This window comes from Citrobacter sp. UYEF32, from assembly GCF_040546205.1.
Lineage (GTDB): Bacteria > Pseudomonadota > Gammaproteobacteria > Enterobacterales > Enterobacteriaceae > Phytobacter > Phytobacter diazotrophicus.
This window is the reverse complement of sequence record NZ_JBEPNI010000002.1, coordinates 742,161-798,830: the sequence shown is the minus strand read 5'-3', so window position 1 is coordinate 798,830 and position 56,670 is coordinate 742,161. Positions and strand designations below refer to the sequence as shown.

The window sequence follows — 56,670 nt, the reverse complement described above, 5'->3', positions numbered from 1 at the left end:
CAGGTCAGCGCCGTCACGCGTGAGCAGCGGGTAGCGCAGCAGTTCGGCGGGTTCAGCAGGCGTACCAAAACGCTGCAAAAGTGACGGGCTGGCGACCGGAAAAATCTGCTCGCGAAACAAAAACTCAGTAAAGAGCCCAGGATAGTTACCGTGACCAAAGCGAATAGCCACATCGGACTCGCTCCCCGCAAAATTGATGGCTTTATCCGAACTGTCCAGCGACACCAGAATCTCCGGATGTAACCGCGCCAGGGCGGGCAGGCGCGGCAACAGCCATTTCAGTGCAAACGAATAGGTGGTGTTGACACGCAATCTTACCCGACCATTTTGTTCACGCAGATCGGCAAGGGTCGTATCCAGTTTGCTGAAAAATTCGCGCACCAGCGGCGCGAGCGCTGCACCGGCAGGTGTCAGGCTCAGGGTTTTACCGCGCTGAAAAAGTTGCAACCCCCAGAGTTCCTCAAGGTTTTTTAGCTGATGGCTGACGGCGCTTTGGGTAATGAAAAGTTCTTCGGCGGCAGAGGTAAAGGTGGCATGGCGCGTGGCGACCTCAAACGCGCGCAAGGTGGCAGTGGGTGGAAGATTACGCATGCTTTTCGCTCTGTTGATGAGTAATGACTCATATGACCATAGCGGCGCATCTCTGTGCCAGAGAAATAACAGAGCCCCGCAGCCGGTAAGCGGGGTGCCCGGCAACGAACTGGCATCGAAGACGCGTGCCGGGCAAAATGATGACGTGGTGATGATTTACGCGGACGATGCAACAGAAGCCTGGCTATAGTCGCTCTGTAACAGCGCATAGAGATACTCATCACCCCACGCGCCTTTAAAGAAGATATTCTGCCGGTAATGTGCTTCGCGGCGGAAATCGAGTTTTTCCAGCAGATTCACAGCCGCTGTATTGCGGGTATCAACAACCGCGGTGAGCCGGTGCTTTGCAAAATCATTAAACAGCATCGCGATGAGGGTCCCCATTGCCTCCCTGGCAAAACCTTGCTTCTGATACGCCACATCAAAGGTCATACCCAGTTCAGCCTGTCTTCCCTCATCAAAGAAATGAATGCCGATATCGCCGATAAGCGCCCCCACGTCCAGCCGCTCAACGGCCAGTTGATACCAGGTCCCCTCGCTGTTGAACGCCAGCGAACACTGCTGCGCATATAATGTCTGCGCATCATGCTCAGTGTAATGATCCCAGCTTTGAAACCGGGCGACCTCGGGCAGGCTGCGGTAGCGCGCAATCTGCGGCAAATCAGCGGGTGTCAGTTTGCGCAATAATAACCGCGGGGTGAGTAGCGGCAACGCCTGTGTCATGGATCCTCTCTTATCGTTAATCATCCGGGCGATGGGCCGCATCGATATGTTGCAAGCCCCGCAAACGAAAATCTGCGAGGCGGTACGCTCTGTGTTTATCGTTCCTGCGCTTGGGCGCCACGGTCTACAGAGGCGATCGCTTCAAGCCCAACACGTTGGCCGAATGACAGTTCTAAGGTATTGCCGTCCGGGTCGGCAAAAAACACATAGTAACCGACGGGGTCACCCAGGTTTTCCGGTGCTTTTCTTAATACACCTTCCGCGACTGCCATCTCGGTTTTGCGGTCAATCTCTTCGCGGGTTGCACAGGCAACGCCAAGGTGACCAAAATGGCCCAGCGGCGTATCCGTTACGGTGTCCGCCTGAACCAGCACCAGCGCAAACGGGCGGGTATGATCGCTTAACCACGCGACTTTGCGCGCATCCGGAATGCCGGGTTCGCGCTGATGTACGACCTCCATGCCTGCATAGCGGCGATAGAACGCAATACTTTTCTCCAGGTCCCTGACCATAAAAGCAACATGGGTGAATCCAACATCAATATCTTTCATATCCAGAATAACTCCCTCTTGGTCCGTGGCAGTCATCATAAAAGCTCAAGTTAACTTTAGGTCAACAGCAGGCTACCCGCACCCGATCCCTAATATTTGTAGTGTCACAATCTTAAGAGAGCGGGCCTGTACGCTTCCTGACAGAGACTTTTGCTGTTAAAGCTTTTTCGCCAATGCTTCTGGATGGGGCGCTATTTCGGCAAGTAACCAGCGCTCGAAATCCTCTAATGCGGCGCTATTCGCTCCCGTTTCGCTCGGTTTGACTAAACAGAAGCGTTTGCTGAGGGTTGCGGATTCGGGCCAGGGTGAAACCAGCAGGCCACGCTTCAACTCATTTTCGACATACATCCTCGGCACCAGCGCCACGCCCTGCCTTGCCATCACGGCGGCTATTGCCATTTCGTGCAGATCGTAGCGAACCCCCTGCCCTGGGTTATCCAGGTGTATCCCCTTTTCCCGGGCATACAGATGCCACGCCTCGGGATTTTGCCGTCGGTGAATGCGCGGCAGTGCGTTTAACTGTTCAAAAATATCCTGTTGCGATAACAGCGAAGGGTGACACACCGGAACCAGTGTTTCCTGAAACAGAAACTGCGTACGCATACCGGCCCACGCGGGATGTTCAAAATGGACCACGGCGTCAAAGCCGCTTCCGGTCAGAATAAACGGGTCGGTGCTGGCGGCAATATTTAAGGTTATGTCCGGGTACAACGACGTGAAGCTATGCAGACGGGGGATCAGCCATCGGCTGGAAAAGGTCGGCAGGACGGCAATATCCAGACTCTTGCCCCCCTCGGGTAACCCCATGATGTACTGGGTATCTCTTTCGAGCCGCTCCAGCGTTTCGTGAACATGCCGGGCATAGCGTGCTCCGGCAGGGTTAAGCTTTACGCGGCTTCCTGTCCGGTCAAACAGTTTGCAGTTGAGCAGCGATTCAAGGCGCGCTATCTGGCGGCTGATGGCCCCTTCCGTCAGCGAGAGCTCCTCGGCGGCCCTGGCAAAGTTGCCGTGTCGTGCGGCGGCATCAAAGGCCTGCAGGGAAGTGCTACTGGGTATTTTTCTGCGCATACAAGGGCTCTCTTTCGCAACTGACCATGCCGTTTAGTGAGTAAATATCACTGACAGGTGAAATATTATCGATTTCCAGACCACAAAACACCCTATAGCATGAGTAAAAATCATTAAGCAGAGTGAGTGGTTGTCTGCGGTTACTCATGCGGAGGCAGGACAATGTTGTATTTCGTGGAGTGCTCATATACCGATCCAAAGAGCAGGCAAGAGTGGAATGAATTTTATCCTCAGGAGAGATACCGATGAACGCGCCCTTCTTCCCAACATGCCAGATTGGCGATTTTCAGGTAACGGCGCTGAGTGATGGCGATATGTCTGTCAGCCTGGATTTATTGTCAGGCATTGCAGCAGCGGATGCCGCAGCCATTCAGCGCCAGGCCGGAATGACTGAGCCCGGCAATATCCATATCAACGGCTATCTTATTCGCGGCCGGGGGCGAACCATGCTGGTTGATGCCGGTACAGGCGGGTTGAACAACGCGGGGGGCCAGCTCAAAGCCAGGCTTGCGGCTAGCGGCGTCAATCATAACGATGTGGACAGCGTATTACTGACACACTGCCATCCGGACCACATTGGCGGCCTGCTTGATGCCGAAGGACGGCCTGTATTTGAACATGCGAAACTCTTTTTGCATCCTCTCGAAGCGAGTCACTGGCGCGATGATGGCAAATTAAAAAAGGGGAGTGCACACGGCCAGCGTAATTTCCGTCTGGCCAGACAAACGCTGGATGCCTATGCAGAGAATGTGCGTTTTTTTAGCGCAGACAACATCATAAAGGGCATTACCCCGGTCTGGTTACCGGGTCATACGCCGGGGCATTGCGGGTTTCGCATTGACGCGCATGAAAGAAGCCTGCTGATATGGGGCGACATTGTCCATTATCCGCATATTCAGACGGCACAGCCCGCCGTGACGATTTTGTTTGATGCCGACCCCGCACAGGCCGAAGACACGCGCAAAAGAATCCTCGCACAAGCCGTGCGTGAAAATCTGCTTATTGCGGGCATGCATCTGGGACCGAGGGGGTTTGCGAACATTGTCAGAAATGATACTGGCTACGCTATTGCGTGGCCCGACGAGCTGAGATGAATTCCGGCTGTGTGTTCAGACGCACCGGTTAAGTGCCCGGCGTTTTCCGGGCCTCTCGTGGTGTGTTAAGCCGTGCCCTCTTCGCTCAAGAGGGCACCGTTTTTTTTGGCTGGTAATCAGAACGATTCCCAGTCAGAACCGTTCGCTGTTGACGCTGCGGGTCGCAGGCTAACCTTAGCGCGCGCTGCCGCTGGGGCGTATTTCGGCTTAGCCGTTTCTGAATTCAGTTTGAACACGGAAACCAGTTGCGCCAGTTGTTCGGCCTGTTGTTCCAGTGATAATGACGCCGCAGACGACTCCTGAACTAGCGCCGCATTCTGCTGGGTTGTGGAATCGAGCTCCGTTACCGCTTTACCAATCTGATCGATACCCCTGCTCTGCTCTTCCGAGGCGCTGGAGATTTCGTTCATGATCCCACTCACATTGGTGACCGAGGAGACAATCTGCTCCATGGTGGTACCGGCTTTGTTCGCCATTTCTGAGCCGGTCGTCACGCGTTGTACCGACTCTTTTATCAATCCTTCGATCTCTTTGGCAGCCTGGGCGCTACGTTGGGCAAGGCTTCTTACTTCACCCGCCACCACCGCGAAACCGCGCCCTTGCTCACCGGCGCGCGCCGCCTCAACGGCTGCGTTAAGCGCAAGAATGTTGGTCTGGAACGAAATACCATTTATTACACTGATAATGTCGGTAATTTTGTTGGAGCTTTCGGTAATGGTTTCCATGGTGCTGACCACGTCCCAGACAATTTTGCCACCGGAACGCGCATGCTCTGCCGCCACGCCTGCAAGCTGGCTGGCCTCACGCGCATTGTCTGCGTTGCGCTTAACCGTTGAGGTCAACTCTTCCATACTCGCCGCCGTTTCGACCACCGCGGCTGACTGCTCTTCGGTGCGGGAGGCAAGGTCAGTGTTGCCTGCGGAGATGTCCGACGAGGCGTTCGCCACGTGAATGACCGACTCTTTAATTTGGGTGATCATGTCACGAAGCTTGTCGTTCATGACGCCCATAGCCATTGTCAGACGGCCCAGTTCATCGGTTGACTGCGGCTCAATGGTCGCGGTCAGGTCGCCTTCGGCAATGCGTTCCGCCAGCGTCAGGTTGTGTTTAATCTGGCGGGTCATCTGGCGGGTAAGCAGCCAGGCAACCAGTAAGCCTGTCAGCACTGCGCAAAGGGCAACGACGCCCATAATGATCATCACACGTTGAATAATATCGATATTTTTCTGAGTCTGACCAGTAACTAAATCATTGGTAATAGTATTAATTTTTTCTGCAACGCCGGTGAGCGCTGTCGCGGCACTCTGCGACTCTTTCTGGGCATTAGCATAAGCGGCAACATTATCCTGCATTCCGCTCAGGAATGTCTGAGCCATCTCTTTATCTTCGGCTGTAAAAGTGACATTTTCGGAATGGAGAATCTTCATCGCCTCATCGTATTGAGCCTTAAAGATATCCATCCCCAATTTTCCGGCAGATGACTGAATTTCATAAGCGGCCGCCCAGGTGTTATTGAGGTGATTGAGCAACGCGACTTCATCTTTTGAAATGGTTTCCTGCTGCTCAAGGCGGGTACTGAATTTATCGAGCAGGGTTTTGAGAGCAGGAGAGGTTAAATTCTGCGATTTTTCGACGGTCACCTGTTCGAGTTTAACGAACGTATCACGGTGGGTGGCATAGTCAGGAATAGTACTGCGCAATTCATCAAACAAAACACGGGCATCGCTGTCCCAGGTAAAGTCGAGACCCGTAATCGCTTTTTGATCCATCTTATCAATGGCGACTCTATTCGCCTGCAGTGATTTTTCATCATGGTTTAATTGATAAGTTAAACGGTTACGTCGCGCCGTATTGAGCTCGGTACTTATCTCATTGATTAATTTACCTTTTAAGGCATGCTCACGGATACTCGCGGACTGTTGAATGCTAATAAGTGAGGACAGAACAATAATAACGATTAAAACTGCAAACCCGCCAAAAAGTTTGGCAGCCACAGGCAGATTTTTTATTGACGGTAACAGCTTTGACATAGACGTATCCTCAGTGTTCTTTTTTAATATTTAAAAAATAGTTTCATTTTTACTTCTTATTCGATTGCGGTTTTTCATTTCTTTTTGAGGAGTCACAAAAAGTGGGCTATCACGTTACTTATCGTCAATTACGCAATTTAATTTAATAAAAAAATCAAAAAAAAGATCTGCGGAAAATATATCCTAAGAAAATTAAGATTGTTGCATAAATAATGTGAACGGCCCAACACATTACGGTGTTCTTACCGTGATAATCATAAGCCTGCAAAGTTATTTATGACCAACCGCTACGCTGTGGAATTAAAAGATATAATATATTTCGCTAACGATGTATATTGCGAGGATTACTGTTCGGCATGTTATTAATTATCATTACTCAGGCTTTTTGCTGATCACTATCGAAAATGTTTATCGTGCCAGTCATGCAAGAGAAGCGTCTGAGATTGTAGCCATATTTAAAACCACATACTGTCTCAGCTATTTCCAGCGCTGGTTTTAATCCTCAGCCATTTTCTTTATTCACATTGCACTGACTGCTCTCCATCCGGCTGACGAACCACCCCGGCTTTGCGGTGCGGTTCAGCCAACCGTGGAAAAATCACATAAATCGCTCTGCCCCGCCTGACGCTTCAATTGTCTGGCCGGTAACAAACTGATTTCTGTCTGAAAGCAGGAAAGCCGTAATTGCCGCAATATCCTCAGGAAGCCCAAAGCGCCCCACCGGGGTTTTCTCTTTACCCAGCAGTGCCATCACCTCGTCGTCCGTTTTTTCAGCCAGTTCAGGGCGACGATGGCGGACATTCGGCAGCATATTCTGCGCCCAGTTATCGGTCGAGACAGCGCCCACACCAATAGCATTGACCAGGATACCATCCGGCGCCACGCTCAACGCTAAGCTCCGGGTCAGATTGTTAATTGCCGCACTCAGGGCGTGTGAGACGGTAAGTTGTGGGTTTGGATAGATACCGCCGATAGAAGAAATATTAACAATGCGCCCCCAGTTTCGCTTCTGCATGCCGGGAATAACCGCCTTACAAAAACGCCGCATGGCAGAGAATTTGGTCTCCGTCATTAATTGCCAGTCCTCTTCTGACGTGGTGAGTAGAGTACCCGCATGCGCTCTTCCGGCATTATTGACCAGTAAATCAATTCCCTGAAAAACCGTTTCTGCGTGTTCAACCACCCGTGCCGGGAGGTGGGGATCGGTCACATCCCCGGCAACAGGCAGCGCCGAAACGCCATATTTATCGGCAATCTTCTTCGCGGCCAGGATCAGATCAGACTCTTGTCTGGATACCATGACTAAATGCGCCCCGTTTGCCGCCAGTTCTTCGCAAATGCTAAAACCAATGCCGGTTCGGGCTCCGGTGACCAGCGCCACTTTTCCTGTCAGTTTTAAATCCATGTGTTGTTCCTCATAGTAAACACAATGACCAGATGAAGAAAATATGAGTAACAAATAACGCATTCAGGGGCTTGCGCAGCAGAATTCAGACGTCTGAAAAAAACGCGCAAAGCGTTAAGCATCACCTCTTCTTATACTGCGGTAACATTTTATTCCGGGTGAGGAGTGGTCAATGCAGACCCACAACCACGCGCTTTCTTCTGCCAGGATCCTGATGCTGGCTATTATTTGCTGTATCGTGGTGGCGAATATTTATTTTAATCAATCCGTTCTGAATTTGATTGCGGGTGCCTTTCCCAATGAACGGAATGCGGTTTCTTTGATCCCCATGGCGACCCAGTTAGGTTATGCGGCGGGGTTATTCTTTCTCATCCCATTAGGCGATTATATTGAACGTCAGCGGCTGATCCTGCGCCAGGCCCAGGTGCTTTTCCTGGCGCTGCTCGGCATGATGTTATCCCCAACGGCGACCGTGCTGGTGTTTTTCTCTTTTATTACGGGCATGTCCGCAACCGTGGCCCAACAAATCGTGCCGCTGGCCGCCTCTCTCGCCGGGCCGTCATCCCGGGGTAAAACCGTGGGTACCGTGATGAGCGGCGTTCTCGCCGGTATCCTTGCCGGGCGGGCGATTGGCGGTCTCATCGGTCAGTATTTCGACTGGCGGGGTGTCTTTTTGTTCGGCGCGCTCATGACGCTACTGGCCGTCGTTTTTATCGTGCGCATTTTGCCTTCGCAGTCGTTGCCTGCGCCAACATTTAACTATCTGGCGGTATTGCGTTCACTCGGGCAACTGTGGAAAAGCGAACCGCAGGTGCGCAAGGCAACGCTGACACAAGCCATACTGTTTGCCTCCTTCAGCGTGCTGTGGACCGTACTCCCATTCTGGTTAGCCCATCGCTACGATTACGGCGCGGGGGTAACCGGAACACTGGCGGCGCTGGGGTTAATCGGCATTCTGTGTGCCCCTCTGGCGGGGAGTTTCAGCGATCGTCAGGGCCCCTTCCGGATGGTGATGTTGGGCGTCATTCTCATGCTGCTGGCCTGGATTGTTTTTTGGGGCTGGAACAGTATGGCGGGGATGGTGGTGGGCATTCTGTTGCTGGATGCGGGCGAACAATGTGTACTGATAGCGAACCAGCACACCATTTACGCGTTGCGCCCGGATGCCAGAAACCGTCTGAACACCCTCTTTATGTGCGTTATGTTTATTGGTGGCGCCAGTGGTTCCCTGACAGCCACCGGGTTATGGCAGGCAACGCAAAGCTGGACGCTGATTTCTGCGGCGGGGGCCGCTCTCGTACTCTGTGGGATGCTCATTGCCGTGAGACGTAAAGATTAGCGCCCTATTCGGGCACACAGGGCCAGCGCATTTCTTACCTCTGTCGCCCTGTGTGAACCATCGACATCGTTTAAAGCGTTCCGAATTAACTGCTTTGCTGCCCCGTTTTCCCCGGCTTCGGCCTGAACGGTTGCCAGTGAACAGGCAATACGCAGAGCCCAGCCGTGGGCCCGCTGCTGACGCGCTTTATCCAACGCTTGTGTCAGCAATAAACGTCGCTCCTGGGCTGGTGATTGCGTGGTGCAAAGACGCATCAGTTCTGGCGCGCACCAGTTGTCTGGCCCCTCGCTGGCGGCTTTCTGCGCCAGCGCGCCATCAATTTCTGACAATAAAGGGGAGTATTGCCAGTCTAATCCCGTCGCCCGCAGCGAACTGAACAGTGTGGTTTGACTGACATCGCTATGACGGAACTGTTGGGACCAGACAAGAAACAGCTCGCCGTAGGTCTTCCAGAAATACAAATCATGCTTTTCTGCCAGTTGAACAAGCCAGTTCGCGCCCCTGACCACCCAACGCGGACGGCGTTCCAGCGCCGCTGTCATACAGGCGCCCTCGGCGAGCGCACAGCAGAGAGAACAGGCATGCTGCAAACGGGCGGCTTTTTTAACGCCGCGCAACGCCATCTGTTTTGCGGCCTTATACTCACCCTGAACCCAAAGTAAGCGAGACAGAAAAGCCATGCCGGCGGTCTCCTGATCGAGACCAAAACGAAAGGAATGGCTCATACTTTCCTGCGCGTACCAGGCCAAAGATTGCAGCAGATAATGGCGGCCTTCGCTATGCTGACCTAAAAAATGCAGGGAGACACCGAGAATACGCAGCCCGGCGGCATGGGCTTCTGCATCATTGATGGATCGCGCCAGTTCGCACATTGACTGCGCATGTTCACGCGCTTTACCAGGAGCGCCCGTGCGCAGGCAATACAGCCATAACCCATAGTGCGCCTGTAAACGTATCTCTTTATCGTCGAGCTTTTCCGCCAGCGTCAGTGCGGTTTGCCAGGCCGAATAGGTTTCAGATGTCGGGCCTTTTGCCCAGGTCGATGCCTTACCTGCTGCGGCGCACAGATGCATTCTCTGATGTAACGTTAATACGACCCGCGCGTTATTTTCATAGAGCAGAGGGTAAATATGACGCTGACACTCATCATAGAGTGAGTATTCAATCCAGAACGGCGTCATCGCCTGTAAGATCGCAAGCCCTGTTGAGGGATCGCGCCCCTCAGTTAATGTTTGCTGTAAAACGCGGCGCAAATCATTAAGGATGGGACGATAGCGCTCCCGCCACTGCTCCGTTGGTAAGCTAAGCCAGTCCCTCTGCGCCTGTTTCACCAGCACGCTATTGTAATGGGCAAAATCGGCTGCATGCGCAACATATTCATCCTCATCACGGAGCTTCGCGCAGGCGAACTGGCGCATGGTTTCCAGCAGACGAAAACGGGTAACAGGCGCCTGGCTACTGACCTGAATCAGCGACAGAGACAACAAGCGCTGCAAATCGTCAATAACCTGCCAGCTATGGTTGTCTTTTGTCCGCAGAAAATCACTGACGGATTGCACGCTAAACGTGTCGGTAAAGATGCCCAGCATTCTGAATAATCGCTGCTCACGCGCGTTGAGTAACTGATAAGTCCACTCCAGCGTCGTCACTATTTTCTGATGTCTGGGCTCCAGCGAACGGTGGGTATTGCTCAATAATGGGAAGCGGTCCTCAAGCCGATGATAAATCTCACTCACACTCATAAAGGGCAGACGGGAGGCCGCAAGTTCAATAGCCAGGGGTAAGCCATCAAGATGACGGCATAATTCACCAATCAACACCAGTTCACGTGCTGAGGGTTGGAAATCATGCGCACTGGCCCGGACACGCTCAATAAAGAGACGGACGCTGGCAAAAGAGATTAACGAGGCGTTATCGTCGCCCTCTTCGTGCGGGACTTGCAACGGCGGGAGTAAATATTGTTGTTCACCAGCAACCTGGAGCGCCACCTGGCTGGTCAATAACAGTTTGATCCGGGGAGCCAGTCTCAGAAGCCGCGTCATCAGCGGTTCCAGTTCGCTCGTCACGTGCTCACAGTTATCAATAAGCAGCAAACACTGACGTCGCGCGAGCTGTTGGCGTAAATCGGCATCCTGTTCAAGACCGGCTAAGGGAAGATGTAACGCCTGAGAAATAACGGAGAGCACGCTGGATGCGTCGGTAATATGGGCCAGTTCCGCCACACAGACGCCATCGGGAAATTGCGGGTGCAACTGGTTAACCACTTCCCACGCCAGACGCGTCTTACCCACGCCGCCAGGACCGGTTATCGTCACCAGAGGGTGCTGATTTAGCAGGGCACAGAGTTCCTGCACCGCCTGGTCGCGCCCTAAAATCGAGCTCAGAAAGGGGGTAACAGGCGGAACCGGTATTTCCGGGTCGGGAGATGCCTGCAACGGTACGTTCTTGATGTTAAAGCGGTAGCCACTGCCAAATTCAGTAACAAGGAGATGCCGGTCTCGCCCCAACAGGCGGCGAAGCGCTGAAATTTGCGCCTGAAGATTGTTCTCTTCGACGATTTCATTTCCCCATACATGGGTCAGGAGAGACGCTTTACTGACCGCTTTACCGTCGGCACTTATCAGGACCACCAGAACATCAAATGCTCTGGCAGAAATTTTTACCGGCTTACCCCGGTGCAACAGAATCCTTAGCTGGGGCCAGAGTTGCCATTCAGCAAAGTGAATCTCATCAGTTGTTATCATAGTCTTGAGATCTTCTGTTTTTCACCATCACACACTGTTGCCGCAAGGAGGCCAGGCGATACAGAGACCCGGCATAGCCTGACCTGAACCGTTGATAAGTATAGAGTCATGCCCCTGTGGCGCATAGCGCTGCGATGTATTCATTAACTCGTAAGAGGAGTCATTATCAGAGGTTTGTCAGCACAATTTTACCCTGAATCCCGCCCATCGCAGCACGCTGATGGGCAGCGCAAGCCTGGGCTAACGGATAGGTACTGTCAATAACCACCCGGACAAGGCCATTTTCCAGAAGACGTCCTGCTTCATTTAATTGCGCGCCGCTGGAGCGTACCTGGGTGGAAGAGACCGTAATCTCTTTTTGCGCGGCCTCGTCCCTTGCGGAAAAACCCAAAGGGTTAACCAGAAAAAGAGCCCCGCCTGGCTTTATACAACGCAGAAAGCGTTCCATATGCGCCCCGCCCACCGCATCGAGAACCAGATCAACATTGTTGACCACCTCCTCGGCTGCCGTTGTGGTGTAGTCGATAAATTCGTCGGCCCCCAGCTCGCGCAACAGCGCCTCATGGCGCGAAGAGGCCACAGCGATAACCTTCGCCCCTTTCCAGCGGGCGATTTGCACGGCAAGGTGCCCCACGCCGCCGCCAGCGCCATTGACCAGCACCGTCCGGCCTTTTAATGGCACGGCTTTATGAGGAAAAGGCTGGAAGGGATTAACCGCATCATGCCCTGTGTCGACAAGAAACTGCCAGGCGGTAAGCAGCGACATTGGCGCGGCGGCGGCCTCCACATGCCCTATCCCCTGGGGTTTGAGTGCCAGTTCGGATGCAGGCACACTGACATATTCTGCATAGGCGCCGCTGCCCGTCATCACCTTCTCAGGAAAACGCACCATCGAATAGACGTCATCTCCGGGGCGAAACGCAGTCACATTTTTACCGACGGCGGCAACGATGCCTGATACGTCAGTACCCAAAATAAGGGGAAAAACGGGATCGGGGCGCCATTCCGGTGGCAGTGTGCGAAAGCCATCGCGCAGATACCAGTCCGGCGGGTTAAGGCTGGCCGCCTGCATATGCACCAGGACATCGTCGTTGCCCACATGTGGTCTGGGTGCATCTTCATAAAGCAGGTTTTCTGGCCCGCCAAACGCATGGAGTTGTACTGCTTTCATCATCTCAGTCATCATCATCTCGCTCTAAAAGACCTCAGGTGACAGAGCATAGGATCAATAACCCAGGTTGATAATATGGCTGAATTTCGCTTTACTTATGCCATGAAGGAACAAATCGGTTTTGAGAGACTCACAGGTCTTATTGCATTCGCTCGCGCAGGCGCTCTGGGTAGCTATAGTGCCGCTGCCCGTTCGCTTTCTGTTTCCCCCTCAGCCATCAGTAAAAGTATTCAGCGTCTTGAGAAGCAGCTCGGCATTACCTTATTCACCCGAACGACACGCTCACTGGTGTTAACTGCCGAAGGGCGCGAACTGCATGAGCGGGCTTTGCGGTTGCTACGGGATGCGGAGGAGATTGAACAGATAGCGAAACACGCTCGCGCGGAGCCCGCAGGGATATTACGCATTGCGGCGTCACTGCCGGTGGGTATCCATATGATTGCCCCTCTCCTTCCCGCCTTTTGCGCACTTCATCCAAAAGTGACCATTGATCTACGCCTGAGCGACCAGCGAGTAAGCCTCGTTGATGAGAATATTGATATTGCCATTCGACTTGGCGAGCTCGCGGATTCCAACCTCCTGTTGCGTCGCCTTCCCCCCTATCAGATAGGTTGTTATGCCTCGCCTGACTATTTAGCCCGCTGCGCCCCTCCGCTGCATCCCAATGATTTATCCGGGCATACGACGATTAATCTGCGTTATCAAAATACAGGGCAGCTTTTTCGCTGGCCGTTTCGCGTCGGGGAGCGCGAGATAGACATTGTGCCGTCATCAACGATCATTGCGGATACCAGCGAAGCCGTCATTGCCGCCATTGTTGCCGGTGCCGGAATCGGTATGGCCGCGAATTTTATGGCGGCGTCCCGGGTAAGCGACAAAAAGCTTGTTCCGCTGCTCTGTGATTTCGCGGTGGAGCGGCATGACATGTCGGCCGTGTGGCATGAAAGTCGACGTTCCAATCCTGCGGTACGCGCTTTTCTGGATCATATGCTTAGCCATTTTTAAGCTACCGGTTTTCCGCGATAACACTCACTGCACCGTCAAATGGGCCTCGTCAGGCGCAATACGTAGCGTCGCGCCTGTCACAATAAATTTCTTACCTGTACACCGTGGCATCGCCATTTCCTGAAATCATCTATCCGCTCAGTTGACTTAATATAAAACAATAAAAATTTATTGTAAAACGATAAACTCCAGGCTAGCCTGCACACACTTCAACCTACCGTTTGCCAGGAGAGGCATCGAATGAAAAGAAGTCTGCAATATGGCGTTTCGCTTGCGGGAATCATGCTTTGTGTTCCTTTACACAGCGCGGATCTGTCCGGGTACGCGGGTCTCGGCGTTGCAGTCAGCCCCGTCTATTCGGGGTCACAGCACGCTGCGCCAGGTCCGTTACTCAAAGGTGGCGTAAGCCTTAAGAGTGATGGCTGGGGATATTGGGATCTGTCTACAGACGGTCTGGCATGGACGCTGCCAGCGGATCCCCCGTTTGCCGTGAGCCTACTGTTAACACCGGATGAGGGGCGAAAAGAGGTATTCAACTACCCATTTTCCGGCAGAAAAAACCGTGACTTGCAAGGGATGGGAGACCTTTCCGACATCCTCATGGCGGGTGCGGAATTGCGGTATCAACGTGAGGGCTGGATGGTATGGTTGCGCGCATTAAGTGCAACACAAAAGCACCGATACGGGGGTGAAACGCAGGATCCGGGCATGACGTTAAACAGTGGCGTGAAGGCAACGCTATGGCACTGGCGGGATGTCGATTTTTCAGTCGCTGGCGATATCACCTGGGCGAACGGCGGTTATCAACAGCGCCATTACGGTGTCACCACAAGCCAGGCGCAACGCACTGATTTTTCTGTCTATCGCCCGTCATCGGGTTTCCAGCTTGGTGGAGTGTCTACCGGGCTGGTCTGGCACATTAGCGAAAACGTAGCCGCAGGAGTGAGCGGTCGCGCGGCATACCTGTTTGATGAGGCGGGTAAGAGTCCGTTAGTGAAAAGCCGAATGCAGTACACCCTGTCATCACTGATTCAGTATGAATTCTGAGGCGGACAACAATGAAGAAGCACTCTGTGCGCAGTCGTACGCGGTTGTTAGCCGCCGGTACAGCTTTTGTGTCGCTGATAGCGGCGGGGATCTACCTGCAACCCGGATTTAGTTCACCGTCTTTGCATCAGACGGGAGATGCAACGGTAGCCTCGTTTTTAACCCCTTTGCTGAAAGGATCAAGAGGCAGCGTTGCCGCCGCCTTCATCACCCCGCGAGGCGTACAATATGCGCTGTGGAACAGTGATTATGCAAAACAGTATGAAATTGCCAGCCTGACCAAAACCATGACCAGCAGCCTGCTGATTGAAGCGCAGAGACGCGGCGAAGCAACGGCACAAACCCGCGTAGGAGAACTCGTCCCGGAAATCACTGGCCCGGCGAGCGAGATAACACTTGAGCAACTGGCATCACATCGCTCTGGCCTGCCGCCGCTGGCGACATCATTACGACAGAAAATTCAGGTAATTAAGGCCATCATCCTGCGTGACAATTTCTGGAATTACGATGACGAGACATTAATAGAGATGGTGAACACCACCCGCGTTGAAAAACCCGCTGTATTTGATTACTCCAATACCGGCTATGCCCTGCTGGGATTGGCGCTGGCGCGCGCATCACATCAATCTTTTGCCACGTTGTTGCACACACGGGTTTTTGCGCAAGCGCAAATGAAAAGCTCCGTCATCGCAGACGATTCGACACCCGTCACCCCCGCATTCAGCCACGGCTGGTCAGTTTCCGGATTCAGCGAAGCGCCGTGGGTATTGCACGCATTTACCCCCGCCGCGGGAGTACGATCGACCATTGTCGATATGGCAAATTATGCGCAGGCGTTACTGGCAGGAAAACTCGCAGGAAGCGAAGCGATGCCGCCGCGATTTGCCACTGACGATCCCGATTCACGGATTGGTTATGCCTGGTTTACAACCCGCATACATGGGCGCGATATCACCTGGCATGACGGCGAGTCCTCTGGGTTTGCCAGCGCTATCGCCCTGGATCCGCAGCGTAAAAGCGCCGTGGTTATCCTCTCCGACACCGGATGGCCGGTGATTGGTCCGGCTGTTCGGCTGTTACTCACCCAGCCGTCTTCTGAAACAGAGGCACACCGTGAACTGGATTGATATTCTCTGGGCAATACTCGCCTTTGCTTCGACCATGTTGTTTGTGTGCGGAAACTGGGCTTCGCATTACAAACTTCGCTTAGTCAATTATATCCTGACCGTTGGCATTATTATTTACTGCGTGGAGATGATGCAGACAATAACGCACCTCAGTAAGCCGGGTTACTTATTCAGAATGCTGACCTGGGCGATTCAGGCATCTTATATCGCTTTTGGTGTCTACCGCGTATGGCCAAATCCCTGGCTAAAACGCGGCGCTAAAGGTCTGAACGCCAGCAAGATTGCTATCGCGCTGATGCTTATGTCATGCTTTAGCATACTGGTCTTAAAATAGTGCGTATTATTCAGGAAGGTTCAATGTGAAAGGTGCGAGAAATAAAATCAGCCTGGCGCTCATCACCGGCGTGCTACCGCTATTTCTTATCCTGGTGGTAATTACACCGCTGTGGATGTATTTCACGGGTTCGTCGTTTTTTATTTCCAGTATGCTCAGGTTCGCCGAGATTCAGGGCGATAATTTGCCAACCACGACGGTATCGTCACTTAACCAGCTACTTTTGCTGGTGATTCTCTATTTCCCGACGGGGCTGTTTGCTTTTGCTATCTGGCAAGGTATGAAAGTCACGCAACTGGTACGCCAAAAACAGATCCTCACTCAGGCGCTGGCGCACAGTGTACGTAAAATCGCGATAGCGATGCTAAGCCTTGGGATCGTCCTGCCAGTGTGCCGCTTTTTGATCCCTCTGGTCGTCTGGTGGCCGGAACATTTCTACCAGGTCACCCTGCTGATCGGCGATATTGTTCTGTTATTAGCGGGCGGCTTGCTGCTTGTGACGTTTCACTCCCTGGTTGAGGGGATCAGAGCGGAAGAAGAAAATAAGGAGTTTATCTGATTATGGCTGTCGTGGTTCATCTGGACAAAGTGTTGGTAGAGAAGAAAATGACGTCCAGAGCGCTGGCAGCCTTTGTGGGCATCACCGAGCAGAATCTCTCGCTGCTCAAGTCCGGGAAGGTTAAAGGTATTCGTTTTGATACGCTGGCAAAAATCTGTGAGGCGCTGCAGTGTCAGCCCGGCGATATTATTTCCTGGGAGCCGGATAGCCCACCAGCCGCACCGGATGACGCACTCTGACTGGCTCACTGAAAGTGAAGCGTCATTTGAGACATTCCAGCCCCCCTCAGAGATATGAATAAACCAGCCAGTAGCTGAATGGGGTCACACATGACGAAACCACAATGGCGGATTGCGGCAGACCAGCCTGCTTATGCCGTGTCGTTATGGTTTCCTTGCATTTTGCACTTCCCGGGCGAATAACCGAATTTACGCATAAATGCGCGCGAGAATGCCTCAGCGCTGCCAAAGCCCACCATCGCGGCGACGGATTTAACGCTCCGTCCGGATCGTAATTTGGCCGCGCCCAGCGCTAACCGCCAGTTCGTCAAGTACGCCCCCGGCGAGGCGCCGACCGTTTTCCTGAACACCTCGATAAATTGCGCGCGGGACATTTCGGCAATCGCAGCCAGGTCGGGGATCTGCCATTTCCGCGCCGGATCATCGTGTATAGCGACAAGGCTCCTGTGCAGTTTAGGGTGGGCAAGTCCCGCTAACAGCCCTGCATCCACGGTTCCCTGCGCGATGGCCCGACGAATGGCTAATACCACCACGACTTCGCACAACCGGGTCTGGACGGCACCGCCACCGCAACGATTCACATCGTACTCCGCCACGATCAGTTCAGCCAGGCCAAGTAATTGCGGCATCTCCGCCATGGAAAAGCACAGCTCGTCCGGTAATGCGCTAACCAGTGGGTTCGCACTGCCGCCAAAATCAACCCTTGCGGCGGCACACAGCGTCGCCCCGGCAGGCAGGCCACCCGATGTTCTGGCGCGGTAGAGCAAATGGGTCGGCCCGCCTGAGCAATTCACATCGATAATCAGCAGGTTTGCCGACGTTGGCGAATCGCACTGTTCCACATGGAGCGGAAAAGCGTGCAGGAAGGCCGTCAGACGATCATATCTTCGTGGAATATTCAGACTTTCAATCATGTCTTTGTCGAACTTTATTACCCAGAATCTTTTATTCTACGTCAACGAGAGAGAATGACCTAATACCTGGATGACTGTCTGGAGATGCCATGACCCAAGATTCTGCTGCTAAATTCGACGCCACTCGCGCAGGGGAATACGCCCAACAAAGCCGGATTGCGCTGGCCGGATATGATGCCTGCCACGAACTTTCTGCATGTATGCTCGCTGCCGCGCTGGGTGAAGCGAAGCCTGCGCGTGTGCTGGTGGTGGGGGCCGGAGGAACAGCCGGGGAGATCATCGCCGCTGCGACACTGGAGCCACGCTGGTCTTTTGTCGCCGTCGATCCCTCTCAACCAATGCTCGATCTTGCCTGTGCCAATATCGCCAGTGCCGGAATAGCCGACCGCGTTGAAGCTGTTCCCGGTGCGGTTTCTGATTTGGATGCCTCCCCCGCCTTCGATGCCGCCATTATGATTGGCGTGTTGCATCATCTGCCAGGCGATGAGGCAAAACACGATATTCTGACCCAGATTGCGATGCGCCTGAAACCGAATGCCCCGCTGGTCGTTGCAGGAAACTATCGCGCTTACGCATCGCAACCCGTGCTGATGGCCGCATGGGCAAATCGCTGGCGAATGAATGGCGCTGAACCCGAAGAGGTCCAGTCTAAAATGAACAAAATTCTGCAGGGCGCAGAGCCACCACGGTCAGAAGATGATGTCTTTGCCTTACTCTTTGGCGCCGGATTTGAGGCCCCGATTCGCTTCTTTTCCAGTTTGTTCTGGGGGGCCTGGCTGGCCCTGCGTATGTCAGCGGAGAAATGAGCGAGAAACGGATATTCTGCGGGTATTTTTCTTCTTCCTGAAATACCAGCACAGGCAAAATCTGTTTTCATTAGCCGGACACATCTTGCGATCCTGATATTGCTGGCGGGGTTAATCCGCTGAGTTTAAATAAGTCAAAACAGCATGACGACCCGCCACGCCATCTGAGAACAAGCCTGAATCTCTACAAGCGTGTTGAGCTAACACGTTTTATCCCCGCCGATCCAGCGCTTGATATCACCTATTTTTGGCGACCGGATCCCCACGCTCAGGATGTTCTTGGTGGTATATAAGCTGACCTTCGCGTTGTCGCTACCCAGGCTTTCCACCTGAATAAGCGTGTTGTTAATCAACAGTCCATCCGCAAGGAACTTTTGGTTGATCTCACCTTCTTTGTGCTCCGCGTCAAACTCACTTAATACGATAACCGGATTTCCTGAATAGGCCTCATATTCCAGGCACTGCCTTGCCATGTGCCGTAAGGTTCTATAGGTATCGGAGGGCCCCGTCTGGCTGGTAAAACTGCCATCAAAAGATGACTGGCTGCTTTTTAAATCACTGACAGTGATGGCGCACCCGCTCATGAAGATTGAAAAGAACAGTGTTGCCAGAGACAGGTATTTCACTTTCGACTCCATTGTTCTGGTAGAGGCCCTCCGCCAGGCAGGGATCAGATGTTGTGTTTCAGGCGTCCCTGGGGGTTGGGGAAGTCAATCGTCACCATCAGTCCACCTTCTGCAGATGTACTGAGGCTTACGCTGCTGTTGTGTTGCTGGGCAACCGCCTTGACGATGGCCAGGCCCAGGCCGCTTCCGCTTTGCATCTGCCTGGGATCGCGAAAAAATCGATCAAATACGCGCTCCCTCAATTCGACGGGAATGCCGGGGCCGGCGTCTGAGACACGTAGCTGCGTGGATTCATCGCGTGTTCGGACCTCTACCTCAACCCGTCCGCCCTGTGGGCTGTACTTCACGGCATTTTCAATGACATTGTCGATAAGCGACATCAGGCGCTCCCTGACGCCGGTCACCCAGGTTTCGTCATGGGAGTAAAATTCAAGCTCAATCCCGCGTTCAGCCGCCAGCGGTGACAACGCCGCCATACGCTCTTGTATGAGCGTCGTCAGCGGCACAGGCGCCATTACCGTGTCAATGCGCGCTTCACTGTGCATCAGCAATAGCAACTGATTAACGAGACGCGCCGCACGGCTATTGCTGCGAATAATCCCTGCCAGCAACTCCTGTTGCCTGTCGCTGCTGACATAGGACTGCAACGCTTCAACATTGATACGCATCGCCGCGAGCGGCGTACGTAACTCGTGAGCGGCATCGGCAATAAATACCCGTTCCCGTTCCGTGCTTTCCCGCACCCTGGCAAGAAAGATATTGATCGCATCAACCATCTGGCGAAGCTCCTTGTGCTTTGGCACTTCTTTTAAGGGCGAGAGATCGTCTGATGGTCGTAAGGAAACTTCATTAACCACTTTGTTCCACGGGCGCATCGCAATACGGATGGATAACCACGCTGGAAACAAAAGAAAAGGAATGCACACCAGCAGCGGCAATATGTAGTAGCCACGCGAGTTCAGATAAAAAAAGAAATTCCAGCCTGCGGCAGGGGTAACAAGCGTTACCTCCACGTCAGCGTTGTCTGACTTGAGCGTACGACCAGTCCAGGCGCGCCCTTCGCTCTGAATACGCTGAATCTCCCCAAACCGGGTATTTATCACCCCTGTCGGCGCGCCAGGGGATGAATAAATGAGTGCTTTATTCTTGCGAACAATCAGGCTGATTGAGAGTTCAGGATCTTCACCGCCGCCATAACCTTCCCGCAACGCCTTGCTGAACGCGTCAAGCACGGCGGTTCGCTCCTGGGGTCGCTCGTCCATACTCTGAACCAGGGTAAAAACGGCGTCGTAGGTCTTACTGCCCGTGAGTATCGAGGGGCTGCGCAAGTCCTCCCACAAGACGAAGGTCAGAAATAGAGACCAAAGCAGTGTAAGCAGGAGCATCTGAGCGACCATAATTCGCCGCACGAGCGTTGGGGTTCTCAGTTGTCGCCAGAAATTTCGCATCAACCTTCCCCTTTCTGGATAGGCACGGTATCAATGACATACCCTACGCCCCTCACCGTTCGCACATAGCCTTCGCCAATTTTGCGACGCAAATTGCCCATATGCACATCGAGCGCGTTGCTCATATTTTCTTTTGCGCCGAATACCCTCTCTTCCAGAAACCTGCGTGTCAGCACGCGATCGGTGCGCAACATTAAAATTTCAAGCAGCGCGTATTCACTGGCCGTCAATTCAATATGACGTTCGCTCACTGTCACGCGTCGGGTCGGCACATGAAGCGTTAACCCCCGAATCTCTATCACCTCATTTTGAAAACCGTAACTGCGGCGCGCAAGCGCCCTCACCCTGGCCAACAATTCGGCCAGAACAAAAGGTTTGACGAGATAGTCGTCTGCACCGGCATCCAACCCGCTCAGGCGATCCTGCAGGGTGCCTCGCGCAGTCAGGATGATGACGGGGATCCCTTTGAGCTGCTGACGCATGTACGTCATCAGGCTCATGCCATCACCGTCGGGCAGCCCAAGGTCAAGCAACACGAGTTCCGGCACGCAGGCATCGATCTGATGCAGCGCCTCCTCTTTGCGGCGAACCCATATGACATCAAACCCTTGATCTGCAAGGGCGATACGCACACCGTTGCCCAGATCCAGGTCGTCTTCGATTAGGAGAATTTTCACAATGGTTACTGTATCAACAGTGAATGAAGATCGTCTGAAGAAAAGACGGTAGCAGGAAATCCATCAGGTTTGCAGCACTGGCACTTGCTTCAGCATTTCTTCATTTTTGGCTCATGAGAACTTTAGGGTAAGCATTCACACTGAGCATTCTGGCGATTAACAACCGTTTGTCTTGTAATCAGTTGAATCAACAAGGACTTCTTTAATGAAAAACAGAAACCTGCATCCTGAGTCCCCCTGTTCATTTCCGTGCCGCAGCCTGAAAAAAATGGTGCCGGGCGTTGTCCTGGCATTACTGACCACCCCGGTACTGGCGGCGGAACAGAAACAGAGCAACGAATTGACCCTGGGTGGAGGTGTGGATGTTGCGCCCTACTATTCGGGTTCGGATAAAAGTCGTGTCACCACTGCCCTGGTAGTTGATTACGCTATTGCAAATGGCTTCTTCGTCAGCGCTCAGCGCGGTCTCGGTTACGGCAACAACATCGGCAAATTTAACTACAGCGCAGCGCTGAGCTACCGCGCAGGCCGTAAGGATCGTGACGTGGACAGCGGCTCGATAAACGGCGGCAGCGACTATTTGCGCGGTATGGGCGATATCAAAGGTTCAGCTATCGGTGTGCCGACCCTGGGGTATGAGGTGACCGACTGGCTTAATGTGCAATTGCAGGCTGAGGTGCCCCTTTCTGAGCGAGACAATGGTACGGCTTTGCATTTCGGCATTGTCAGCCCGCTCTATAAGTCATCGAGCAATGCCGTGACGCTGGCGCTAACCGGCAGTTGGGGGACGAGCAAGTATATGCAGACATACTACGGGGTAAGCGCATCGCAGTCGGCCGCATCGGGCTTTACACGATATGATGCCGGTTCCGGCATTTATGCCTGGTCCACGAATATTGACTGGACGTACAAGATTAATCAGGACTGGAGCGTGATTACCGAAGCTGGCTTTACGCAATTAACGGGGGATGCACGTAATAGCCCCATTGTTCAGCGAAAAACATCGCCCACCGGAAGCCTGAAGGTGACATACCGTTTCTGATTGCTGTTCGCGGTGCGTTTCCGGCAAACTTATGGCTATGCAATCTCAATGAACTCCTTTCGCGCCGTCCCGGCTCAGATGGCGGGGGGCGCGACGTCGGATGTGCCGTTAGCAAAGGCCACGCTGGAATAACGTGGCCGGTGAGCCAGAGCGTTGTCGATAAAGGTTTATCGTAGCGCGATTTCAGCCTGTGGGGCGTTAAGTGCGGCCTGAAAGTGTTGTCTTCCGGGTCCCGTAAGCCATTGATCCAATTTCATCATTTCACCGAACATCTTTTCCAGTGCCGGAATATCAGCAACGCCCGCGACAATGCCATTGTCTACCAGTTCGGTAAGCCGACGAAGGAAGCTGTTTTGTGTTAATAGTGCGTCGGGAAAGCGCTGATAGTGGATGGGGAAACCTGCGGCGTTTGAGAAAGCACGCTCCAGATCCTCCCCTGTCAGCGTCTGGCTGGAGATTTCCAGCACTTTTCCGGCGAACGGTTGCGGGTTACACAGAATACGGGCATTGATACGCCCGAGATCGTCCAGCGTAATCATTTGCATCGGCTGGTTACGCTGCATGAAGAAGGAAAAATTCCCGGTGTTCAGCCCCATACCGGGCAGCATCAGCATTTCAATAAAGCTGGCCGGACGCGTGATCGTCCAGCAAAGTGGCAAAGAGCGGACATAATTTTCTATTTCCGACTTGCTGTCGAAATGCCCCATACCTGTAGGGCCTTTCCCCGCCGCGCCGGACGAAGAATAAACAAGATGGCTGACTCCGGCCGCCAGGGCACTGTCTGCAATGGCTTTTCCCTGAATGATCTCCTGCTCATCACTTATCTCTCCCTGCGGAGAGCTGGTCTGAACACTGAAAACCCCCTTGATGCCCACCATTGCCCGCTCAATGGAAGCCCTGTCAAAAAGATTACCGACGGCAAGCGTGATACCTGCCGCCATCAATGCCTGCGCCTTTTCGCTATGCGGATCACGCACAAAGGCCCTGACTTCACGGCCCGCCGCCCGTAGCGCATTCGCCACCGCCCCGCCCTGTTGTCCGGTGGCGCCAAAAACAAGAAATTCTGCTGTTTTGTTCATGAAAGTTCTCGATAGTAACTATTGAAGGTCACAGTATGGAACTATTATGATTTCCTCCACAAGACGGCACATTTTTGGTCCCTGGTTACACAGAAGTAACTATCAGGAGCCTTCAGCGGAGAAAAAGTTATGGCGCGTGAGATTAATGGCAGGCCGATCATTGAAACACCCGACGGACCGAAACTGACGCCGTGTGCCCCAGGGAGTGTGCTGGAAAGGCTGGGTGATAAATGGACCATTCTTGTTATTTCGCTGCTGTCGCTTTCGCCTGATATCCCCCTGCGATTTAGCGCCATCCGACGCGGCATTCCCGATATCTCACAACGTATGCTGACGTTGACGCTACGCAACCTGGAACGAGATGGTCTCGTTAACCGTTATTATTACCCGGAGCTTCCACCCAGGGTGGAATATCAGCTCACTGACCGTGGTCGTTCGATGCTAAAACCCCTCGCCGGATTCACCGACTGGATCAGGGATACATGGCAGGATATTGAGGCGTCCCGAAAAGCCTTCGATGAGGCAGCCGGGAAAAAAACGACACCATCGCGTTAGTTCAGAGTGAAACCTGATTTTTATGCATGACGCAAACAGACTGGTGTCAGCCTCGCTGGTCCAGGACCGCGGTTCTATCCGCTTATTTCAGTGTCTTTTCTCTGCGGCGTAATTATTGTTGATAGCGTACAGAGTGCATTGAGGTGCCCCTTTGCGTTGTTCCTTTGTACAGATATTAAGCGCCGTTGCGGCAGCTTCCTGACTGTTTCTGGCCCAGTATGCAGCGCCCCAGTCTCCGTCCGGATCGGTGGCAAAGGCTTTTTCATATCGCTGCGTTGTTTCATACTCGGAAAAGGCTTTTTTTCCGGCAGCATTGAGGGCTGGCGGTTCAATGAGATTTACGATGGGAAGCCTGATTATCTCCTGAAACGGCTGATGGTACTCCTCAAGAAAAGTAGCGACGGTATTCCACCAGAAACTCTCCGGCGCAGAATCCATAAAGACATGACCATCCTTCCCATAAGGAGGCATGACGACGAACCGGGCCGGGCTTTTACCCTGCTGATAGGCATTAAACATCTCTCGGCCTGTATCCGGGGGAAACGACTTATCGTTTTCTGCGTACAGCCACAGCGAAGGGATCTTCGCTGCTTTTCCGTATTGCGCATACGATTTCATCAGCCCCGTCTTATCACAGAGAGATTTCCCGTCGATGGCCCCTCTGCCGCCATCAAAATTGATCACTGCCTTTACGCCAGGCGGATTTGTGGCGCCCGTTGCGATAACAGCAAATCCACCGGCGGACATACCAACCAGCATCGCATTATCAACGGATGCCCATGAATTCCGGCGCACAGCGTTAAGCGCCGCAACCATATTTTGGATGTCCTGCTCTCCGGCCTGCAGATGAAAGGGCTGAATGCACGAGTGTCCTGCATATTCCGCAGCGCCACTGGACTGACCATATCCCTGCCGCAGGACGACCACTGCAGCATATCCATGGCGTGCAAACGCGATTGCTGTTGAGGAATACCGGTTTGGGTTAAGCGTCCAGCGGTCAAACTCAGCCTTACCGGTAGTTCCATTGGTGATTAACACAACCGGCAAAGGCTTCTTGCTAACCGGACGTGTGACAAAAGCATCAAGTATTGCAGGCTGGCCGTTATTTAACGTGACGGACAGCGTGAGAGGTTCCCTGATAAGCCCGCTTATCTGTTGATATTCGGCCCTGTCCGTTAAAGATTCTGCGTGCCCCGATAAACTTATGATGAAGCCTGTCAATGGCAAAAAGAAAGATACTGCGTGGGTTATAAAACGGCTGCGCATCAGAAGATATCCTTAATTGGCCTGGAGATATAGCGCTTTGCAGTTGCGTACTGACAGGTAAAAACGCTAACGCTGACAGTCCCTGTATTAATGACTTAAGATCCTTAATCCACCAAGTGAGATGAAGAACATTAACGTAAGTAAATATGTGTGAGGTGTGGATTTTCCTTAAAACAGCTATCGAGTTAGATGCTGACTTTAGAACCGCCAAATGGTTATAATAGCAGTGGTGCGCTTAAGGCTATTTATTTTAATAGCACGAATTTTGGTTACATTATCGTTAATGCGGAAAAACTGTTGATTATACTCATTCAGAACAAAGGAAATTACCGATGAATAATGCATCGCTGGAGGAAAGAATCTATGCTATAAACTGGAATTCATCCTGTACAGCATATGGACCCGCAAACGATGTTCCTGAGCTATTATTACAATTAGCATCTGACGATCACGAGTCAGCAATGAGCGCCAGTCATAAGCTTTGGTGCGGACTCTGTCATCAGCATGTTTCTATGGCGCCAGCGGGATATATTGCCCTTCCATTTATATTAGAGATTCTTGATAGCGCCAATGAGTTACTTACGGTTGAAATACTCGACATCTTATGGGGATTCGCCCAATGCTGTATAGAGACAGGGCCGCATGCTCCCGACTATTTCGAGCCAACCAGAGAGCGTCTTATCGCCGAACTCCCTCGTTTTTCGTTACTATCCGAACACAGCAATGAATTAATCTCTCAGTTCGCTTCTGAAATAATCAAATCGTTAAGCCAAACATGAAATAGTTATGGTTTGGCTCTGGGACATTAAAAGGCGCTTAAACACCTTTATATTAATTCCCTACCGCTCGCCCCGTAATTGCCCGACTCCCTGGGTTATTGTTGCAGTGGCTGTTTCAGCCACGGTGTAGTTCTGAACAATAATTAGCTAAACGAATTTACGTTTCAACGCTGCACTGAAATTCCTTTTTTCATCAGGGCACCTGTATTATTCCGACATGAGCTTATCACATCTGTTCAGGGTGGCCAAATTCAATGCACTACTACAGAGCGAGCAATGATTCAACTATACCAGGCGGGTGCAAGCCTGATTTTTTTCCATTCCTCAGGGTCATGACCGGGTATTAATATCGCGTTATATCGCTCGGTAAGCTTACGCAGCTTGCGGACAGAGTGAGCGACATCAGTGGCGGATGTCATCAGGCCAGGGAGCGCCCTTTCATGGTAATGATCTAAGGTGTAAGCCGCATCAATCGCCAGCGTAAAATATGTACCGCCGGGTAATCTGATGAGAAAAGATTGATGTCCCGGTGAATGCCCTGGCGTGAAAATACACTGCAACGTGCCATCACCGTAAAGGTCATAGTTGTCATCTGATAAGCCGTCGAGAAAAAGCCAGTCAAGTTCAGGATGATCGTAATCGTGTCGGCAGTAGGCTCCAGATGTAAACCAGTCAGGAGCAAAGGCATATTCATACTCTCGCCGCTGAACCACATGAGTGGCATGTGGGAAACGGCCAATCGCCCCCGTATGATCGGAGTGTAAATGGGACAGTACCACATAGCGGATATCCTCCGGGGCGATGCCAATCCTTTTAAGCTGTTCCAGGCAGCCCTGCTCTTCTGACATCACCGGTTTAAACTGCTCTGTCGCACTTCCCCAATAGGCAAAAGGATCTTTCAATCCTTCTACAGCCAGACCACCGTCAATCAGAGTAAAACCATCCGGATGTGTCAGCAGGAACCAGGGGACGGGAATTTCATAATTCTCTCCCACGCCCTGATTCATCCTTATATGCTGATATTTGCATTGCTGCGTTCCTGACTGGAACATGAAAAGCCTGATATCTGACATAATTACCTTCCACCAATAACTTAATGAAATAGATTACTATTTTGCTTAACGCTTACCTGAGCATTGAGTTTTCATCATTTCGCAGAAGAACAGTAGATACCTGTGTCGAATTACATTTATCGGTAAAACCGATATAATTGCTAAATGGATCTCTTCTCAGCAATGCGCATATTCATCAGGGTCGTTGAGCGGGGCAGCATGTCGGCTGCAGCCCGCGATCTTGGCATTGGCCAACCCGCCGTCAGTGAAAGAATAGATAAACTGGAAGCACATCTTGGTACGCGTTTGCTAAGGCGCAACACGCGGAACATGTCTCTGACGCATAGCGGTAATCTGTTTTATGAGCGAAGCAAAGCGGCCATTCAGGCGGCAGAGCACGCGCTTTCCGTGAGTGAAGAAAATCAGGGGCTGCAAGGCAAAATCCGTATTGCGGCGCCCTATTCTGCCGGGGAAAGCCTGCTGATGCCTGCACTGTTGCAGCTTCAGAACGAACATCCAGGGCTACAGGTCGATGTCATTTTTAATGACCGCGTTATCGATCCTGTCACGGAGGGGGTGGATTTATCACTGAGGCTGGGAGAGGTCTCAGAAGGTTTTTTTGTCGCCCGTCCACTTGGTAGCGTGCGCAGAGTCTTGCTCGCCTCCCCTGCTTTGCTGGCCAGAATGGGTTATCCAGACTCTCCGGATGCGCTGGCTGGTTATCCATTTGCTGCTGTTTCTGGCGTATTTGCCAGCCATCGCATTCCATTGATCAATGCTGATGCCCAACCCATTAACGTTCCCGTTGACGTTAAATTTCAGTCCACCCACTGGCGCAGTGTCCTCACCTGGTTATTAGCTGGTCATGCCATCGGTGTTTTGCAATTTCCGGTTTGCAAAAACGAAATGGAAAAGGGGGCGCTAATCCCCCTTTTAAGCCACTACACGGTCCCGCCTTTTACTGCCTGGCTGCTTCATCCACCGGCGGGCATGATGTCATATGAAACACGCATTTGTGCATCTCTGCTGGAGGGGTATCTCAAAGATTCACTGCTTGCGTTGATGTGCCAGAAATAGCATCTGCGTCTGGCACACACATGCCCGTCGACAGCGCAACCTTGTCTGCTATGAAGAGGAGCGAAAGGATATTCGCCTCCCCAGAATGATTAATAACCCTTACTCAGAACGTTGAAGCGTAAGTTCATAAACGACGCAGGGCACATCATAATGTTGTTCTATTGCCTTATACGTCATCCCTAAGCGCTGCATAACGCGATGCGAGGGGATATTGTCAGGATCGGCAACAGCAACCAGATACGTTGTGCCTGTTCGCTCTACCGCGAAAGCAATAATCGCTTTAGCAGCTTCTGTCGCATAACCTTTGCCATGATGTTCCGGGACGAGTCGCCAGCCTATCTCTAACGGCGCGCCATCCACATTTGCCAGGTGCTGGAGGCAGGCTGCACCAACGATCTCCCCGGACGCTTTTTCTTTGATTACCCACCACGAGTACCCGTATTGCTCCCAACGGGCCTGGACACGTCTGATACCTTCCCAGGTCTCTTCGGGTGTTTTAGCAATACCCTGGTTGATATAACGCATCACACGGGTATCGCTATCCATCCTTCTTAAGCCTTCGTAGTGTGAGTCATTATAAGGTTCAAGCGTTAGACGTGCGGTTTCTAAATCCATCTGACATTCCTTTTTACGTAAAGGTGTTGGCTTCGGTGACCTACTCATCCTGAATCAACTTATCATGATGTAAGCAACATCATCTACTCGCACTCTGTGGGCGTCAGATCTGCGGTGAGCAAGACGCGGGCGCTGTGTTTATTGCATCTGATATCTATTACCCCTACCTACCTGGACTGGTAGCCGCCCTCTTCATACGCCCCCGAAAGCTTGAGGAATGTCCAGGGTCTGGGTATTCTTTTTCAGGGCTCATGCTGCCTGCCGCTCGCTTCCCGATGGGAAAAGGTGAAAGCATGTTTGTTCTCAACTTCATTGATTCAACCACTCTTGATGGTCGGGATGTGGTAATGCGAGCACCCTCATTTCCTGACGACAGGAGCAATTATGTTTTCTATCGAGCAAGCCAAACACATGGCTGCAAAGTTAAAAGCCTCTCTTGCGTTACATGAGCAGACGATCTCTTACTCCACCGCACTCGAAATGGTTTCGCATCAGTTAGGCTTTAGAGACTGGAACACGGCGGCGGCATCGTTACGTCCGCAGGTTCCCGAGTCTCAAATTCAGTTCAGTAAATCGATACCCATCCTGCGAATTTTTGATATCCGAAAAGCACAGGAGTTTTACCTTGAATTTCTGTCATTCAGCGTTGAGTTTGAACACCGTTTTGCACCCGACTTACCCCTGTATATGGGCATCGTCCGCGATGGTTTGCAGTTGCATCTTTCTGAACATCACGGTGACGCCACCCCAGGCGCAACGATATTTATCCCGATGAACAATATTGCGTTGTTCAGAAAGGAACTACACGACAAACATTATGGTTACGGTCGCCCGGAAATCATCAAGCAGGATTGGGGAGAGGTTATGGAAGTCCATGATCCCTTTGGCAACCGGCTCCGTTTCTGTCAAAGCTAATTATTAAAGTAAGGGGCGCAAGTCTGTTGCGTCCCTTATGCCATCGCCGCGTTTTTATCAGCAGTCGCATTTTCCCTGGTGCATTTTCACGGGATTTTTCAACACCAGTACAAGCATCATACTGCCCACAATAATACCTGCTGCCAGTAACGCCAGCCCCTGAAAGCCTGTCACGGCTAACACCTGGCCACCCGCAAGCGCGCCGGTTCCAATCGCTGCGTTAAAAATTGCGACATAAATGGCTGACGCCGGTTGTGCGGCTTCGCCGGCGCTATGAAGCAACCACGTCTGTAACCCGACGAATACAATCGAAATACCCGCCCCCCACAAGGCAAGCAGTATCCCCATTAACCAGAAAGGAAGAGGTGCGACGCTACTCATACCAAGCATACCGAGTGCGAGGGCACTCAAAAGAAGTGACGTGAAAATAAGCGTTTTAAGATGCCGGTCAATCAGCTTACCGGCAATGACATTCCCTGCCAGGCCAGAAAGCCCGAACACCAGCAGCAAACCCGAGACGGAAGCAGCCGGTACGCCATGGACCTTCATCAACAGGGGTTCCAGATAGGTGAAGGCCGCGAAATGGGCCGAAATAATGCAGGCTGTTGCACAATACAGGGACATGAGCACGGGGTTTTTGAATAGCCCACAGTAAAGACGCAGCCTTAGTGGCTGCGGCGCTGCCAGTGCGGGAAGCGTCCAGAATAATGCACAGGCGGCAGCCAGCGCCAGCAGCGAAATGAGCATAAAGGCATTACGCCATCCGGCCATGCTTGCAATAAAACTCGAAAGAGGTACACCCAGAATGCTGGCTGCCGAGACGCCGCCAAAAATGATTGAGGTGGCAAGCCCAAGCTTTTGCGCCGGAACAAGCTGCGCGCCCACTATGCCAATCATTGCCCAGAACGCACCGTGCGCAAGTGCCCCGGCCATGCGCGCACTCATAAATGTGCTCATGGAAGAAGAAAAAGTTGCAGCCATACAGGACAAAGCAAGAATAAGCATCAGGCCAACAAGCAGAGCCTTGCGGGAAATGCGTGCGGGTATCGCGCCGGAGAGCAGCGCTGCGAGCGCACCAACCCAGCCATAGGCGGTTACGACAAGACCCGCCCCGGATTCAGTCTGATTCAAATCCTTTGCTAAGGTACTGAGCATACCAACCGGCGCAAGTTCGCTTGTCACGATTGAAAATGCACTGATCCCAAGTACGGTAACTGCCAGCCAGGCGCGCACCGGCACGAAATTTACGTGTACAGCCGTTTCATTCATAAAATAAATACTCTTAAAAAAAGTGGAAATGTGACTGAGGCGTTTTTTGGTAAGTAATTTCAGGCAGCCGCGCTTTTCATTTCTTGAACAGCGCATCAAGGTCCGGCAATGGGGATGGCAGCCAGGTTGAGCGATGGCGTTAATGTTGGTTTTTTCATGTTTATCTCCTTATGGGAACGACAGTATTAACTTGTTAAAATCGATAAAACAGACCTGAAAATGGAGAGCCGTTTTCCATAAACGGAAAAACTATGAGTGCCAATTTTAACTGGGACGATACGCGCATTTTTCTGGCCATCGCCCGCGCGGGGACGTTGAGCGGCGCAGCAGAAGCTCTGGAAATGGGCATCGCTACGATTTCAAGAAGGCTGGACAGGCTTGAGCAGTCGCTGTCCGTGCCGCTTTTCAGCCGGCATCAGAGCGGATACCGGTTAACGGATGATGGTGAAGCGCTACTGGAGCAGGCGGAAGCGCTGGAATACGCGGGGCTCGCTTTTGGCGAGAAAGCTAAACTACAGGGTAATGTTGCAGGGCTTGTCCGGCTGGCAACATCGGACAACCTGGCTACGCATTTCATCCTGCCCTCGCTGGAAGGGCTGATGAACAACTATCCTGAACTGCGGGTGGAAGTGCTCAGCGGCGTGCAGTCAGTTAATCTGCATCGCAGAGATGCCGATTTAGCGATACGCATGGTCAAGCCAGAGAGCGGAAATCTGACGCTAAAACGTCTGGGAACGGTGGGATTTGGCGTATACGGCGCTGAGGCATATCTTAAAAAAGTATCTGGCGGGCCCGCGGGAGTCTCGTTACAAAATGCGCACTATATAGGCTGGCCGGAATCACACCAACATCTGCCTGCGGCGCGCTGGATAACGAGAATGCTTCGCGGCAGGCCATGCAGGCTGGAAGCAAACACGCTCGCGGCACAGGTTTCCGCCGTTTTAGCGGGTCTCGGTTTAGGCGTTTTGCCGCACTTTATGGCAAGGAAAAACGGTCTGCACTGCGTTAATCCCGATCCTGGTGTGGATCAGCCGTTATGGCTGGTGATGCATTCAGACTTAGCCGGGTCACGACGGGTCAGAGTCGTTGCCGACCACTTAATTGCATTATTTGATGAACATAAAGCTCATCTGGCGCTGCCATAAGTATTTCACGCTAACCGACTGTTGCCGCTTTTTGTGCTTTCCAGGCATAACCAGCGCTGGCAGGCAAACCAGATGGGTGACGGGCGCCCGCAGTAGAGGGTATTTCTCAGAAGAGAAATGAGAGAACGTATGGATCTGACAAATTATTTAACGAATATCGATGGGGTTTTTTACCGGGCCATTGATCCCGCATATCGGCATTTTGCGTTATCGGGTTCCAGAGCGCCGGGCAGGTATTCAGACAGTCATCAACCCACGCTGTACCTCAGTTCCTCGCCAGAAGGGGTAGAAGCGGCCATGCAGTCGCACAGCGGTAACAGAAGTCGCAACCTTGAAATCGTCAGGGTTAGTGTTACCAGCGATAAAATTATTGATCTCAGAAATGCTGAGGCGCTGTTCGCCGCAGGTATTGACCTGAATGATGCCATTGCGCCCTGGCAGGAAATCGTGCGTGAAGGCGGTGTCCCCCGGTCGTGGAATGTGCGTAACCGTCTGACGTCGCTTGGGATAAAGGGGTTAATTGACCCTTCCCGAAAAGCACCGGGACTCTGGCATCTGGTGCTTTTTAGCTGGAATCATGACACGCATTCGCGCGTGTCTCTTCTTGAATGAATTGAAGCGTGCAGCCGTTTCTTTATCACACGGTCTTGCGCTTCTGAGGCGCGTGGATTTACCCACGCTCCTCAGCTTTTCACAGTTTTACTCCACAACGCAGGCTACATGACCTGCGCCGTGTGGCCCGAAACTCACCCTTTCTTCTCTTTCAGCGCCAGGCGCAGATGGCCGTTATTGCGCTGTAGTGCTTCGCTCGCATCCCACGCATCCATGCCGCTGAGCAGCATCAGAATGGCGGTTTTGCACTGCTGATTGCAGCTTGCCAGCGCCGCTTTTGCCTCTTTGCGTGAACAATCACTGGCCGCCATCACGATCGCTATCTGGCGCTCCTGCCATTTATTTTCCGTCGCCGGAATATCCACCCGCAGGTTGCTGTATACCCGGCCGCTGCGGATGGCAAGCGTGGTCGTTAACATGGTCAGAATAGATTGCTGCGCGCGCCGTGCTTTGGGATTCCCATAGCCCGCAACCACTTCCGCGCCCGTTGGCGGCGCAATCACGATATCCCCGAGGCTTGCGGCTTCGCTATGTTGATCGGAAGTGAGTACCGCCACCATTGCGCCGGTCTCGTTGGCCTGGCGCAGCGCGCCCCATACCCACGGCGTTTTACCGCTTAGCGTGAGCGCCAGCAGCACATCATTGTGGTTAAAATTTATCGCCTGTAGGGCACCAATCCCGCCGTCGTAGTCGTCGGCATGCGTGTCATTAACCGCAATGCAACGCACCTGTGTCTGGCTGTCCGGGGCAAAATCATTAATCGTCTGCTGCGCCAGTTCGCCAGAGGCACCGGCCCCGATAATGACAACTCGCCCGCCGCGACTGAGTGCCGCCACGGCATGCTCAACCACTCTCGCTACATCAGGCAAACAGTGCGCCACCGCGTCGTGAGCAGCGACATCTTCCTGATGAATGAGTTGCAGGACATCGTCTGTTGAGAGTCTGTCTATCTCCGTTGTCCGGTCATTACGTCGCGCTTTCGCCGCTACCGTTAACAAAGTGCTCATCATTACCTCCTTTTTATTTATCCTGCCCTACTATAAAGCGATTCATATAATTGCCTTGCGAGACGTGTCACGTAACTGAGGGGATAAATTCAAAGGTGACAAGCCGTTAGCCGCTTTGAGATATGCGCCCCTTCGGCGATAATTACCCTCTTTCTGTGAATGATTTTGAGGCCGCAGTGAACGGAAGGCATCCACATCCTGCTTCGCGCAAACGCACCATGAAACTCAGTACCCTGGTTACGCTGATGCTGTGCAGCGTTATTGGCTCGGTGTTACTGGTGGTTTACGCGCTCTATTTTGTCCAGATCGCTAATGTCACCCGGGAAGGGGTGAAGGACACTGCGATGGCCGTTGCACGCACCCTTGCCGATGAACCGGAGATCAAACGCGCGCTCTCGATGCCTGTCGGGAGCCAAACGGTGCAGGACCTTGCCCAGGCGGTACAACGCAGAAACGATCTGCTGTTTGTCGTCGTGACCGATATGGACGGCATCCGTTTATCACATCGCGAGGCCAGTGAAGTTGGCAAACACTTTATTGGTGATGATCTGATCCCCGCCCTGCATGGCCGGGAGAATGTCTCGGTCAACCACGGCGTCCTCGCCGAGGCGCTGCGCGTCTTTACACCGGTATTTGATGCCCGGCACCAGCAAATCGGCGTGGTCGCCATCGGTATCTCGCTCAGTAAAGTGGATAAACAGATAAGCCACAGCCGCTGGGGATTGCTGCTCACCATGCTCTTTAGCGCCATGGTCGGCTCGCTTGGTATCTGGGCGCTGGTCCGGGTGCTCAAGCGTATTCTTTTTGGTCTGGAACCTTATGAAATCTCCACCCTGTTTGAACAGCGCCAGGCCATGCTGCAATCGCTCAAAGAGGGGGTTATTGCCGTTGATCGCGAGGGCAATATCACCCTCGCCAACCAGGCCGCGCGCCAGATGTTGCTCAGCACCAATAACCACGGCACCCGCGATATTCGCCACACGCCGCTGTTTGCCGACCTGCAAACCGTGTTGCAAAGCGGACAGCCGCTGTCCGATCAGGAGATCGGCTGCAACGGGCATTTGCTGCTGTGCAACAGTGTGCCCGTGCGCGGCCAGGATGGGGTCATTGGCGCGGTCAGCACATTCAGGGATAAAACCGAAATCAGTCAGCTACTGCAACGTCTCGACGGGATGGTCAATTATGTGGATGCTCTCCGCGCCCACTCCCATGAGTTTATGAACAAGCTGCACGTGATCCTCGGCCTGCTCAACATGAAGCGTTATGACACGCTCGAAGAGTATGTGTTACAGACGGCAGAAGGTTATCAGAACGACATCGGCACCCTGCAGCATCAGATACAGACGCCCGTCGTAGCAGGTTTTCTGCTGGGTAAAATCAATCGTGCCAGAGAGGCCGGGGTTATCCTGACCCTGGCGAATGAATCCCTGGTGCCGGATAACCCCAACCAGCAACAGGTGACGGCGCTGGTAACCATTCTGGGTAATCTTATTGAAAACGCCCTCGACGCCATGACCGATCAATCCGATGGCGAAATTGGCCTGTTGCTGCACTATCAAAACGGCTGGTTAAGCGCCGAGGTCAGCGACGATGGTCCCGGTATCTCCCCGGAACATATCGATGCCATTTTCTACAAAGGTTACTCAACCAAAGGCGAAAACCGGGGCGTCGGGCTGTTCCTCGCCCGCCAGCAGTGCGAAAATCTCGGTGGCAGCATTACGGTGGAGTCGGAACCTGGCGTATTTACTCAATTTTTTGTACAACTCCCCTGGGACAGTGAGAGGAAGAGCGTGTGATTAATGTATTAATTGTCGATGACGACGCCATGGTGGCGGAGCTAAACCGCGTCTATACCACGCGGCTATCTGGCTTTACCTGCTGCGGTGTCGCCTCCACCCTGCGTCAGGCCGAAAATATGATTAACGACCCGGCGCTGGATATCGATTTGATCCTGCTTGATGTCTATATGCAGCAGGATAATGGTCTGTCGCTGCTCCCGATCATTCGCGCCAGCGGACGGAAAATCGACGTCATCATGATCTCCTCCGCCTCCGATGCCGCGACCATTCAGACATCGATGCACTACGGCGTGGTGGATTATTTAATCAAACCGTTCCAGTTTCCGCGCTTTGAAGAAGCCCTGACCCACTGGCAGGAAAAGAAGAAACTGATGAGCGCGCAGCAGTATTACGAACAGGCGGATGTGGACAGGTTGCTCCATGGCGGGCCGCAGGAGGTTGCCGATACCCGACGCTTACCAAAAGGGCTTACTCCGCAGACGCTGCGAACCATTTGTCAGTGGATTGATGCGCACCCGGATATTGAGTTTTCGACCGATGAGCTGGCGAGCGCGGTCAATATTTCCCGCGTCTCCTGCCGTAAGTATTTGATGTGGCTCGCGCAGATCGGCATTTTATTTACCACCATCCACTATGGGGTGACGGGTCGCCCGGTCTATCGTTATCGCCTGCTGGAAGAGCAGTACGGATTGCTTAAGCAGTACTGTCAGTAAAGGTGTAGCTATCATCCATTAGCGTAAAACGGACATTACGCGTGGATGAGGCCACCACCCGCCGGTCTTTTGTGACAAAGATTGCCTCGATCTCCGGCTTGTTGCGCAGCGCCTGGCATCCTTGTTCCACCCCCATCCCATAAAGCAACGTGGTCCAGATATCGCCATCGAGTGAGTCGGTTGAAATCACCGTCACACTGTCGAGTTCGTTGTCGAGCGGGTATCCCGTCGCCGGGTTAAGGATGTGATGATAACGTTTGCCGTCTACCTCAAAGTAGCGCTCGTAGGTTCCCGACGTGACCACCGATTTATCTTGCACATCGATAACCCCCACCAGCGCATCCGCCGTCGAAAACGGCTTTTTCAGTCCGATGCCCCACCCGCCCTGTGGCGCGCCGAGCGTATGTACATTCCCGCCAAGATTAATCAACGCCTGCGTGACCCCTTCGCGACGCAGGAAATCGCGTACCCGGTCAGCAATATACCCTTTGGCAATCGCCCCCAGATCGATCTCCATCCCCGGACGCGCCAGATAAACCGTGCCTGCGGCTTCGTCCAGCAATACGTTTTGTGGGTCGGTCAGCGCCAGCAGTGCAGCCAGTTCCTCAGCGGGCGGTACGGCGTTGTCGTGGCGAAAACCAATCCGCCAGCGCTTGACCAGCGGGCCAATCGCCAGATTAAAGCAGCCGCCCTTGACCAGGCTTGCCGCCTTCGCGCAGGCAATTAATGCAAAGACCGGACGGCTAACCGCCACCGGATGCTGCCCGGCGGCCAGATTGATATCCATCACCTGCGAAGGCGTGCGGTTGACCGTAAACAGATCTTCATAGCGTTTGATCAGGCGAAAGGTGTCGGCGGCAAGCGAGGGGTTGTGGCTGAACAGTTTGAGCAGGATCGGCGATCCCATCAGGACGGCGGAGTATGACCAGACACCTTCTTGCTGTTCCATATTCACTCCTAAAAAAATGCCCCGGTCTCTGCCGGGGCTTATCATCAGGCCTGCGCTTTCGCCCAGTTTGCCGCATGGTGCCCGGCCAGTGAACCAAAAATAATGATGTCAGCCACCGCATTACCGCCGATGCGGTTGCTACCGTGGATCCCCCCGGCCACTTCGCCTGCGGCGAACGCCCCCGGAATGACCTGCTGCGCTTTATTCAGCACCGCTGTCTCAGTATTAATGGTTACACCGCCCATCGTATGGTGAACCCCCGGCGCAATGCGGATCGCGTGGAACGGCCCTTCATTAATCGGGTTACGCAATGCGGTGGTACGACCAAAATCGCTGTCGTGTTGCTGTTCAACAAAGCCGTTGTAGCGTTCCAGCGTTGCCAGGAAAGCATGATAATCCATCCCCAGTTTCTCCGCTAACTGACGCGGTGAGCTGGCGCTGGTGACAAAGCCGCGGGCGATATACTCATCTGCCGCTTTGTTTTTCGCCCGTACGTGTTCATCAAACACGATGTAAGCGTAATGTTCCGGCAAGGCGATGATCTGCGCGGAGACTTTGTCACGGGTTTCCATTTCATTAAAGAAGCGGTTGCCCTGCTGGTTAACGAGGATCGCCCCGCCGCCGCGAATCGATTCGGAAATCAGGTACGAGGTGTTCTGTTCCACCGTCGGATGGATCTGAATTTCACCCATGTCCACCGTGCCTGCCCCGATATGTTCAAGCAGTGCAATACCGGCCCCGGTCGCCCCTTTGTGGTTGGTGGTGACAAAACCTTCAAGATCCGGGCGATATTTCACCACCATCTCGCTATTGGCGCTAAAGCCGCCGGTGGCGACAATCACACTTTTCACCGCGATGGTCAGGGTTTCGTTTTCGTCATTGATCAGACGTACCGCGCTCACTTTACCCTGCTCGCAGAGGATCTCTTCAACCGAGGTGTCGAGCATCACGTCGATACCGCGCTTCGTCACATTACGAACCAGACCGCTAATCAGATAACCGCCGACCGCTGAACCGTCTTTCGGACGGTGGGTGCGGTCAATGCTCATGCCGCCAGTGGTGGTGATGTCGTTAAGCATAATGCCGCGATTCGCCAGCCATTCGATGGCCTGCGGCGCATGTTCCACGAAACAACGCAGTAGCTCAGGGTTGTTGCGGTTTTGGCCGCCTTTCAGCGTCTCCTGATAGAAAAGCTCTTTGCTGTCCTGAATGCCTTTCACACGCTGGAAGCGGGTTTCTGCGGCATTCATCCCGGCAGAGGCTTTAATGGTGTTACCGCCAAAGGTTGGCATTTTCTCCACAATCAGCACACGTGCGCCTTCGTCATGCGCCTGGATCGCAGCCGCCAGTCCGGCACCGCCGCTGCCGACCACCACCACATCATAATTTTTCGGCGTGGTGTCGTCCGCCCCCTCTTCCTGCGCCAGCGCTTTACCCGATTTCACCATCGCTTTGGAGACGGCTTTTTTCACCGATTCGCTCTGGCTGGTTGCCCCGGAAATCGCATCCACATGCGGGCTGTTGGCGGTCAGAATGCGTGAACGAATTTCATCAAAGCTGGTGACAAAATCCACATCATCACCCGAGCCTGACAGCAGTTCGATATCCGCGATACGGTCGGTTTCAAGGCTGATATTGAGCACCAGCTCGCGGGTATCATCCTGTACGGTTTCGGTGTACACACCCGGTTTGAATTTTTTGTCCGCCATGCTCATGTCGCGGATCATCGCCTCCACCAGCGAAAAGCGCCACAGCGGTTCCGGGATGGTCAACGCTTCGCGCTGGGTGCTGTCGATGAACAGCTCCAGCGTTTCACCCCGCATGATGCGATCCGTCCAGTCCGGATAAGCAATGCAAGCGCGCCCCACGGCAATCAGGTCATAGCCGTGGTCAACCGCGTCCTGTGCGTCAGCCGCGTTCACCACGCCGCCCACTCCCATCACCGGCACCTGGGCCAGGGTTTCGGAACGCAGGGCGACATATTTTTCAATCAGCGGTGTAGGATCGGTGGTCTCAACAATGGAAGGACGCAGCGTTGCGCCAACGGAGAAGTGCAGATAATCCAGGCCACGCGCGGCCAGTTTTTCCAGCAGATACATGGTGTCATCAAAGCGGATCCCAGGCACTTCCATCTCTTCAGGCGAGAAGCGGTAGCCGATGATAAAGGCGTCATCCGCATACTGGCGGACCATTTTGTGAGTGATCTCAAGCACCGCCAGCGGGAATTTCGCACGGTTGTCGCGGCTGCCGCCCCACTCGTCATCACGCTGGTTTGAGTTTGGCGAATAGAACTGCTGGATGAGATAGGTGTTCGCGCCGTGTAACTCGACGCCATCAAACCCCGCGAGAATGGCGCGGCGTACGGCGTCACCGAACTTCGCGACCATCTCTTCCACTTCCTGAGTCGTCAGGGCGACCGGGGTAGCCGCGCCGTCACGCGGTGCCGCCAGCGCGCTTGGGCCAACCGGTGTGCGACCACCGATCAGTTTCGGGTCGACCATACGGCCGCCGTGGTAAATCTGCAGGATAGCTTTCGATCCTTTGGATTTAATGGCGTCAGCAATTTTCGCCAGCCCCGCCACTTTTGCATCGTTATCAATCCCGATGGCGCCAGGGAATGCGAGGCCCAGGCTGTCAACAAAGCAGCATTCAACAATCACCGCCCCGATAGCCCCGGCACGCTCACGGTAGTACTCGATAAGCTCGCTGCTGACCGTACCGTCAAAATAGCCTGTGCAGGTGGTCATGGGTGCCATCAGCAGACGATTTTTAAGCTCTGTACCATTCGGTAGTGTAAAGGGGGTGAGAATTTGCGAGTAATGGCTCATAAATAAACTCCAAACTTTAAAAGTGAAATTTGAGAATTCTTATCGGACATTATTTTCGTTGTCGTTTTTGCCGAATACATGTCTTTAATATAATAATTTCTTTAGTTTCTTAATTGCTTACTTTAGTTAAAAAACTATTTAATACACTCAATAACATCGCTAACTCAAAGGTGTTATTATTTAAATAAAATAGAATTAACATTTGCGCTAACAAATATAACTTACAAGTTACTAACAAGTAAGTACTACAGGCTGAAATAAAAGAGATAAAATACAGTTAAATCAATAAATTACAAAAATAATGCGGGTAAAAATCTTAATTAATATCCACAAGATTTGACAAAAAGTGTATCGATTCAGCAAAAACCACAAAATGCCGCTATTTTTTATATTGGCGGCATACAATAACACCATTAGATAATTTTCTTGATCGCGATCAATTGTCGAAAAAGCGAAAGCAGCATTATAGAAACAGACCCAATTTTTAATTCCTCGCAAAGCTTATTGCGGGAAACACCCATTTATTTAACGTGCCAGAGTTGAATTTAATAAGTAAAAAAAGTTTTGTAACTAAAGTCATTAAATTCCCATTGTCTGGCGTGAAAACAGAATCCTTATCAACCTTAGAACGCTATTATGAACGAGAAATCATCCGCTTTAGCACCGTCACAGGTGAGTAGTAAAAAGAGTGGTAACCAGAGCAAGCTATTGATGCTGGCGCTACCGGTTATTGTCGCAGTACTCCTGCTGTTCGTACCTGTTCCGCAAGGTCTGCCGCCGTTCGCATGGCACTATTTCGCCATCTTCGTGGGTGTGATCGTCGGGCTTATCTTTGAGCCCCTGCCTGGCGCGGTTATCGGTATGACCGGTGTTGTCGTGATTGCGCTGTGCAGCCAGTGGCTGCTGTTCAGCCCTGAACAACTGGTGGATCCAAAATTCAAACTCGCCGCACAGTCCTTTAAGTGGGCGGTCAGCGGTTTTAGCAACTCCACCGTGTGGCTTATCTTCGGCGCCTTTATGTTTGCCGCCGGTTACGATAAAACCCGCTTTGGCCGCCGCCTGGCGCTGATTCTGGTGAAATATCTGGGCCGTCGCAGCCTGACACTCGGCTACGCCATTACCTTCGCCGATCTGTTGCTGGCGCCGTTCACACCGTCGAATACCGCGCGCAGTGGCGGCACCATTTTCCCGATTATCGCCAACCTGCCGCCGCTGTACGGCTCAAAACCCAACGATCCGAGCGCACGTAAAATTGGCTCCTATCTGATGTGGGTGGCGATCACCGCCGCCTGTATTACCAGCTCCATGTTCCTGTCCGCGCTGGCGCCAAACCTGCTTTCACTGGCACTGGTGAAAAGCATTACCGGGCTCGACATCTCCTGGGGGACCTGGTTCCTGGCCTTCCTGCCGCTGGGTATTCTGCTGATTTTGACCATGCCGCTGCTGGCCTACTGGTTCTACCCGCCGGAAGTAAAAGTGAACGATGAAGTGCCGCTGTGGGCCAGTCGTGAGCTGGAAAAACTGGGTAAACTGTCGCGCAATGAAATCCTGCTGTTGGTGTTCGTCTGCTCCGCGTTGGTGATGTGGATCTTTGCCGCCAACTGGCTGGAACCGGCCCTCGCCGCACTGCTTATTATCGTGCTGATGTTATGGACCGGCGTGCTGGAGTGGAACGACATCACCAGCAACAAAGCCGCATGGAACACCTTCGTCTGGTTTGCCACTCTGGTGGCGCTGGCAGATGGCCTCTCCTCCACCGGGTTTATCGCATGGCTGGGTAAAGAAGGCGGTTCGCTGATGGGCAATGTCTCACCGGGCGTGGCGACCATTGTTCTGCTGCTGGCGTTTTATCTGCTGCACTACCTGTTCGCCAGTACCACGGCGCACACCACCGCCCTGCTGCCCGCCATGTTGACCATCGCGTCAACCATTCCGGGGATGAACATGCAAGTGTTCGTGCTGGTGATGGTTACCTCGCTGGGCGTGATGGGGATTATCACCCCTTACGGTACCGGTCCGAGCCCGATTTACTACGGTAGCGGCTACCTGCCTACCAAAGACTACTGGCGTCTGGGGACCATTTTCGGTGCCATCTTCCTGGCCGCCCTGCTGCTGATTGGTTATCCGTGGATTTCCATGATGTTCTGATTCCTCGCCGCCGGACACGCTCCGGCGGCGTTTTTTTGTCGCTGCCGCATGGATGTATGCGGCTCTAACCTTACAAAAAGCGAGAGAGCTATGTCGACGAAACCGTTTTACTATCAGGATCCCTTCCCGCTGGCGCATGACGATACGGAATATTATCTCCTCAGCCGCGAGCATGTTTCTGTTACCGAGTTTGAGGGGCAGCAGATACTGAAAGTTGAGCCGCAGGCACTCACCCTGCTGGCGCAACAGGCCTTCCACGACGCCGCCTTTATGCTGCGTCAGGCGCACCAGCAGCAGGTAGCCACTATTCTGACCGACCCGGATGCCAGCGAAAACGACAAGTACGTGGCGCTGCAATTCCTGCGTAACTCTGAGATTGCCGCCAAAGGCGTGTTGCCGACCTGCCAGGATACCGGCACGGCGATCATTATGGGTAAAAAAGGCCAGCGCGTGTGGACCGGCGGTGGTGATGAAGCGGCGCTGACGCGCGGCGTCTATAACACCTATACCGAAGATAACCTGCGCTACTCGCAAAATGCGGCGCTGGATATGTACAAAGAGGTGAATACCGGCACCAACCTGCCCGCACAGATTGATCTCTACAGCGTCGATGGCGACGAGTACAAGTTCCTGTGTATGGCGAAAGGCGGTGGTTCGGCGAACAAAACCTACCTTTACCAGGAAACCAAAGCGCTGATCACCCCGGCGAAGCTGAAAAAATACCTGGTGGAAAAAATGCGTACCCTCGGCACTGCCGCCTGCCCGCCGTACCATATCGCCTTCGTGATTGGCGGAACATCTGCGGAGTCCACCCTGAAAACGGTCAAACTCGCCTCCACCCATTACTATGACGAACTGCCGACCGAAGGCAATGAACATGGTCAGGCGTTCCGCGATACGCAACTGGAAGCAGAATTGATGATCGAGGCGCAAAATCTTGGCCTCGGCGCGCAGTTCGGCGGGAAATACTTCGCTCATGATATCCGGGTGATTCGCCTGCCGCGCCACGGCGCCTCCTGCCCGGTGGGCATGGGCGTCTCCTGCTCAGCAGATCGCAATATCAAAGCCAAAATTAACCGCGACGGTATCTGGATTGAAAAACTGGAGTCGAATCCGGGCAGATTCATTCCGCAGGCACTGCGCGAAGCGGGCGAAGGCGATGCGGTAAAAGTCGACCTCAATCAACCGATGGCTGACATTCTTAAACAACTGTCACAGCACCCGGTCTCCACCCGCCTCTCCCTCTCCGGCACGATCATCGTCGCCCGCGACATCGCCCATGCGAAATTACAGGAGATCATCGACCGTGGCGAAGAACTGCCGCAGTATGTGAAAGATCATCCGATTTATTACGCAGGCCCGGCGAAAACACCGGAAGGCTATGCCTCAGGCTCCCTCGGCCCGACCACTGCCGGACGCATGGACTCTTATGTCGATCAGTTGCAGGCGCAGGGTGCAAGCATGGTGATGCTGGCAAAAGGCAACCGCAGCCAGCAGGTGACCGATGCCTGCCATAAACACGGCGGCTTTTACCTCGGCAGCATTGGCGGCCCGGCGGCGGTACTGGCGCAGCAGAGTATTAAAAGCCTTGAGTGTGTGGCCTACCCAGAGCTGGGAATGGAAGCTATCTGGAAAATCGAGGTGGAAGACTTCCCGGCCTTCATTCTGGTTGATGATAAAGGCAATGACTTTTTCCAGCAGATCCAGAATAAACAATGCGCTAACTGTGCAATGAAATAATTATCTTACGCAGGCCGGTATTTTCCGGCTTGCGATTTTCCGCAAAAGAAATATTATTAGCACATCATCTCCCCTCACTAATTAAACTAAAGTAAGCATTCTGTAATTATTTAAAGCGGAGTGAGTGTGACTACCGTCACTCACTATTACAGAAGAGACAGCTAAATTATCCACTGTCAGTACCCTTATAATAAAACATTGGCACAGGATAATTTATGCAATCAATTTTACTTCAATCTTTGTTCCCTTTAGTTTTCATCATGGTATTAGGTTGGTTGAGCGGAAAATTAGGCTATACCAAACGTGAAGATGCGAATGTCATGGCATCTGTGGTTATCCGTTTCGCTCTACCTTTTCATCTTTTTATTGGCGCATTAAATACTGACCCGGAGAAAATACAGAATCTGTCATTTATGGCAGTGCTGGTTATTGGTTTGATGGGGTCTTATTTATTTACCCTGCTTGTGTCCCGTTTTGTGTTTCGTCACGATATTAAGACCAGCGCCATACAATCACTGGTCTGCGCCTTCCCGGATATGGCCTATTTTGGCGCGCCGGTACTGGCGGTATTAATCGGCCCGGAAGGCTTTTTAGGCGTGCTGATTGGCAACGTGGTGACCAGCGTATTTATGATCCCGCTGACCATTGTCCTTATCCGTATGGGCGATAAAAACCACACCGAAGACCTGAACCCGGTGAAAATGGTGTTGCAAAATCTGTGGAAAGCGGCGCGTAACCCTATCGTCTGGATCCCGGTAACCGGTATTCTGCTGAGCCTGGCAGGCGTGAAGTTGCCGCATCTGCTCAGCTCGCCGATTGAGATGGTAGGCAAAATCGCCGGTGGCTTATCGCTTTTCGCACTCGGTCTGCTGTTTTACGGCGAGCGCCCTTCTTTCAACATTCAGACCTGTACCAATATTGGTATTAAAAATTTAATTCAGCCGATCATGATGGCCGTTGCCGGCTTAGCGTTCGGCCTGAATCATACGCTGATGCAGCAAGTCGTGATTATTGGTGCCACCCCTTCGGCTATTGCCGCCGGGATGTTTGCCCTGCGCAGTGATACTTATGTCGAATCGGCGTCATCGTCCATATTATTAGGAACGGCGCTGGGCGTTATAACCGAAGGGTTCATGATATATTTGGTTTCATAAATCAAGTATCAACAGATGTTATTTAACTAATTAAAGTTTTAATAAATTAAACAAACCCAAAGTCAGCGCCATGTGCGATTAGAATGGCATGGCGTAACTTCATCAACACCAGGCGACCTCATTAATAGCGGCAATACGTTGCCGTTTTTGCAGGCAAGGTATGTGTTTATTCAGGAGTCGTAACATGTTAAAAAAAGAGATGCTGTACACGCCCTATACTGGCGCGGTATTGCTGGAAACCCCATTATTAAATAAAGGACTGGCGTTTACCCAGGAAGAGCGCCAGGCACTCAATTTAAATGGATTGCTCCCTGACACGGTAGAAACTATTAAAGAACAAACCGACCGGGCATGGGCGCAGTTTTGCGATTTCAAACGTGATATTTCAAAACATGTTTATTTGCGCAATATTCAGGACACCAACGAGACATTATTTTATAACCTGGTGCGCACCCATTTAAGCGAAATGCTGCCGATCATTTATACCCCGACAGTGGGCGAAGCCTGCGAGCATTTCTCCGACATCTATCGCCGGGCCCGTGGCCTGTTTATCTCCTGGCCGAACCGCCACCAGATTGATGAGATGCTGCAACAATTTTCACGTAACGATATCCGCGTCATTGTGGTGACAGACGGTGAGCGCATTCTGGGCCTCGGCGACCAGGGCGTGGGCGGAATGGGGATTCCCATTGGCAAACTCTCCCTCTATACCGCCTGCGGCGGCATCAACCCGGCTACTACCCTGCCTATCATGCTTGACGTTGGCACCAACAATGCCCAACGCCTGGACGACCCGCTCTATATGGGCTGGCGGCACCCGCGTATTACCGATGACCAGTACATGGAATTTATGGACATGTTCATCGATGCGGTCAAAGCCCGCTGGCCGGATGTCCTCTTACAGTTCGAAGATTTCGCCCAGAAGAACGCGACGAAATTGCTCAACCGCTACCGGGATAAACTGTGCTGCTTCAACGATGACATTCAGGGCACCGCCGCCGTTACGCTGGGCACCCTGATCGCCGCCTCGCGTACCGCAGGCGTCAATTTGCAGGATCAGCGGATCGTCTTTTTAGGCGGTGGCTCCGCAGGCTGCGGCATTGCGGAAAAAATCATTGCTTATATGGTCTCAACAGGCTTAAGCGAAGCCCAGGCGCGGGGCCGCGTCTTTATGGTCGACCGCTTTGGCCTGCTGACGGACGACATGCCGAACCTGCTCGATTTCCAGCAAAAACTGGTGACCCCGCGCGAGGCTATCGCCCACTGGGATGTGGAGCAGAACAATATCTCTCTGCTGGATGTGGTGCGTAACGCCCACCCGACGGTCATGATCGGTGTTTCCGGTCAGCCGGGCCTGTTCAGCGAAGAGATCGTCAAAGAGATGTATAGCCACTGTCCGCGCCCGATCATTATGCCGCTCTCCAACCCGACCTCCCGGGCGGAAGCGCAGCCGCGTGACCTGATTGAATGGACCCAGGGCGCGGCGCTGATTGCCACTGGCAGCCCGTTTGCGCCGGTGCATTACGATGGCGCGGTCTACGAGATTGCCCAGTGCAACAACGCCTACATTTTCCCGGGGCTGGGGCTTGGGATCCTCGCTGGTAACGCAAAGCGGGTAACGGAAAACATGTTGATGGCCGCAAGCCAGGCGCTGGCCGCCCATTCACCGCAGGCCACCCTGGAGCGTGGCGGCCTGTTACCGGCAGTGGAAGATATTGGTGAGATTTCACGCGCCATTGCGTTAGCCACTGCGCGTGCGGCTCAGCAGGATGGCGTTGCCCCGCAGGCCAGCGACGACGAACTGCATGCGGCAATAGAGAAAACCTTCTGGGAAGCGCAATACGCTCCCTATAAACGCGCATCGTTCTAAACCCGCGCAGACAGGGGAAAGGATCTCCCCTGCTTTCAGGCCGTAGACCGTGAGTAAACATGGCGGGTTTTATAATTTTTGACATAACCTAAACGGAGGACAATGATAGCGGTCTCATGCTGTTGCGTGGATGCTGTCGGCGCGCGCAAAAAACGTCATCACAAGGAAAAACCGATGAACGCATTTTTCTCTACCCAGGCCGGTTGTGTTGTCCGCTGGTTAGATCTCCCCGGCGACGGTGTGCCGCTGGTCTTTGTGCACGGCCTTGGCTGCGCCTCCTCTTACGAGTACCCCCGCGTGGTCTGCGATAAAAACTTCCAGGGCCGACGCGCCATCCTGATTGACCTGCCAGGTTACGGCTATAGCGAGAAACCAAAAGAATTTCGCTACTCCATCAGCGAACAAGCCGCTGTTGTCTGCGAACTGATCGCCCATTTACAGCTTGATGATTACTTCCTGTATGGACATAGCATGGGGGGCAGTATCGCCATTGAAGCCGCAACCCAACTTAGCGGTTTACGTGGTCTGATAGTCTCGGAGCCCAACTTCCGCCCCGATGGGGGATTTTTTAGCCGCCAGATTTGTCGGGTCGATGAAGAGACTTATATTACCCATGTCTATGCGCTCATGATGAACAACTATAAAAACCCCTGGACCGGAAGTTTATCGGCCGCCGCCCCCTGGGCCGTCTGGCGTGGCGCATCCAGCCTGATTACCGGCAATCAGTGGTTTGAAATGTTTGTTGAACTCAATAAGCCCATCTGCCTGCTGTTTGGCGCAGAATCCCTGCCGGATGCTGATTTTACGCAACTGAGCGCCATGGGTATCGCCACGGTGGAACTGGCCGACTGCGGGCACAATATGTCGTGGGAGAACCCACCCGCCCTTGCCGCCGCGCTGGCCGCGTTTTGCGCAGCGCACGAATAGCCCTTAGCGCAGGTGTGTGCGCTTAAACTGGCTGGCGTCAATGTCGTACTGCTTCATCTTGCGCCACAGGGTGGTACGACCAATATTGAGCAATTGTGACATCTCCTGTATTCGCCCGTTGGTCACTCTGGCAGCCTGGATAATCGCCTCTTTTTCAACGGCGGAAAACGTCAGATTGGCAGCCAGTCTGGCGCCCGGTTCCTGCGGCGCACTCCCTTCGTTAAACAACCACTCCGGCAGATGGCTCAGGCGAATATGGCCCTGTTCGCTGCTGATCGCGATATTTTCAATAATGCTGTTGAGCTCGAAATCATTCCCCGGCCAGGAGTAGGCCACCAGCCGGGCCAGCGCATCGTCATCCACCCTAAGCCGCGAGGAAAATCGTCGCTCCAGCCCGCGCAGACGGCTTTGTACCAGGGCAGGAATACTGTCGCGACGTTCCCGCAGGGGCGGGATGACGACCTCAAAGGCGCGCAAGGCATAATAAAGCTGACGGCTAAAGCGGTTTTGCTCCACCAGATTGCCCAAATCGACCGTGGTGGCAGCAATGACTTTGATATCCACCGGCACCAGACGCCTGGCCTCAAGCCGGGTAAGTACCCCTTGCTTGATGACCTGCAATAGCGCGGATTGAAGCTCAGGGGCCAGATACTCGATTTTTTCCAGAAACAGCGTACCGCCATTGGCCAGTTCCAGGCGGCTGAGGCGCCCTTTCTCATTTTCCGTGGCCGCGCTGCCCATAAAATCCAGCCCCAGCGCACTGTCGGCATACAACTGGCAGTTAACGGCGATATACGGCCCCCCGGCGCGTTCGCTCTCATTGTGAATGGCCTGCGACATCAGCTCTTTACCCACCCCCTCTTCCCCATACAGCAGAACAGGAAACGCCCCGCGCGCCGCCTGCCGACCGGCCTGAATCAGTCGGCGGGTTTGCGGATCGTCGGCGGGCATCTGCTCGAAGGTATGGCTGACTTTGCCCAACTGGCTGGTCATTAACTGACGCATCTGCTCAACCGGGTGTAGCAGCAAAATAAAGCTATTCCCCTGCTCTTCGACGATGGGTTTGAGGGTCACCACCGCATCAATAAACTGGTGTTGGCTTTCGAACGTCACCTCTGCGTGATTGACCGCCCTGGCATGTTTAATCGCCCGGCGAAGCAGCGCGGGCAATGTCACCAGATCGCTAATGTTTTTCCCCTGGCTGACCTGGACGTCAAGAAACAGCATGCGCGCCGCCTGCACATTGAGAAATTGCAGCACCCCCTGCTCATTCCAGGCCATCACTCCGTCATCCATACTCTCCAGCAGGCCGTACATCTGATTCAGATGGCGGTTAGATTCCGCCAGCAAATTGTCCGTCAGGAGCGAGTTGCCAATTTCTCTGGCCGTTGCCAGCGTCAGAGACAGATCCGCCGGGGAAGCATGTTCCGCCCGGCAACACAGCGCAATAGACCCGGACAGCCGACCATGGTTGTCGAATACCGGCGTTGAGCAAAAGGCCCACGGGAACAGCGCCTGTTTGAAATGCTGGCAGCCCAGCGTCTTTACCGGCTGGCCCATCATCGCCGCCAGCGACAGCGCACAACTGCCAATAATACTTTCCGCACAGTAGCTGCCCGGCAGGAAGCCGAGCCGGGACAGCGCGTCAAGCGTGTCGGGATGGCCACAGCGACTCAAAATACAGGCTGACTCATCAAGGATAAACAGCGCGCAGGGCCGCCCTTCCATATATTCCAGGGCATCCTCCAGCGCCGCCTGACCAATCGTCAGCAGCCCGGTTTTACGGCGGCTGATCGTCTCAAACGTCAGCCCCTGTGCCTGGTGCGGCGTGCCCCAGGTGTCACGCTGCATGATCTTTTCGCAGCGCTGCCAGGAGTGAGCGATGAAGGTGGCGACCTCCTGTTCTGCCGTTTGATGCTGTGTCATGCGCGGTTCCGTCTGAGTCGGGTAAGGGACGTTATTGTCGCTACAGCCGAGAAAAGAAATCAACGTAAACGTTCCATTATGGAACCTTCGTCAATAATGCTGGCCCACGATGCGATCCGCCTCGCGTTAGCCGCAGCACTGAGTGGCTGGCACTGATCGCTGTGCGGGTTCGCCGATTTTTTGCACAAAATATATTCTGCATCGGAACCGGGGTAAAAAAGGCGGGCATTGCTCGCATTTTCCCCCTTTCTCCGGCAAAAGCGTTCCGTTATGAAACATTTATCCGCAAGGGTGTTTCACTATGAAACCCAATTTTTTGGCATTTTCTTTTTCTCTCGCCAGAGGAGAATCAGCACATCGGCCAGGGAAACCCGCACGACGGGTATCCGCCGCTGATGCCCTACAACATCAGGCCTGCGCGCTGCGGATGGCCTGGCTCACCTCCTGCGGAGTATGAATAATGAAAAAACTGATTAACCGTGTGGAAGATGTATTAAGCGAACAATTAGCAGGCCTTGCAAAAGCGCACCCTGAGCTGACGCTGCACCAGGACCCGGTGTATATGACCCGCGCCGATGCCCCGGTCGCCGGGAAAGTGGCGCTGTTATCCGGCGGCGGCAGCGGTCATGAGCCGATGCACTGCGGTTATATCGGCAAAGGTATGTTAAGCGGTGCCTGCCCTGGCGAGATTTTCACCTCCCCAACGCCGGATAAAATGTTCGAATGCGCCATGAACATTGATGGTGGCGAAGGCGTGCTGTTAATCATCAAAAACTACACGGGCGATATCCTCAATTTCGAAACCGCCGCTGAGCTGCTGCACGACAGCGGCGTGAAGGTTACAACCGTGGTGGTGGATGACGACGTCGCCGTGAAAGACAGTCTCTATACCGCCGGACGCCGTGGGGTGGCAAATACCGTATTAATTGAAAAACTGGTCGGCGCCGCCGCCGAGCGCGGAGACTCACTGGATGCCTGCGCGCAGTTGGGCCGTAAGCTCAACAATCAGGGGCACTCTATTGGTATCGCCTTAAGCGCCTGTACGGTTCCTGCGGCCGGTCAGCCTTCGTTTACGCTTGCGGACAACGAGATGGAATTTGGCGTGGGTATCCACGGCGAACCGGGGATCGACCGCCGCCCGTTTAGCTCGCTTGATACCACTGTCGACGAGATGTTTAACGTGCTGCTGGAAAATGGCAACTACAGCCGCACCCTGCGCGAATGGGATCACACCAGCGGAAGCTGGCAGGAAGTCAAACAGAGCAAACAGGCTCTACAGCGCGGCGATCGCGTTATTGCGATGGTCAACAACCTGGGCGCAACGCCGCTGTCTGAGCTGTACGGCGTTTACAACCGGCTGGAAACTCGCTGCCAGGAAGCCGGTATTGTCATCGAACGCAACCTGGTCGGTAGCTGGTGTACATCACTGGACATGGGCGGCTTCTCCATTACCTTGCTGAAAGCCGACGACGAGATCCTCGCTTTGTGGGATGCGCCTGTCCATACACCGGCCATGACCTGGGGTAACTAAGGAATTTTTTATGTCGCTGAACAGAAATCAAATTGTTGACTGGCTCTACCGCTGCGGCGAGGTCTTCACCAAAGAGAGTGATTTCCTCACCGGCCTGGACAGGGCCATTGGTGATGCGGACCACGGCCTGAACATGCATCGCGGCTTTAGCAAAGTGGTGGAAAAACTGCCCGCCATTGCAGACAAAGACATCGGCTTTATTCTCAAAAACACCGGTATGGTACTGCTCTCTAACGTCGGTGGGGCCAGCGGTCCATTGTTTGGCACCTTTTTTCTGCGCGCCGCGCAGGCGACCCAGGCCCATCAAAGCCTGACGCTTGTTGAGCTGCATCAGATGATCCGTGAAGGCGCCGAAGGGGTAATCAGCCGTGGTAAAGCAGAGCCCGGCGACAAAACCATGTGTGACGTCTGGCTGCCCGTCGCGGAATCGCTGGAGCAGGCCATCGCGCAAAACCTGTCCATTCCCGCGGCTCTGGAGGCTGCAAGCCAGGTGGCGGAAAAGGCAGTTCAGTCGACCATCACCATGCAGGCCCGTAAAGGCCGCGCCAGCTATCTGGGCGAACGCAGTATTGGTCATCAGGACCCTGGCGCAACCTCGGTGATGTTTATGGTGCAGATGCTGGCGGCAGCCGCAAAAGCGTAAAAGAAGGAAACGGCGATGGTTAACCTGGTGATTGTTTCTCATAGTGCCCAACTGGGCCAGGGTGTCGGGGAACTGGCCCGGCAGATGTTAACGGGAGATGGCTGCAAGTTAGCCATCGCCGCTGGGATTGACGATCCTGATAATCCGATCGGCACCGATCCGATTAAAGTTATGGAGGCCATTGAGTCGGTGGCCGACACCGATCATGTGCTGGTGATGATGGATATCGGTAGCGCCCTGCTAAGCGCGGAAACCGCCCTGGAACTGCTTGACCCGGACATTGCCGCAAAAGTGCGTCTGTGCGCCGCGCCACTGGTGGAAGGCACACTGGCCGCCACGGTTAGCGCCGCCACGGGGTCTGGCATTGACAAGGTGATTGCCGATGCGCAAAACGCGCTTGAGGCAAAACGCGTTCAGCTTGGTCTCGACGCCCGGCAGGAAGCGCCCCCACAACCACAAACAGACGATGAGACACACGAAGAGGCGCTCACCGTCGCAGTGACTGTGAACAACCCTAACGGCCTGCACGTTCGCCCGGCATCTCGCCTGGTGGCTGCGCTGGCCGGTTTTGACGCCCGGCTGTTGCTGGAAAAAGAAGGGAAATGCGTCAGGCCGGACAGCATCAACCAAATCGCCCTCTTGCAGGTACGCTGCCACGACACCCTGCGCCTGATTGCCCGTGGCCCGCAGGCAGCGCTGGCGCTGGCGGCCTTTGAACGGCTGGCACAGGAAAATTTCGGGGAAACGCTCACGGTGCAGCAACCTGCGGTAACGCCAGATATTCCAGTCCAGATTAAAGGCCAGGCGTTGCGCTATACCCCTGTCGAACTGCCGCTGGCCCAGGCCACCGTGCGAACACCGGAAGAGGAAATGGCTCGTCTGCACAGTGCCGTTAAGGACACGCTGGACGATCTGAGCGACCTGATTCGCCTGGCCGAAGAGAAGTTTTCACCCGAGATCGCCGCCATTTTTGCCGGTCACCAGACCCTGCTTGACGATCAGGAACTGATGGATAGCGCCTGGGAGATGCTGCGCCAGCGAAAATGCACGGCAGAATGGGCGTGGCACAAGATGCTGATGGAACTTAGCAGCCAGTATCGCCATCTGGATGATCCCTATTTGCAGGCACGCTATATCGATATTGAAGATTTACTGCATCGCACGCATCTTCATCTGGCGCAGGCACTGGAAAACATCCCGACGCCGCTGCGCCCGAGTATTCTTATCGCAAGCGATCTCTACCCGTCCGTCATGCTGCAACTGGAGAAGAAAAACATCGCCGGGATTGCCCTGCTGCAGGGTAGCCCGCACTCTCATAGCGCGATTATCGCCAGGGAAGCCGGGATCCCCGTGCTGTATCAGCAAGTCAGCGCACTGGCTAAAGTGCGCAGCGGTGACGTCCTTACCCTCGACACTGCCCGGCCTCAATAAACTGACGACACTCCCCAGACGGGAGTGTCGTTTTTTAATGCCTGTCTGACAGGTGTGTTCACTGTGTCACATTATTCACGCAATACGTCCAGGCTGTGGATGTCCTGCTAGCTGGCGGGATTGGCCTTATCAAAGGCCGCCTGGGCCGCCAGCATGGCGTCCATATTGTCTTCTACCCACAGTGTCAGAAACGACATGGTGTGCGTCAGCGTTTTGCCTAACGGCGACAAACTGTATTCCACCGTGACAGGCACCGTGGGGAAAATTTTCCGCGAGACAAGCCCGTCACGCTCCAGCTTTCGCAGCGTCTGCGTCAACATTTTCTGCGTAATCCCGCGAATATGTCGTCGCAAACTGTTAAAACGCTGCGGCTCTTTTTCCAGACAGCCCAGAACCAGCAGCGCCCATTTATCGGCCAGCCTTGAGAGCACATCACGCGTCGGGCAGCGATCGTCGTAAACATCGTAAGGTAATTGCAGTTTATTCATAACGATAGTTTCTCTTACAAGGTTTCCTCAGGGAAACTTAGTGGCCTTCAGGTGCCTTCTTTCATGACCACAAGATAATGTGTATAAATCGCTTCAGGTATCTATTGGATACTAAGGCACTCTGAATGACAAAGTATTTATACATACCTTGCTCACCCACTGTGTCGATAAAATAAACCTGCGAATATTTGACCACCTTTCGCGCAATAACGCGGCAATCCGTGGTGCAACAAAATAAGAGATGACATCGTGTTGAATAAATTTGATGAAGCGTTTACCCGGTACACCAGGCATCCTGATTTTGGCCGATTACTGCTTCGGTTAACGTTCGGCATTTTAATGCTTTTTCATGGCGTTGCCAAAGTGAACCACGGCGTAGACTGGATTTCCGCGATGCTTGAAGCAAAGGGGTTACCCGGATTTATCGCCCAGGGTGTTTATATCGGGGAAATTGTTGCGCCCGTGCTGATCATTATTGGCTGGTTAACCCGCCCTGCCGCTTTTATTTATGCCTTTAACATTGTGGTGGCAACATTGCTGGTGGGTACAGATAAATTCTTTACCCTGACCAAAGTCGGGGCATGGGGACTTGAAAGTGAAGCACTCTATTTCCTCGGCGGCCTGTGCATTATGTTTCTTGGCGCCGGGAAATACAGTCTGTCTGGTAATAAAGAATAATCATTCACCATTGAGGGACTACCTATGAGTATCGTTGTTGTCTATTTTTCTGGCTACGGCCACACCTCCCTGGTTGCGGAAAATGTTGCTGCCGGCGCCAGTGCTGAGCTGATTGCTATTAATGAAAATGGCGAAATCACAGAAAGCGACTGGCAAAAGTTAAACGACGCGAAGGCGATTATTTTTGGCGCGCCGACGTATATGGGCGGCGTACCGTGGCAATTTAAAAAGTTCGCTGATGCCACCTCTAAAGCGTGGTTTACCCGTAGCTGGCAGGATAAAATTTTTGCGGGTTTCAGCAACAGCGCCAGCCTGAACGGTGACAAACAGGTGACGTTGCAGTACCTGCAAACCCTGGCGTCTCAGCACGGCGGTGTGTGGGTGAGCCTTGGCTTGCCGCCGGCGAATACGCTGGCCGCGTCGCGTGAAGATCTGAACAACCTGGGCGGTTCTGTGGGCCTGCTGGTGCAGTCTCCGTCCGATGCGGGCGCGGATAAAATCCCGTCTGGCGACCTTGCCACAGCGACTAAATTTGGCGAACGTGTTGCGGCGATTACAGCGCGCTTTAACTGATTTGGCGCACGCATAAAAAAGGGCAGCCTGCTGCCCTTTTTCCATATCAAAACAGGCTTAACGGTAAACAATACCGCCATCAATCAGAATCGACTGGCCGGTGACATAGTCAGAATCCGGGCCTGCCAGGTAAGAGACCAGGCTTGCCACATCATCCGGGGTTTCCGCGCGTCCCAGCGCAATCCCTTCGACATATTTCTTATACGTTTCACCCACCGGTGCGCCTGTAATCGCCGCGAAACGCTGATCGATTTCGGTCCACATCCCGGTGCCCACAATCCCCGGACAGTAAGCATTCACCGTAATACCACGGCTGGCATACTCTTTTGCCGCCGCCTGCGTCAGCGCACGGACGGCGAATTTGGTCGCCGAGTAAATGCCTAACATCGCAAAACCGTCATGGCCGGCAATAGAACAGGCGTTAATAATTTTGCCTTTCTGCTTACGTTCTTCGAATTTTTTCGCCGCGGCCTGAATCCCCCACAGGGTACCCTGCACGTTAATCCGCATAATGCGATCTACCTCTTCCGGGGTGACATCGGAGAGCGGTTGTACCTGCGCGATACCGGCGTTGTTAACGATGATGTCAAAACCACCCAGTTCGCGTTCCGTCTGGGCAATAGCCGCATAGACCTGTTCACGATCGGAGATATCGGCCACGAACGTCGCGGCTTTGCGCCCTAAGGCTCTGACCTCAGCGGCGACGGCTTCCAGCGCTTCTGCCTTCATATCCACCAGCATGATTGCTGCGCCGTCTTTAGCCAGACGCAACGCAATGCCTCGCCCAATCCCTTGACCGGCACCGGTTACCAGCGCGACTTTATTTTCGATAGCCATACTTTCTTCACCTCATCCTGACAAAAAACACTGCCTTAGCCACGGCAGCAGACTGGGCTTACACTACCGCCCGCCCGAGGCGTGGCCTACCCCCTCTGATGGGGGGGTGAGCACGCGAAGTGACGAGTCGCCCGGGTGTGACGCTGGTTCCGCCCTGCCTCCTTGAGTACACTCGGGGGAAAGAGAACAGAACGAGGTTGCGGTTGTATGGCATTTTTGTCCCCCACAGGTCACCTGCCCACAGAGAACGTTGACGAAGAACCTTTCCGATTTACACGCAACCTCCCGCTGATCCTCACAAAACTCACGCCGCCGCGTACCCCTGGCGTCGTGCTGCAACGCGACCGTCTTCTAACGCGGCTGGACAACGCCGCCTCCGGTAGCCTGACGCTGGTCTGCGCGGCTGCCGGGTTTGGCAAAACCACGCTGCTTTCCCAGTGGTACCAACACCGTCAGGCACAGGGCGATGCGCTGGCCTGGCTCAGTCTGGAAGAAGAAGACAGCACGCCATTACTCTTTATGCG

The 56,670-nt window shown here is 53.4% G+C and carries 53 protein-coding genes (2 of these 53 running past the window's edge); 30 read left to right on the top strand and 23 right to left on the bottom strand.

Annotation, left to right across the window (positions count from 1 at the left end; genetic code table 11):
* A protein-coding gene (gene gcvA, locus ABIB59_RS08205) for a transcriptional regulator GcvA (RefSeq protein WP_039079306.1) crosses the window boundary here: on the bottom strand, positions 1 to 591 show its 5' portion. Its footprint begins 315 nt before the window's first position; the window shows 591 of its 906 coding nt (coding positions 1–591); it begins with the start codon at positions 589 to 591; the stop codon falls past the left edge of the window.
* Between gcvA and ABIB59_RS08200 the strand changes: the two genes are divergently transcribed.
* Positions 590 to 781 carry a hypothetical protein gene (locus ABIB59_RS08200; protein ID WP_039079307.1) on the top strand — a complete coding sequence of 64 codons (192 nt, stop codon included), beginning with the start codon at positions 590 to 592 and terminating at the stop codon, positions 779 to 781. The two genes, gcvA and ABIB59_RS08200, sit on opposite strands and share 2 nt — an antisense overlap.
* Here the strand turns inward: ABIB59_RS08200 and ABIB59_RS08195 are convergent.
* From ABIB59_RS08195 to ABIB59_RS08185, 3 genes are all read right to left on the bottom strand, one after another.
* Entirely contained in the window at positions 748 to 1,314 is a 567-nt protein-coding gene (locus tag ABIB59_RS08195; protein WP_354034902.1) for a GNAT family N-acetyltransferase, read from the bottom strand. The genes ABIB59_RS08200 and ABIB59_RS08195 overlap by 34 nt on opposite strands.
* Positions 1,315 to 1,409: 95 nt before the next feature.
* Entirely contained in the window at positions 1,410 to 1,865 is a 456-nt protein-coding gene (locus ABIB59_RS08190; RefSeq protein WP_354034962.1) for a VOC family protein, read from the bottom strand.
* 156 nt (positions 1,866 to 2,021) lie between these two features.
* Positions 2,022 to 2,933, bottom strand: coding sequence for a LysR substrate-binding domain-containing protein (locus ABIB59_RS08185; protein ID WP_354034900.1), 912 nt, complete (start codon positions 2,931 to 2,933; stop codon positions 2,022 to 2,024).
* Positions 2,934 to 3,178: 245 nt separating this feature from the next.
* Between ABIB59_RS08185 and ABIB59_RS08180 the strand changes: the two genes are divergently transcribed.
* A complete protein-coding gene (locus tag ABIB59_RS08180; protein WP_354034898.1) occupies positions 3,179 to 4,027 on the top strand; it encodes an MBL fold metallo-hydrolase in 849 nt (282 codons plus the stop codon).
* A gap of 116 nt (positions 4,028 to 4,143) precedes the next feature.
* Here the strand turns inward: ABIB59_RS08180 and ABIB59_RS08175 are convergent, their stop codons facing one another.
* Entirely contained in the window at positions 4,144 to 6,057 is a 1,914-nt protein-coding gene (locus ABIB59_RS08175) for a methyl-accepting chemotaxis protein (RefSeq protein ID WP_354034896.1), read from the bottom strand.
* A gap of 598 nt (positions 6,058 to 6,655) precedes the next feature.
* Positions 6,656 to 7,462, bottom strand: a complete 807-nt coding sequence (locus ABIB59_RS08170) for an SDR family NAD(P)-dependent oxidoreductase (RefSeq protein WP_354034894.1) — start codon at positions 7,460 to 7,462, stop codon at positions 6,656 to 6,658.
* Positions 7,463 to 7,634: 172 nt separating this feature from the next.
* Here ABIB59_RS08170 and ABIB59_RS08165 point away from each other — a divergent pair, with 172 nt between their 5' ends.
* Positions 7,635 to 8,801, top strand: a complete 1,167-nt coding sequence (locus ABIB59_RS08165) for an MFS transporter (protein WP_354034892.1) — start codon at positions 7,635 to 7,637, stop codon at positions 8,799 to 8,801.
* Here ABIB59_RS08165 and ABIB59_RS08160 read toward each other — a convergent pair.
* Entirely contained in the window at positions 8,798 to 11,545 is a 2,748-nt protein-coding gene (locus tag ABIB59_RS08160) for an ATP-binding protein (RefSeq protein ID WP_354034890.1), read from the bottom strand. The genes ABIB59_RS08165 and ABIB59_RS08160 overlap by 4 nt on opposite strands.
* A 166-nt stretch (positions 11,546 to 11,711) precedes the next feature.
* A complete protein-coding gene (locus tag ABIB59_RS08155; protein WP_169040099.1) occupies positions 11,712 to 12,728 on the bottom strand; it encodes an NADP-dependent oxidoreductase in 1,017 nt (338 codons plus the stop codon).
* Positions 12,729 to 12,818: 90 nt separating this feature from the next.
* On the opposite strand from ABIB59_RS08155, the gene ABIB59_RS08150 reads away from it, so the two are divergent.
* The 6 genes from ABIB59_RS08150 to ABIB59_RS08125 all read left to right on the top strand — a co-directional run bounded on the left by ABIB59_RS08150 (position 12,819) and on the right by ABIB59_RS08125 (position 17,027).
* The gene (locus ABIB59_RS08150) at positions 12,819 to 13,721 is read left to right on the top strand and encodes a LysR family transcriptional regulator (protein ID WP_071194918.1); all 903 of its coding nucleotides are present in this window, start codon (positions 12,819 to 12,821) and stop codon (positions 13,719 to 13,721) included.
* Between the two features lie 240 nt (positions 13,722 to 13,961).
* Complete coding sequence (locus tag ABIB59_RS08145; protein ID WP_039079316.1) at positions 13,962 to 14,768, top strand: MipA/OmpV family protein; 807 nt, start codon at positions 13,962 to 13,964, stop codon at positions 14,766 to 14,768.
* 11 nt (positions 14,769 to 14,779) lie between these two features.
* Positions 14,780 to 15,895, top strand: coding sequence for a serine hydrolase domain-containing protein (locus ABIB59_RS08140; protein ID WP_354034888.1), 1,116 nt, complete (start codon positions 14,780 to 14,782; stop codon positions 15,893 to 15,895).
* A complete protein-coding gene (locus ABIB59_RS08135) occupies positions 15,882 to 16,229 on the top strand; it encodes a hypothetical protein (protein WP_071194867.1) in 348 nt (115 codons plus the stop codon). The genes ABIB59_RS08140 and ABIB59_RS08135 overlap by 14 nt, the downstream gene beginning before the upstream one ends.
* A 25-nt stretch (positions 16,230 to 16,254) precedes the next feature.
* Positions 16,255 to 16,788 (top strand): DUF2975 domain-containing protein, encoded by a 534-nt coding sequence (locus tag ABIB59_RS08130; RefSeq protein ID WP_071194866.1) that lies wholly within the window; start codon positions 16,255 to 16,257, stop codon positions 16,786 to 16,788.
* Positions 16,789 to 16,790: 2 nt separating this feature from the next.
* On the top strand, positions 16,791 to 17,027 hold the full coding sequence (locus ABIB59_RS08125; RefSeq protein ID WP_039079320.1) for a helix-turn-helix domain-containing protein: 237 nt from the start codon (positions 16,791 to 16,793) through the stop codon (positions 17,025 to 17,027).
* A gap of 131 nt (positions 17,028 to 17,158) precedes the next feature.
* On the opposite strand, the gene ABIB59_RS08120 is transcribed toward ABIB59_RS08125, so the two are convergent.
* A complete protein-coding gene (locus ABIB59_RS08120) occupies positions 17,159 to 17,941 on the bottom strand; it encodes a helix-turn-helix transcriptional regulator (protein ID WP_110294868.1) in 783 nt (260 codons plus the stop codon).
* Between the two features lie 89 nt (positions 17,942 to 18,030).
* Between ABIB59_RS08120 and ABIB59_RS08115 the strand changes: the two genes are divergently transcribed.
* A complete protein-coding gene (locus ABIB59_RS08115; RefSeq protein WP_354034886.1) occupies positions 18,031 to 18,747 on the top strand; it encodes a class I SAM-dependent methyltransferase in 717 nt (238 codons plus the stop codon).
* Between the two features lie 200 nt (positions 18,748 to 18,947).
* Here the strand turns inward: ABIB59_RS08115 and ABIB59_RS08110 are convergent, their stop codons facing one another.
* From ABIB59_RS08110 to ABIB59_RS08100, 3 genes are read right to left on the bottom strand one after another with little or no spacing between them, the layout of a single operon-like run.
* A complete protein-coding gene (locus ABIB59_RS08110) occupies positions 18,948 to 19,385 on the bottom strand; it encodes a hypothetical protein (RefSeq protein WP_354034884.1) in 438 nt (145 codons plus the stop codon).
* 32 nt (positions 19,386 to 19,417) lie between these two features.
* Positions 19,418 to 20,821, bottom strand: a complete 1,404-nt coding sequence (locus ABIB59_RS08105; protein ID WP_354034882.1) for a sensor histidine kinase — start codon at positions 20,819 to 20,821, stop codon at positions 19,418 to 19,420.
* On the bottom strand, positions 20,821 to 21,498 hold the full coding sequence (locus tag ABIB59_RS08100; RefSeq protein WP_110294866.1) for a response regulator: 678 nt from the start codon (positions 21,496 to 21,498) through the stop codon (positions 20,821 to 20,823). The genes ABIB59_RS08105 and ABIB59_RS08100 overlap by 1 nt, the downstream gene beginning before the upstream one ends.
* Positions 21,499 to 21,703: 205 nt before the next feature.
* Here ABIB59_RS08100 and ABIB59_RS08095 point away from each other — a divergent pair, with 205 nt between their 5' ends.
* Positions 21,704 to 22,540 (top strand): MipA/OmpV family protein, encoded by an 837-nt coding sequence (locus ABIB59_RS08095; protein WP_354034880.1) that lies wholly within the window; start codon positions 21,704 to 21,706, stop codon positions 22,538 to 22,540.
* A gap of 167 nt (positions 22,541 to 22,707) precedes the next feature.
* On the opposite strand, the gene ABIB59_RS08090 is transcribed toward ABIB59_RS08095, so the two are convergent.
* A complete protein-coding gene (locus ABIB59_RS08090) occupies positions 22,708 to 23,619 on the bottom strand; it encodes an NmrA/HSCARG family protein (protein ID WP_354034878.1) in 912 nt (303 codons plus the stop codon).
* Positions 23,620 to 23,748: 129 nt separating this feature from the next.
* Here ABIB59_RS08090 and ABIB59_RS08085 point away from each other — a divergent pair, with 129 nt between their 5' ends.
* Positions 23,749 to 24,174, top strand: coding sequence for a winged helix-turn-helix transcriptional regulator (locus tag ABIB59_RS08085; RefSeq protein ID WP_165158780.1), 426 nt, complete (start codon positions 23,749 to 23,751; stop codon positions 24,172 to 24,174).
* An 87-nt stretch (positions 24,175 to 24,261) separates the two neighbouring features.
* On the opposite strand, the gene ABIB59_RS08080 is transcribed toward ABIB59_RS08085, so the two are convergent.
* The gene (locus ABIB59_RS08080) at positions 24,262 to 25,440 is read right to left on the bottom strand and encodes a dienelactone hydrolase family protein (RefSeq protein ID WP_354034876.1); all 1,179 of its coding nucleotides are present in this window, start codon (positions 25,438 to 25,440) and stop codon (positions 24,262 to 24,264) included.
* 332 nt (positions 25,441 to 25,772) lie between these two features.
* Here ABIB59_RS08080 and ABIB59_RS08075 point away from each other — a divergent pair, with 332 nt between their 5' ends.
* On the top strand, positions 25,773 to 26,219 hold the full coding sequence (locus ABIB59_RS08075; protein WP_354034874.1) for a hypothetical protein: 447 nt from the start codon (positions 25,773 to 25,775) through the stop codon (positions 26,217 to 26,219).
* A 281-nt stretch (positions 26,220 to 26,500) separates the two neighbouring features.
* Here ABIB59_RS08075 and attM read toward each other — a convergent pair whose 3' ends face one another.
* Positions 26,501 to 27,295: an AttM family quorum-quenching N-acyl homoserine lactonase gene (gene attM, locus ABIB59_RS08070; RefSeq protein WP_335257824.1), complete on the bottom strand. Its 795-nt coding sequence runs from the start codon at positions 27,293 to 27,295 to the stop codon at positions 26,501 to 26,503.
* A gap of 159 nt (positions 27,296 to 27,454) precedes the next feature.
* On the opposite strand from attM, the gene ABIB59_RS08065 reads away from it, so the two are divergent.
* Positions 27,455 to 28,348 (top strand): LysR family transcriptional regulator, encoded by an 894-nt coding sequence (locus ABIB59_RS08065; protein ID WP_354034872.1) that lies wholly within the window; start codon positions 27,455 to 27,457, stop codon positions 28,346 to 28,348.
* Positions 28,349 to 28,447: 99 nt separating this feature from the next.
* Here ABIB59_RS08065 and ABIB59_RS08060 read toward each other — a convergent pair whose 3' ends face one another.
* A complete protein-coding gene (locus tag ABIB59_RS08060; protein WP_071194852.1) occupies positions 28,448 to 28,963 on the bottom strand; it encodes a GNAT family N-acetyltransferase in 516 nt (171 codons plus the stop codon).
* A 384-nt stretch (positions 28,964 to 29,347) separates the two neighbouring features.
* Between ABIB59_RS08060 and ABIB59_RS08055 the strand changes: the two genes are divergently transcribed.
* On the top strand, positions 29,348 to 29,878 hold the full coding sequence (locus ABIB59_RS08055) for a glyoxalase superfamily protein (protein WP_107224359.1): 531 nt from the start codon (positions 29,348 to 29,350) through the stop codon (positions 29,876 to 29,878).
* Positions 29,879 to 29,935: 57 nt separating this feature from the next.
* On the opposite strand, the gene ABIB59_RS08050 is transcribed toward ABIB59_RS08055, so the two are convergent.
* The gene (locus tag ABIB59_RS08050) at positions 29,936 to 31,147 is read right to left on the bottom strand and encodes an MFS transporter (protein ID WP_354034870.1); all 1,212 of its coding nucleotides are present in this window, start codon (positions 31,145 to 31,147) and stop codon (positions 29,936 to 29,938) included.
* A 251-nt stretch (positions 31,148 to 31,398) separates the two neighbouring features.
* Between ABIB59_RS08050 and ABIB59_RS08045 the strand changes: the two genes are divergently transcribed.
* Together ABIB59_RS08045 and ABIB59_RS08040 are read left to right on the top strand one after the other, a co-directional pair.
* Positions 31,399 to 32,292 carry a LysR family transcriptional regulator gene (locus ABIB59_RS08045; RefSeq protein WP_317086583.1) on the top strand — a complete coding sequence of 298 codons (894 nt, stop codon included), beginning with the start codon at positions 31,399 to 31,401 and terminating at the stop codon, positions 32,290 to 32,292.
* A gap of 129 nt (positions 32,293 to 32,421) precedes the next feature.
* Positions 32,422 to 32,904 carry an RES family NAD+ phosphorylase gene (locus ABIB59_RS08040; RefSeq protein WP_354034868.1) on the top strand — a complete coding sequence of 161 codons (483 nt, stop codon included), beginning with the start codon at positions 32,422 to 32,424 and terminating at the stop codon, positions 32,902 to 32,904.
* Positions 32,905 to 33,038: 134 nt separating this feature from the next.
* On the opposite strand, the gene ABIB59_RS08035 is transcribed toward ABIB59_RS08040, so the two are convergent.
* A complete protein-coding gene (locus tag ABIB59_RS08035; RefSeq protein ID WP_354034866.1) occupies positions 33,039 to 33,911 on the bottom strand; it encodes an N-acetylmuramic acid 6-phosphate etherase in 873 nt (290 codons plus the stop codon).
* Positions 33,912 to 34,129: 218 nt separating this feature from the next.
* Here ABIB59_RS08035 and ABIB59_RS08030 point away from each other — a divergent pair, with 218 nt between their 5' ends.
* Positions 34,130 to 35,707: a sensor histidine kinase gene (locus ABIB59_RS08030; protein ID WP_052249278.1), complete on the top strand. Its 1,578-nt coding sequence runs from the start codon at positions 34,130 to 34,132 to the stop codon at positions 35,705 to 35,707.
* Positions 35,704 to 36,423 (top strand): two-component system response regulator DcuR, encoded by a 720-nt coding sequence (gene dcuR, locus ABIB59_RS08025; protein WP_039079337.1) that lies wholly within the window; start codon positions 35,704 to 35,706, stop codon positions 36,421 to 36,423. Before ABIB59_RS08030 ends, dcuR begins: the two co-directional genes overlap by 4 nt.
* On the opposite strand, the gene ABIB59_RS08020 is transcribed toward dcuR, so the two are convergent.
* Both ABIB59_RS08020 and ABIB59_RS08015 read right to left on the bottom strand, forming a co-directional pair.
* On the bottom strand, positions 36,404 to 37,372 hold the full coding sequence (locus ABIB59_RS08020) for an FAD:protein FMN transferase (protein WP_079496627.1): 969 nt from the start codon (positions 37,370 to 37,372) through the stop codon (positions 36,404 to 36,406). The genes dcuR and ABIB59_RS08020 overlap by 20 nt on opposite strands.
* 44 nt (positions 37,373 to 37,416) lie before the next feature.
* Positions 37,417 to 40,200, bottom strand: a complete 2,784-nt coding sequence (locus ABIB59_RS08015; RefSeq protein WP_354034863.1) for a flavocytochrome c — start codon at positions 40,198 to 40,200, stop codon at positions 37,417 to 37,419.
* A 636-nt stretch (positions 40,201 to 40,836) separates the two neighbouring features.
* On the opposite strand from ABIB59_RS08015, the gene ABIB59_RS08010 reads away from it, so the two are divergent.
* The 5 genes from ABIB59_RS08010 (at position 40,837) to ABIB59_RS07990 (ending at position 48,039) form a co-directional block, all read left to right on the top strand.
* On the top strand, positions 40,837 to 42,348 hold the full coding sequence (locus ABIB59_RS08010) for an anion permease (protein ID WP_039079340.1): 1,512 nt from the start codon (positions 40,837 to 40,839) through the stop codon (positions 42,346 to 42,348).
* Between the two features lie 90 nt (positions 42,349 to 42,438).
* A complete protein-coding gene (fumA, locus tag ABIB59_RS08005; RefSeq protein ID WP_335202970.1) occupies positions 42,439 to 44,088 on the top strand; it encodes a class I fumarate hydratase FumA in 1,650 nt (549 codons plus the stop codon).
* 215 nt (positions 44,089 to 44,303) lie between these two features.
* On the top strand, positions 44,304 to 45,242 hold the full coding sequence (locus tag ABIB59_RS08000) for an AEC family transporter (protein ID WP_047370704.1): 939 nt from the start codon (positions 44,304 to 44,306) through the stop codon (positions 45,240 to 45,242).
* Between the two features lie 184 nt (positions 45,243 to 45,426).
* On the top strand, positions 45,427 to 47,112 hold the full coding sequence (locus ABIB59_RS07995; RefSeq protein ID WP_169039503.1) for an NAD-dependent malic enzyme: 1,686 nt from the start codon (positions 45,427 to 45,429) through the stop codon (positions 47,110 to 47,112).
* 174 nt (positions 47,113 to 47,286) lie between these two features.
* Complete coding sequence (locus ABIB59_RS07990) at positions 47,287 to 48,039, top strand: alpha/beta fold hydrolase (RefSeq protein ID WP_271849441.1); 753 nt, start codon at positions 47,287 to 47,289, stop codon at positions 48,037 to 48,039.
* A 3-nt stretch (positions 48,040 to 48,042) separates the two neighbouring features.
* Here ABIB59_RS07990 and dhaR read toward each other — a convergent pair whose 3' ends face one another.
* Complete coding sequence (gene dhaR / locus ABIB59_RS07985) at positions 48,043 to 49,965, bottom strand: dihydroxyacetone kinase operon transcriptional regulator DhaR (protein ID WP_354034862.1); 1,923 nt, start codon at positions 49,963 to 49,965, stop codon at positions 48,043 to 48,045.
* 460 nt (positions 49,966 to 50,425) lie between these two features.
* Between dhaR and dhaK the strand changes: the two genes are divergently transcribed.
* The 3 genes from dhaK to dhaM are packed head-to-tail and all read left to right on the top strand — an operon-like array spanning position 50,426 to position 53,570.
* Entirely contained in the window at positions 50,426 to 51,496 is a 1,071-nt protein-coding gene (gene dhaK / locus ABIB59_RS07980) for a dihydroxyacetone kinase subunit DhaK (RefSeq protein ID WP_039079346.1), read from the top strand.
* A gap of 10 nt (positions 51,497 to 51,506) precedes the next feature.
* The gene (gene dhaL, locus ABIB59_RS07975; RefSeq protein WP_108701458.1) at positions 51,507 to 52,139 is read left to right on the top strand and encodes a dihydroxyacetone kinase subunit DhaL; all 633 of its coding nucleotides are present in this window, start codon (positions 51,507 to 51,509) and stop codon (positions 52,137 to 52,139) included.
* A 15-nt stretch (positions 52,140 to 52,154) separates the two neighbouring features.
* Positions 52,155 to 53,570, top strand: a complete 1,416-nt coding sequence (gene dhaM / locus ABIB59_RS07970) for a dihydroxyacetone kinase phosphoryl donor subunit DhaM (protein ID WP_354034860.1) — start codon at positions 52,155 to 52,157, stop codon at positions 53,568 to 53,570.
* Positions 53,571 to 53,677: 107 nt separating this feature from the next.
* Here dhaM and ABIB59_RS07965 read toward each other — a convergent pair whose 3' ends face one another.
* Positions 53,678 to 54,058, bottom strand: a complete 381-nt coding sequence (locus ABIB59_RS07965; protein WP_039079349.1) for a winged helix-turn-helix transcriptional regulator — start codon at positions 54,056 to 54,058, stop codon at positions 53,678 to 53,680.
* Between the two features lie 249 nt (positions 54,059 to 54,307).
* On the opposite strand from ABIB59_RS07965, the gene ABIB59_RS07960 reads away from it, so the two are divergent.
* Entirely contained in the window at positions 54,308 to 54,736 is a 429-nt protein-coding gene (locus ABIB59_RS07960; protein ID WP_039079350.1) for a DoxX family protein, read from the top strand.
* Between the two features lie 24 nt (positions 54,737 to 54,760).
* Complete coding sequence (locus ABIB59_RS07955) at positions 54,761 to 55,309, top strand: flavodoxin family protein (RefSeq protein ID WP_071194842.1); 549 nt, start codon at positions 54,761 to 54,763, stop codon at positions 55,307 to 55,309.
* 57 nt (positions 55,310 to 55,366) lie between these two features.
* On the opposite strand, the gene ABIB59_RS07950 is transcribed toward ABIB59_RS07955, so the two are convergent.
* On the bottom strand, positions 55,367 to 56,146 hold the full coding sequence (locus ABIB59_RS07950; protein WP_039079352.1) for an acetoin reductase: 780 nt from the start codon (positions 56,144 to 56,146) through the stop codon (positions 55,367 to 55,369).
* 207 nt (positions 56,147 to 56,353) lie between these two features.
* Between ABIB59_RS07950 and ABIB59_RS07945 the strand changes: the two genes are divergently transcribed.
* A protein-coding gene (locus tag ABIB59_RS07945; protein ID WP_354034857.1) for a winged helix-turn-helix domain-containing protein crosses the window boundary here: on the top strand, positions 56,354 to 56,670 show its start. 2,437 nt of this gene lie beyond the right edge of the window; 317 of the gene's 2,754 nt are visible here — the first part of the coding sequence; the start codon lies at positions 56,354 to 56,356; the stop codon falls past the right edge of the window.

Excerpts from the sequence above, each read along its gene's own strand:
- ABIB59_RS08200 (WP_039079307.1), top strand. The coding sequence starts at position 590 with ATGCTTTTCGCTCTGTTGATGAGTAATGACTCATATGACCATAGCGGC.
- ABIB59_RS08195 (WP_354034902.1), bottom strand. The coding sequence starts at position 1,314 with ATGACACAGGCGTTGCCGCTACTCACCCCGCGGTTATTATTGCGCAAA.
- ABIB59_RS08190 (WP_354034962.1), bottom strand. The coding sequence starts at position 1,865 with ATGAAAGATATTGATGTTGGATTCACCCATGTTGCTTTTATGGTCAGG.
- ABIB59_RS08185 (WP_354034900.1), bottom strand. The coding sequence starts at position 2,933 with ATGCGCAGAAAAATACCCAGTAGCACTTCCCTGCAGGCCTTTGATGCC.
- ABIB59_RS08180 (WP_354034898.1), top strand. The coding sequence starts at position 3,179 with ATGAACGCGCCCTTCTTCCCAACATGCCAGATTGGCGATTTTCAGGTA.
- ABIB59_RS08175 (WP_354034896.1), bottom strand. The coding sequence starts at position 6,057 with ATGTCAAAGCTGTTACCGTCAATAAAAAATCTGCCTGTGGCTGCCAAA.
- ABIB59_RS08170 (WP_354034894.1), bottom strand. The coding sequence starts at position 7,462 with ATGGATTTAAAACTGACAGGAAAAGTGGCGCTGGTCACCGGAGCCCGA.
- ABIB59_RS08165 (WP_354034892.1), top strand. The coding sequence starts at position 7,635 with ATGCAGACCCACAACCACGCGCTTTCTTCTGCCAGGATCCTGATGCTG.
- ABIB59_RS08160 (WP_354034890.1), bottom strand. The coding sequence starts at position 11,545 with ATGATAACAACTGATGAGATTCACTTTGCTGAATGGCAACTCTGGCCC.
- ABIB59_RS08155 (WP_169040099.1), bottom strand. The coding sequence starts at position 12,728 with ATGACTGAGATGATGAAAGCAGTACAACTCCATGCGTTTGGCGGGCCA.
- ABIB59_RS08150 (WP_071194918.1), top strand. The coding sequence starts at position 12,819 with ATGAAGGAACAAATCGGTTTTGAGAGACTCACAGGTCTTATTGCATTC.
- ABIB59_RS08145 (WP_039079316.1), top strand. The coding sequence starts at position 13,962 with ATGAAAAGAAGTCTGCAATATGGCGTTTCGCTTGCGGGAATCATGCTT.
- ABIB59_RS08140 (WP_354034888.1), top strand. The coding sequence starts at position 14,780 with ATGAAGAAGCACTCTGTGCGCAGTCGTACGCGGTTGTTAGCCGCCGGT.
- ABIB59_RS08125 (WP_039079320.1), top strand. The coding sequence starts at position 16,791 with ATGGCTGTCGTGGTTCATCTGGACAAAGTGTTGGTAGAGAAGAAAATG.
- ABIB59_RS08120 (WP_110294868.1), bottom strand. The coding sequence starts at position 17,941 with ATGATTGAAAGTCTGAATATTCCACGAAGATATGATCGTCTGACGGCC.
- ABIB59_RS08115 (WP_354034886.1), top strand. The coding sequence starts at position 18,031 with ATGACCCAAGATTCTGCTGCTAAATTCGACGCCACTCGCGCAGGGGAA.
- ABIB59_RS08110 (WP_354034884.1), bottom strand. The coding sequence starts at position 19,385 with ATGGAGTCGAAAGTGAAATACCTGTCTCTGGCAACACTGTTCTTTTCA.
- ABIB59_RS08105 (WP_354034882.1), bottom strand. The coding sequence starts at position 20,821 with ATGCGAAATTTCTGGCGACAACTGAGAACCCCAACGCTCGTGCGGCGA.
- ABIB59_RS08095 (WP_354034880.1), top strand. The coding sequence starts at position 21,704 with ATGAAAAACAGAAACCTGCATCCTGAGTCCCCCTGTTCATTTCCGTGC.
- ABIB59_RS08090 (WP_354034878.1), bottom strand. The coding sequence starts at position 23,619 with ATGAACAAAACAGCAGAATTTCTTGTTTTTGGCGCCACCGGACAACAG.
- ABIB59_RS08085 (WP_165158780.1), top strand. The coding sequence starts at position 23,749 with ATGGCGCGTGAGATTAATGGCAGGCCGATCATTGAAACACCCGACGGA.
- ABIB59_RS08080 (WP_354034876.1), bottom strand. The coding sequence starts at position 25,440 with ATGCGCAGCCGTTTTATAACCCACGCAGTATCTTTCTTTTTGCCATTG.
- ABIB59_RS08075 (WP_354034874.1), top strand. The coding sequence starts at position 25,773 with ATGAATAATGCATCGCTGGAGGAAAGAATCTATGCTATAAACTGGAAT.
- ABIB59_RS08065 (WP_354034872.1), top strand. The coding sequence starts at position 27,455 with ATGCGCATATTCATCAGGGTCGTTGAGCGGGGCAGCATGTCGGCTGCA.
- ABIB59_RS08060 (WP_071194852.1), bottom strand. The coding sequence starts at position 28,963 with ATGGATTTAGAAACCGCACGTCTAACGCTTGAACCTTATAATGACTCA.
- ABIB59_RS08055 (WP_107224359.1), top strand. The coding sequence starts at position 29,348 with ATGTTTTCTATCGAGCAAGCCAAACACATGGCTGCAAAGTTAAAAGCC.
- ABIB59_RS08050 (WP_354034870.1), bottom strand. The coding sequence starts at position 31,147 with ATGAATGAAACGGCTGTACACGTAAATTTCGTGCCGGTGCGCGCCTGG.
- ABIB59_RS08045 (WP_317086583.1), top strand. The coding sequence starts at position 31,399 with ATGAGTGCCAATTTTAACTGGGACGATACGCGCATTTTTCTGGCCATC.
- ABIB59_RS08040 (WP_354034868.1), top strand. The coding sequence starts at position 32,422 with ATGGATCTGACAAATTATTTAACGAATATCGATGGGGTTTTTTACCGG.
- ABIB59_RS08035 (WP_354034866.1), bottom strand. The coding sequence starts at position 33,911 with ATGAGCACTTTGTTAACGGTAGCGGCGAAAGCGCGACGTAATGACCGG.
- ABIB59_RS08030 (WP_052249278.1), top strand. The coding sequence starts at position 34,130 with ATGAAACTCAGTACCCTGGTTACGCTGATGCTGTGCAGCGTTATTGGC.
- ABIB59_RS08020 (WP_079496627.1), bottom strand. The coding sequence starts at position 37,372 with ATGGAACAGCAAGAAGGTGTCTGGTCATACTCCGCCGTCCTGATGGGA.
- ABIB59_RS08015 (WP_354034863.1), bottom strand. The coding sequence starts at position 40,200 with ATGAGCCATTACTCGCAAATTCTCACCCCCTTTACACTACCGAATGGT.
- ABIB59_RS08010 (WP_039079340.1), top strand. The coding sequence starts at position 40,837 with ATGAACGAGAAATCATCCGCTTTAGCACCGTCACAGGTGAGTAGTAAA.
- fumA (WP_335202970.1), top strand. The coding sequence starts at position 42,439 with ATGTCGACGAAACCGTTTTACTATCAGGATCCCTTCCCGCTGGCGCAT.
- ABIB59_RS08000 (WP_047370704.1), top strand. The coding sequence starts at position 44,304 with ATGCAATCAATTTTACTTCAATCTTTGTTCCCTTTAGTTTTCATCATG.
- ABIB59_RS07995 (WP_169039503.1), top strand. The coding sequence starts at position 45,427 with ATGTTAAAAAAAGAGATGCTGTACACGCCCTATACTGGCGCGGTATTG.
- ABIB59_RS07990 (WP_271849441.1), top strand. The coding sequence starts at position 47,287 with ATGAACGCATTTTTCTCTACCCAGGCCGGTTGTGTTGTCCGCTGGTTA.
- dhaR (WP_354034862.1), bottom strand. The coding sequence starts at position 49,965 with ATGACACAGCATCAAACGGCAGAACAGGAGGTCGCCACCTTCATCGCT.
- dhaK (WP_039079346.1), top strand. The coding sequence starts at position 50,426 with ATGAAAAAACTGATTAACCGTGTGGAAGATGTATTAAGCGAACAATTA.
- dhaL (WP_108701458.1), top strand. The coding sequence starts at position 51,507 with ATGTCGCTGAACAGAAATCAAATTGTTGACTGGCTCTACCGCTGCGGC.
- dhaM (WP_354034860.1), top strand. The coding sequence starts at position 52,155 with ATGGTTAACCTGGTGATTGTTTCTCATAGTGCCCAACTGGGCCAGGGT.
- ABIB59_RS07965 (WP_039079349.1), bottom strand. The coding sequence starts at position 54,058 with ATGAATAAACTGCAATTACCTTACGATGTTTACGACGATCGCTGCCCG.
- ABIB59_RS07955 (WP_071194842.1), top strand. The coding sequence starts at position 54,761 with ATGAGTATCGTTGTTGTCTATTTTTCTGGCTACGGCCACACCTCCCTG.
- ABIB59_RS07950 (WP_039079352.1), bottom strand. The coding sequence starts at position 56,146 with ATGGCTATCGAAAATAAAGTCGCGCTGGTAACCGGTGCCGGTCAAGGG.